58 protein-coding genes and 1 pseudogene (2 of these 59 only partly in view) are annotated in these 53,947 nt (G+C 62.6%); 27 read left to right on the forward strand and 32 right to left on the reverse strand.

What is annotated here, in order from left to right:
• Nucleotides 1-50 carry the 3' end of a LysE family translocator gene (locus tag NKJ04_RS21065; protein ID WP_352677292.1) on the forward strand. Its footprint begins 550 nt before the window's first position, so the window shows 50 of its 600 coding nt (coding positions 551-600); its start codon lies off the left edge, out of view; it ends in the stop codon at nt 48-50.
• A 21-nt stretch (nt 51-71) separates the two neighbouring features.
• Here NKJ04_RS21065 and NKJ04_RS21070 read toward each other — a convergent pair whose 3' ends face one another.
• The gene (locus NKJ04_RS21070) at nt 72-866 is read right to left on the reverse strand and encodes an SDR family NAD(P)-dependent oxidoreductase (RefSeq protein WP_352677293.1); all 795 of its coding nucleotides are present in this window, start codon (nt 864-866) and stop codon (nt 72-74) included.
• Between the two features lie 208 nt (nt 867-1,074).
• Between NKJ04_RS21070 and NKJ04_RS21075 the strand changes: the two genes are divergently transcribed.
• The gene (locus tag NKJ04_RS21075) at nt 1,075-1,530 is read left to right on the forward strand and encodes a MarR family winged helix-turn-helix transcriptional regulator (protein ID WP_352556093.1); all 456 of its coding nucleotides are present in this window, start codon (nt 1,075-1,077) and stop codon (nt 1,528-1,530) included.
• Between the two features lie 24 nt (nt 1,531-1,554).
• Here the strand turns inward: NKJ04_RS21075 and NKJ04_RS21080 are convergent, their stop codons facing one another.
• Nucleotides 1,555-2,733, reverse strand: a complete 1,179-nt coding sequence (locus NKJ04_RS21080) for an MFS transporter (RefSeq protein ID WP_352677294.1) — start codon at nt 2,731-2,733, stop codon at nt 1,555-1,557.
• Nucleotides 2,734-2,932: 199 nt separating this feature from the next.
• Between NKJ04_RS21080 and NKJ04_RS21085 the strand changes: the two genes are divergently transcribed.
• From NKJ04_RS21085 to NKJ04_RS21110, 6 genes are all read left to right on the forward strand, one after another.
• Complete coding sequence (locus NKJ04_RS21085) at nt 2,933-3,289, forward strand: ArsR/SmtB family transcription factor (protein WP_127260980.1); 357 nt, start codon at nt 2,933-2,935, stop codon at nt 3,287-3,289.
• Nucleotides 3,290-3,365: 76 nt separating this feature from the next.
• The gene (locus NKJ04_RS21090) at nt 3,366-4,130 is read left to right on the forward strand and encodes a metallophosphoesterase family protein (protein ID WP_352677295.1); all 765 of its coding nucleotides are present in this window, start codon (nt 3,366-3,368) and stop codon (nt 4,128-4,130) included.
• 178 nt (nt 4,131-4,308) lie between these two features.
• Nucleotides 4,309-5,208 (forward strand): SH3 domain-containing protein, encoded by a 900-nt coding sequence (locus tag NKJ04_RS21095; RefSeq protein ID WP_352677296.1) that lies wholly within the window; start codon nt 4,309-4,311, stop codon nt 5,206-5,208.
• A gap of 286 nt (nt 5,209-5,494) precedes the next feature.
• Entirely contained in the window at nt 5,495-8,998 is a 3,504-nt protein-coding gene (carB, locus tag NKJ04_RS21100; RefSeq protein WP_352677297.1) for a carbamoyl-phosphate synthase large subunit, read from the forward strand.
• A gap of 261 nt (nt 8,999-9,259) precedes the next feature.
• Nucleotides 9,260-9,991, forward strand: coding sequence for an AAA family ATPase (locus tag NKJ04_RS21105; protein ID WP_352677298.1), 732 nt, complete (start codon nt 9,260-9,262; stop codon nt 9,989-9,991).
• A gap of 7 nt (nt 9,992-9,998) precedes the next feature.
• The gene (locus NKJ04_RS21110) at nt 9,999-11,375 is read left to right on the forward strand and encodes an AAA family ATPase (RefSeq protein WP_352677299.1); all 1,377 of its coding nucleotides are present in this window, start codon (nt 9,999-10,001) and stop codon (nt 11,373-11,375) included.
• 35 nt (nt 11,376-11,410) lie between these two features.
• Here NKJ04_RS21110 and NKJ04_RS21115 read toward each other — a convergent pair whose 3' ends face one another.
• From NKJ04_RS21115 to NKJ04_RS21125, 3 genes are all read right to left on the reverse strand, one after another.
• On the reverse strand, nt 11,411-11,803 hold the full coding sequence (locus tag NKJ04_RS21115; protein ID WP_292559941.1) for a RidA family protein: 393 nt from the start codon (nt 11,801-11,803) through the stop codon (nt 11,411-11,413).
• Between the two features lie 347 nt (nt 11,804-12,150).
• Nucleotides 12,151-12,612 carry a hypothetical protein gene (locus tag NKJ04_RS21120; RefSeq protein WP_352677300.1) on the reverse strand — a complete coding sequence of 154 codons (462 nt, stop codon included), beginning with the start codon at nt 12,610-12,612 and terminating at the stop codon, nt 12,151-12,153.
• On the reverse strand, nt 12,613-12,996 hold the full coding sequence (locus tag NKJ04_RS21125; RefSeq protein WP_352677301.1) for a DUF6152 family protein: 384 nt from the start codon (nt 12,994-12,996) through the stop codon (nt 12,613-12,615).
• A 202-nt stretch (nt 12,997-13,198) separates the two neighbouring features.
• Here NKJ04_RS21125 and NKJ04_RS21130 point away from each other — a divergent pair, with 202 nt between their 5' ends.
• Entirely contained in the window at nt 13,199-13,519 is a 321-nt protein-coding gene (locus tag NKJ04_RS21130) for a DUF1476 domain-containing protein (protein WP_352677302.1), read from the forward strand.
• 287 nt (nt 13,520-13,806) lie between these two features.
• On the opposite strand, the gene NKJ04_RS21135 is transcribed toward NKJ04_RS21130, so the two are convergent.
• Both NKJ04_RS21135 and NKJ04_RS21140 read right to left on the reverse strand, forming a co-directional pair.
• Nucleotides 13,807-14,361, reverse strand: coding sequence for a DUF4142 domain-containing protein (locus NKJ04_RS21135; RefSeq protein ID WP_352610397.1), 555 nt, complete (start codon nt 14,359-14,361; stop codon nt 13,807-13,809).
• A 210-nt stretch (nt 14,362-14,571) separates the two neighbouring features.
• Nucleotides 14,572-15,316 (reverse strand): annotated as a pseudogene (locus tag NKJ04_RS21140) (DUF899 family protein).
• Nucleotides 15,317-15,461: 145 nt separating this feature from the next.
• On the opposite strand from NKJ04_RS21140, the gene NKJ04_RS21145 reads away from it, so the two are divergent.
• Entirely contained in the window at nt 15,462-15,797 is a 336-nt protein-coding gene (locus tag NKJ04_RS21145; RefSeq protein ID WP_352610401.1) for a hypothetical protein, read from the forward strand.
• Nucleotides 15,798-15,810: 13 nt separating this feature from the next.
• Here NKJ04_RS21145 and NKJ04_RS21150 read toward each other — a convergent pair whose 3' ends face one another.
• The 5 genes from NKJ04_RS21150 to NKJ04_RS21170 form a co-directional block, all read right to left on the reverse strand.
• A complete protein-coding gene (locus NKJ04_RS21150; RefSeq protein ID WP_352677303.1) occupies nt 15,811-16,635 on the reverse strand; it encodes a carbohydrate ABC transporter permease in 825 nt (274 codons plus the stop codon).
• A 1-nt stretch (nt 16,636) separates the two neighbouring features.
• Nucleotides 16,637-17,599 carry a carbohydrate ABC transporter permease gene (locus NKJ04_RS21155; RefSeq protein WP_352677304.1) on the reverse strand — a complete coding sequence of 321 codons (963 nt, stop codon included), beginning with the start codon at nt 17,597-17,599 and terminating at the stop codon, nt 16,637-16,639.
• 46 nt (nt 17,600-17,645) lie between these two features.
• Nucleotides 17,646-18,914: an ABC transporter substrate-binding protein gene (locus NKJ04_RS21160; protein WP_352677305.1), complete on the reverse strand. Its 1,269-nt coding sequence runs from the start codon at nt 18,912-18,914 to the stop codon at nt 17,646-17,648.
• A 250-nt stretch (nt 18,915-19,164) separates the two neighbouring features.
• Nucleotides 19,165-19,653 carry a GNAT family N-acetyltransferase gene (locus tag NKJ04_RS21165; protein ID WP_352677306.1) on the reverse strand — a complete coding sequence of 163 codons (489 nt, stop codon included), beginning with the start codon at nt 19,651-19,653 and terminating at the stop codon, nt 19,165-19,167.
• 5 nt (nt 19,654-19,658) lie between these two features.
• A complete protein-coding gene (locus NKJ04_RS21170; protein WP_352677307.1) occupies nt 19,659-20,564 on the reverse strand; it encodes a transglycosylase SLT domain-containing protein in 906 nt (301 codons plus the stop codon).
• 181 nt (nt 20,565-20,745) lie between these two features.
• On the opposite strand from NKJ04_RS21170, the gene NKJ04_RS21175 reads away from it, so the two are divergent.
• Entirely contained in the window at nt 20,746-21,315 is a 570-nt protein-coding gene (locus NKJ04_RS21175) for a methylated-DNA--[protein]-cysteine S-methyltransferase (protein ID WP_352677308.1), read from the forward strand.
• A gap of 304 nt (nt 21,316-21,619) precedes the next feature.
• Here NKJ04_RS21175 and NKJ04_RS21180 read toward each other — a convergent pair whose 3' ends face one another.
• Together NKJ04_RS21180 and NKJ04_RS21185 are read right to left on the reverse strand one after the other, a co-directional pair.
• Nucleotides 21,620-22,009, reverse strand: coding sequence for a nuclear transport factor 2 family protein (locus tag NKJ04_RS21180; RefSeq protein ID WP_128303820.1), 390 nt, complete (start codon nt 22,007-22,009; stop codon nt 21,620-21,622).
• 1 nt (nt 22,010) lies between these two features.
• Entirely contained in the window at nt 22,011-22,913 is a 903-nt protein-coding gene (locus NKJ04_RS21185) for an MBL fold metallo-hydrolase (protein WP_023809722.1), read from the reverse strand.
• A gap of 156 nt (nt 22,914-23,069) precedes the next feature.
• Between NKJ04_RS21185 and NKJ04_RS21190 the strand changes: the two genes are divergently transcribed.
• The gene (locus NKJ04_RS21190; protein ID WP_164892914.1) at nt 23,070-23,960 is read left to right on the forward strand and encodes a LysR family transcriptional regulator; all 891 of its coding nucleotides are present in this window, start codon (nt 23,070-23,072) and stop codon (nt 23,958-23,960) included.
• Between the two features lie 26 nt (nt 23,961-23,986).
• Here NKJ04_RS21190 and NKJ04_RS21195 read toward each other — a convergent pair whose 3' ends face one another.
• Nucleotides 23,987-24,316, reverse strand: a complete 330-nt coding sequence (locus NKJ04_RS21195) for a hypothetical protein (protein WP_023809723.1) — start codon at nt 24,314-24,316, stop codon at nt 23,987-23,989.
• A gap of 276 nt (nt 24,317-24,592) precedes the next feature.
• Between NKJ04_RS21195 and NKJ04_RS21200 the strand changes: the two genes are divergently transcribed.
• The gene (locus NKJ04_RS21200) at nt 24,593-24,805 is read left to right on the forward strand and encodes a cold-shock protein (RefSeq protein WP_010910991.1); all 213 of its coding nucleotides are present in this window, start codon (nt 24,593-24,595) and stop codon (nt 24,803-24,805) included.
• 236 nt (nt 24,806-25,041) lie between these two features.
• On the opposite strand, the gene NKJ04_RS21205 is transcribed toward NKJ04_RS21200, so the two are convergent.
• The 3 genes from NKJ04_RS21205 to NKJ04_RS21215 form a co-directional block, all read right to left on the reverse strand.
• Nucleotides 25,042-25,650: a glutathione S-transferase family protein gene (locus tag NKJ04_RS21205; RefSeq protein WP_352677309.1), complete on the reverse strand. Its 609-nt coding sequence runs from the start codon at nt 25,648-25,650 to the stop codon at nt 25,042-25,044.
• Between the two features lie 137 nt (nt 25,651-25,787).
• Entirely contained in the window at nt 25,788-26,636 is an 849-nt protein-coding gene (locus NKJ04_RS21210) for an EAL domain-containing protein (protein ID WP_352677310.1), read from the reverse strand.
• Nucleotides 26,633-27,526: an EAL domain-containing protein gene (locus tag NKJ04_RS21215; RefSeq protein ID WP_352677311.1), complete on the reverse strand. Its 894-nt coding sequence runs from the start codon at nt 27,524-27,526 to the stop codon at nt 26,633-26,635. Before NKJ04_RS21215 ends, NKJ04_RS21210 begins: the two co-directional genes overlap by 4 nt.
• A gap of 206 nt (nt 27,527-27,732) precedes the next feature.
• Between NKJ04_RS21215 and NKJ04_RS21220 the strand changes: the two genes are divergently transcribed.
• Complete coding sequence (locus NKJ04_RS21220; RefSeq protein WP_352677312.1) at nt 27,733-28,935, forward strand: pyridoxal phosphate-dependent aminotransferase; 1,203 nt, start codon at nt 27,733-27,735, stop codon at nt 28,933-28,935.
• A gap of 90 nt (nt 28,936-29,025) precedes the next feature.
• Here the strand turns inward: NKJ04_RS21220 and NKJ04_RS21225 are convergent, their stop codons facing one another.
• Nucleotides 29,026-30,543, reverse strand: a complete 1,518-nt coding sequence (locus tag NKJ04_RS21225; protein WP_352677313.1) for an MFS transporter — start codon at nt 30,541-30,543, stop codon at nt 29,026-29,028.
• 182 nt (nt 30,544-30,725) lie between these two features.
• Nucleotides 30,726-31,121, reverse strand: coding sequence for a (R)-mandelonitrile lyase (locus NKJ04_RS21230; RefSeq protein WP_023809730.1), 396 nt, complete (start codon nt 31,119-31,121; stop codon nt 30,726-30,728).
• 309 nt (nt 31,122-31,430) lie between these two features.
• Here NKJ04_RS21230 and NKJ04_RS21235 point away from each other — a divergent pair, with 309 nt between their 5' ends.
• Together NKJ04_RS21235 and NKJ04_RS21240 are read left to right on the forward strand one after the other, a co-directional pair.
• Nucleotides 31,431-33,482 (forward strand): elongation factor G, encoded by a 2,052-nt coding sequence (locus NKJ04_RS21235; protein ID WP_352610420.1) that lies wholly within the window; start codon nt 31,431-31,433, stop codon nt 33,480-33,482.
• 719 nt (nt 33,483-34,201) lie between these two features.
• Entirely contained in the window at nt 34,202-34,699 is a 498-nt protein-coding gene (locus NKJ04_RS21240; RefSeq protein ID WP_352677314.1) for a methyltransferase family protein, read from the forward strand.
• Between the two features lie 177 nt (nt 34,700-34,876).
• Here NKJ04_RS21240 and NKJ04_RS21245 read toward each other — a convergent pair whose 3' ends face one another.
• Both NKJ04_RS21245 and trxB read right to left on the reverse strand, forming a co-directional pair.
• Nucleotides 34,877-35,773, reverse strand: a complete 897-nt coding sequence (locus NKJ04_RS21245; RefSeq protein ID WP_023809733.1) for a LysR family transcriptional regulator — start codon at nt 35,771-35,773, stop codon at nt 34,877-34,879.
• Nucleotides 35,774-35,852: 79 nt separating this feature from the next.
• On the reverse strand, nt 35,853-36,827 hold the full coding sequence (trxB, locus tag NKJ04_RS21250; RefSeq protein ID WP_013530078.1) for a thioredoxin-disulfide reductase: 975 nt from the start codon (nt 36,825-36,827) through the stop codon (nt 35,853-35,855).
• A gap of 245 nt (nt 36,828-37,072) precedes the next feature.
• Between trxB and NKJ04_RS21255 the strand changes: the two genes are divergently transcribed.
• Both NKJ04_RS21255 and NKJ04_RS21260 read left to right on the forward strand, forming a co-directional pair.
• Entirely contained in the window at nt 37,073-37,552 is a 480-nt protein-coding gene (locus NKJ04_RS21255) for an Lrp/AsnC family transcriptional regulator (RefSeq protein WP_013530077.1), read from the forward strand.
• A gap of 252 nt (nt 37,553-37,804) precedes the next feature.
• On the forward strand, nt 37,805-38,599 hold the full coding sequence (locus NKJ04_RS21260; protein ID WP_023809736.1) for a glycosyltransferase family 2 protein: 795 nt from the start codon (nt 37,805-37,807) through the stop codon (nt 38,597-38,599).
• A 4-nt stretch (nt 38,600-38,603) separates the two neighbouring features.
• Here the strand turns inward: NKJ04_RS21260 and NKJ04_RS21265 are convergent, their stop codons facing one another.
• The 6 genes from NKJ04_RS21265 to NKJ04_RS21290 form a co-directional block, all read right to left on the reverse strand.
• Nucleotides 38,604-39,263 carry an HAD family hydrolase gene (locus tag NKJ04_RS21265; RefSeq protein WP_352677315.1) on the reverse strand — a complete coding sequence of 220 codons (660 nt, stop codon included), beginning with the start codon at nt 39,261-39,263 and terminating at the stop codon, nt 38,604-38,606.
• On the reverse strand, nt 39,256-39,828 hold the full coding sequence (locus NKJ04_RS21270; RefSeq protein ID WP_023809738.1) for a D-sedoheptulose-7-phosphate isomerase: 573 nt from the start codon (nt 39,826-39,828) through the stop codon (nt 39,256-39,258). Before NKJ04_RS21270 ends, NKJ04_RS21265 begins: the two co-directional genes overlap by 8 nt.
• A 7-nt stretch (nt 39,829-39,835) precedes the next feature.
• Entirely contained in the window at nt 39,836-41,329 is a 1,494-nt protein-coding gene (gene rfaE1, locus NKJ04_RS21275) for a D-glycero-beta-D-manno-heptose-7-phosphate kinase (RefSeq protein ID WP_352677316.1), read from the reverse strand.
• A gap of 142 nt (nt 41,330-41,471) precedes the next feature.
• A complete protein-coding gene (locus NKJ04_RS21280; RefSeq protein ID WP_352555052.1) occupies nt 41,472-42,104 on the reverse strand; it encodes a LysE family translocator in 633 nt (210 codons plus the stop codon).
• A gap of 36 nt (nt 42,105-42,140) precedes the next feature.
• The gene (locus NKJ04_RS21285) at nt 42,141-42,554 is read right to left on the reverse strand and encodes a hypothetical protein (RefSeq protein ID WP_236382885.1); all 414 of its coding nucleotides are present in this window, start codon (nt 42,552-42,554) and stop codon (nt 42,141-42,143) included.
• A complete protein-coding gene (locus NKJ04_RS21290) occupies nt 42,547-42,783 on the reverse strand; it encodes a type II toxin-antitoxin system Phd/YefM family antitoxin (RefSeq protein ID WP_023809741.1) in 237 nt (78 codons plus the stop codon). The genes NKJ04_RS21285 and NKJ04_RS21290 overlap by 8 nt, the downstream gene beginning before the upstream one ends.
• A 147-nt stretch (nt 42,784-42,930) precedes the next feature.
• Here NKJ04_RS21290 and rfaD point away from each other — a divergent pair, with 147 nt between their 5' ends.
• The 3 genes from rfaD to waaC are packed head-to-tail and all read left to right on the forward strand — an operon-like array spanning nt 42,931 to nt 45,847.
• Entirely contained in the window at nt 42,931-43,881 is a 951-nt protein-coding gene (gene rfaD / locus NKJ04_RS21295) for an ADP-glyceromanno-heptose 6-epimerase (protein WP_352677317.1), read from the forward strand.
• Nucleotides 43,854-44,861 carry a lipopolysaccharide heptosyltransferase II gene (gene waaF, locus NKJ04_RS21300; RefSeq protein WP_352677318.1) on the forward strand — a complete coding sequence of 336 codons (1,008 nt, stop codon included), beginning with the start codon at nt 43,854-43,856 and terminating at the stop codon, nt 44,859-44,861. The genes rfaD and waaF overlap by 28 nt, the downstream gene beginning before the upstream one ends.
• On the forward strand, nt 44,858-45,847 hold the full coding sequence (waaC, locus tag NKJ04_RS21305; RefSeq protein ID WP_352677319.1) for a lipopolysaccharide heptosyltransferase I: 990 nt from the start codon (nt 44,858-44,860) through the stop codon (nt 45,845-45,847). The genes waaF and waaC overlap by 4 nt, the downstream gene beginning before the upstream one ends.
• Nucleotides 45,848-46,088: 241 nt before the next feature.
• Here the strand turns inward: waaC and greA are convergent, their stop codons facing one another.
• Nucleotides 46,089-46,562, reverse strand: a complete 474-nt coding sequence (gene greA, locus NKJ04_RS21310) for a transcription elongation factor GreA (RefSeq protein ID WP_013530066.1) — start codon at nt 46,560-46,562, stop codon at nt 46,089-46,091.
• On the opposite strand from greA, the gene NKJ04_RS21315 reads away from it, so the two are divergent.
• Nucleotides 46,561-46,764, forward strand: a complete 204-nt coding sequence (locus tag NKJ04_RS21315) for a hypothetical protein (protein ID WP_352677320.1) — start codon at nt 46,561-46,563, stop codon at nt 46,762-46,764. The genes greA and NKJ04_RS21315 overlap by 2 nt on opposite strands.
• 68 nt (nt 46,765-46,832) lie before the next feature.
• On the opposite strand, the gene NKJ04_RS21320 is transcribed toward NKJ04_RS21315, so the two are convergent.
• A complete protein-coding gene (locus NKJ04_RS21320; RefSeq protein WP_352629983.1) occupies nt 46,833-47,372 on the reverse strand; it encodes a tetratricopeptide repeat protein in 540 nt (179 codons plus the stop codon).
• Between the two features lie 143 nt (nt 47,373-47,515).
• Between NKJ04_RS21320 and NKJ04_RS21325 the strand changes: the two genes are divergently transcribed.
• The 3 genes from NKJ04_RS21325 to NKJ04_RS21335 all read left to right on the forward strand — a co-directional run bounded on the left by NKJ04_RS21325 (nt 47,516) and on the right by NKJ04_RS21335 (nt 50,450).
• Complete coding sequence (locus NKJ04_RS21325) at nt 47,516-47,941, forward strand: DUF3775 domain-containing protein (protein ID WP_013530064.1); 426 nt, start codon at nt 47,516-47,518, stop codon at nt 47,939-47,941.
• A gap of 187 nt (nt 47,942-48,128) precedes the next feature.
• The gene (locus NKJ04_RS21330) at nt 48,129-49,166 is read left to right on the forward strand and encodes an extensin-like domain-containing protein (protein WP_352677330.1); all 1,038 of its coding nucleotides are present in this window, start codon (nt 48,129-48,131) and stop codon (nt 49,164-49,166) included.
• 477 nt (nt 49,167-49,643) lie between these two features.
• Nucleotides 49,644-50,450, forward strand: coding sequence for an extensin-like domain-containing protein (locus NKJ04_RS21335; protein ID WP_352677321.1), 807 nt, complete (start codon nt 49,644-49,646; stop codon nt 50,448-50,450).
• A 12-nt stretch (nt 50,451-50,462) separates the two neighbouring features.
• Here the strand turns inward: NKJ04_RS21335 and NKJ04_RS21340 are convergent, their stop codons facing one another.
• On the reverse strand, nt 50,463-51,176 hold the full coding sequence (locus tag NKJ04_RS21340; RefSeq protein WP_023809747.1) for a gamma-glutamylcyclotransferase: 714 nt from the start codon (nt 51,174-51,176) through the stop codon (nt 50,463-50,465).
• Between the two features lie 110 nt (nt 51,177-51,286).
• Between NKJ04_RS21340 and NKJ04_RS21345 the strand changes: the two genes are divergently transcribed.
• Nucleotides 51,287-51,994 (forward strand): LssY C-terminal domain-containing protein, encoded by a 708-nt coding sequence (locus NKJ04_RS21345; protein ID WP_352677322.1) that lies wholly within the window; start codon nt 51,287-51,289, stop codon nt 51,992-51,994.
• Between the two features lie 13 nt (nt 51,995-52,007).
• Here NKJ04_RS21345 and NKJ04_RS21350 read toward each other — a convergent pair whose 3' ends face one another.
• Complete coding sequence (locus NKJ04_RS21350; protein WP_352440404.1) at nt 52,008-53,030, reverse strand: zinc-dependent alcohol dehydrogenase family protein; 1,023 nt, start codon at nt 53,028-53,030, stop codon at nt 52,008-52,010.
• 126 nt (nt 53,031-53,156) lie between these two features.
• Between NKJ04_RS21350 and NKJ04_RS21355 the strand changes: the two genes are divergently transcribed.
• Nucleotides 53,157-53,947, forward strand: the 5' portion of a protein-coding gene (locus NKJ04_RS21355; protein WP_352677323.1) for a LysR family transcriptional regulator. 124 nt of this gene lie beyond the right edge of the window; the window shows 791 of its 915 coding nt (coding positions 1-791); the start codon lies at nt 53,157-53,159; its stop codon lies off the right edge, out of view.

A 53,947-nucleotide genomic window follows, 5' to 3' on the forward strand; every position in this document is an offset into this window, starting at 1 on the left:
TGGCGCTGGTGCTGGCCGCCTCGATCATTCCGATGTGGCGGTCGGCATGAAGCCAACCGCCACGCCTTGCTTCAAGCCGCGTAGCGTGCCGCCGGCTTGTCGGCGTGCAGGCTGCCGTAGAAGGCTTGCCGGGCGCCGAGGAAGGTGTCCAGCTTGGCGGCGTCGGCAAGTCCTGGCACGGTGACGGTTTCGCCCTTGGCCAGGCCGACAAGAGCGGCATCGACCATATCGTCGGCGCTCATGATGATTTCCTTCGGAAGCTGGTCGATATCGCTGCCGGCAAGCTCCCAGAAATCGGTCCGTGTCGCGCCCGGCAGCACCACCTGCACCTTCACCTCCGTACCCTCGACCTCGCGGTGCAGAGCCTCGGTGAAGTTGACGACATAGGCCTTGGTGCCGCTGTAGATGCCGCCGAACGAGGTCTCATAGGCGAGCACCGAGGCGATGTTGACGACCGCACCTCGGTTGCGCGCCAAAAACCCCGGCAGCACGGCACGGGTCAGCCGCGTCAAGGCGATGACATTGACCTTGATCATGCGTTCGGCAGCGTCCGCATCGGCGGTTGCCACCACGGACTGGCCGCCAAGGCCGGCATTGTTGACCAGCAGCGTCACGCTGTCGTCGCTGGCGATCTCCTGCTCGACGCGGCGGACGTCGTCGTCGTTGGAGAGGTCGGCGCTGATCACGCTGACCTTGCGGCTATAGGTCTGGCGCAGCTTCCCGGCCAGTTCCTCCAGCCGGTCGGCGCGCCGCGCCACCAGCACCAGATCGTAGCCCTGCCCCGCCAGCCGGTCGGCATAGACCGCGCCGATGCCCGCCGAAGCACCGGTGACGACCGCCGTGCCCTTGTTGCCCTGTCCACTCATTATCCTGTTCCTTCTTCGACTGATCTGGTTCGCTTCGACTGATCCGGCGCCGTGGCATCTGCCGCGCTGCCGGAAAGCCGCTTGATTTGAATTAGTGGCATATGCCACTAATTGTGAAGTAGGCATATGCCACTATCTTGTCAATGATACGGACGAGGATTATTTGAGGGGTGCAGCCGGGCCTCATTCGCCGGCGCCAAGGACCATCATGTCAAAGGACAGCTTGCCCGGCCTCACGCTCTGCAACAACGCCGCGCTGCGCCGTGCGGCGCGCAAGCTCGGCAAGTTTTATGATGATGTGGTGGAGCCGTCAGGCCTCAAGGCGACGCAGCAGGGCCTGCTCTACCAGATCCACATCGGCGACGAGCCGGCAATGGGCGCTATCGCCGCGTCGCTGATCATGGACCTGTCGGCGCTCGGCCATACGCTGAAACCACTGATCCGCGACGGCTATGTCGAGACTTTCGCCGATCCGGAGGACCGCCGCGTCAAGCGTGTGCGGCTGACGCCGCAAGGGTTGGCCAAGCTCGAGGCAGCGATGAAGCTGTGGCAAATCGCCCAGCAGCGTTTCGAGGATGTCGTCGGCAGGGACAAGGCTGAAAAGCTGCGCGCGGCGCTGGATGACATCGCCGCGCTGGATTTTGATCTGCCCCCGGCCAGCTGAGCCGGCCGACGGCTTTCAAAGAGATTACTCGGCAGGCATCTCTACAGGCCGAGCCGCCCAGCGGCCGGCCACCACGATGCCAAGCCCGACGATCGGGAAGATCGCGGCGACCATGCCGAGATCGGCCGGCGCGCCGTAGCGCAGCACGGCGCCACCGACCACGGCGCCCAGCGCCACGCCGAGATAGAGCGCCGAGGCATTGAGCGACAGCACGATCGGGGCGGCATCGGGCGCCAGCTTGATGATGCGGCTGGCCTGCGCCGGCGGGAAGCCCCAGCCGACGATGCCCCACGGCACCATCATCGCCATCAGCGCCGGTCCGGCAATATGCGGCGGCAGAAAGGTCGGGATGACCGACAGCAGGACCAGCATGCCGGCGCTCAGCGCCAACGACCAGCCGACGGTGCGGGTCGCGCCGAACCGGTCGGCGGCCTGGCCGCCGCCAATGTTGCCGATGACGGCGCCGACGCCGAAGGCGAGCAGCATGCCGGGCAGCGCGATCTGGCTGAGACCGCCGCCCTCGATGGCAAGCGGCGCGACATAGGCAAAGACGGTGAAGGCGCCGATCAGCGCCAGCACCGTCGTCAACAGGATCGGCATCACGCCGGGACGCAGCGCTGCCGCCAGCCTGCGCTTCAAGGGCAGCCTGGTGCCAACGATGCCCCGCGGCAGCCGGTACCACAGGATCGCGCCTGCAAGCGCGCCAAGGCCGGCGATGGCAAAAAAGGTGCCGCGCCAGCCGGCAACGGTGGCAACGAGCGCGCCCAGCGGCGCACCCAGGGCAACGGCCACCGTAGTGCCGCCAACGACGACGGCGATGGCACGCGCCCGGTGATGGTCATCGACCAGCGCCACCGCGGTGCCTTGCGCGGTTGCGGCGAACAGGCCCGACGACAGCGCCATGACGATGCGCGCGATCAGCAGCAGTTCGAAGGAGGAACTCAAGGCAGCGGCGATGTTGCCGAGCACGAAGAACACCAGCGTCCACAAGATGACGCGGCGCCGGTCCCATTCGCCTGTCAGCGTCGCCAGGATCGGCGTGCCGATCGCATAGGCGAGCGCAAAGGCGGTGATCAGCGTGCCGGCCAGCGGAATGGAGATGCCGGCATCCGCCGCGATGTCGGGCAGAAGGCTGGAGATGACGAAGCCTTCGGTCGAGATCGTAAACGATCCGAGCGCTAGCCAGAAAAGGCGCTTGTCCATGGCGGGATGTCCTTAGTTCAAAAGTTATTGAACAATTGGACATAATAGGGCATCATGTCAATGAAGCCAGGGAAAAATAGCTGAACCTTCCTGACAGCCCTGTGTCAGCACAGGTCGGCGCGAGACGGAGAAAGGCCGCGTGCGGGCCAACAATGATGGATGCGTTGAAATCGGACCCGACTGTGCTTAGTTTCGAGCCATGACCTTGCCACACCCCAATACGGACCAGATCAGCCTGCCGATCGTGCTTGGCGTGCTCGGCGATCCGACCCGGCTCGCCATCGTGCGCTATCTCGCCAGCAAGCAAGGCGTGCCGCTGAACTGCAGCCAGTTCCTCGATTTCGGCTCGAAGACCAATCTGAGCTACCACCTCGCCAAACTGCGCGAGGCCGGCGTCACCCGTGCCGAGGTGGTCGGCACCAACCGCATGATCACACTGCGCCGCGCCGATCTCGACGCCCGCTTCCCCGGCCTGCTCGACAGCGTCATCGCCGCCGCCGGCGACGACCCCGCTCTGCCGGCGGTCGGCGGCCACGACATCGAAATCCACGCCTGAACGCCGAAGAATTTGGGTTCCTCGCCTTACGGACGTGGGAAAAGGAAAAGCGGCGTCACACAGGAGCCTCCCGAAAATGCGCATCGCCGTCCTCGCCGATATCCACGGCAATGTGCTGGCGCTCGACGCCGTGCTTGACGACCTGCGCCGGCGCGGCGGCGCCGACCTGACCGTCAATCTCGGTGACAGCGTTTCCGGCCCGCTATGGCCGCGCGAGACGTTTGCGCGGCTGGAGGCGCTGAACCTGCCGACAGTGCGCGGCAACCACGACCGCCGTGTCGCCGCCGACCCCGCTGATGACACCATGTGGCCCTCCGACGCCTATGCGCAGGAGCGGCTGACCGAGACGCAGCGCCAGATGCTTTTCGCCCAGCCGCTGACGCTGGAGATCGCACCCGGAATCATCGCTTTCCACGCCCGTCCCGACCATGACGAGAAATATCTCGCCGATACCATCGTCAATGGCCAGCTGGTGCGTGCGCCGCTGACGGCGATCCGGCGGCGGCTGAAGGCGCTCGACCCGGCTTGCCGCATCGCGCTGTGCGGCCACAGCCACCGCGCGGAACTGATCCGCGTCCCCGATGGTCCCGTCATCTTCAACCCGGGCAGCATCGGCTGCCCCGCCTATGACGATTCGACACCGCCGGCGCATGTCTCCGAGCAGGGCTCGCCACATGCGCGCTATGGAATCGTCACCTTGGGCGGCAACGGCCAGCCCGACCGCTTCGAGGCCATCGCCGTCGACTACGACCACGAGGCGGCCGCCAGGCAGGCCGAACAGGCGGGCCGTCCGGAATGGGCTCACGCGCTCAGAACCGGGTTCATGCCCCTGCCCGGCTGAACGCTCTTGCGTTCATGCCCGGCTGAGTAGGCTCACGGCCTGGCGGGCCGGGTTGGGACCGGCGGAACGGCGAGCCGAATTTTCGGGCTTACATGGCGCCGCGTCGTCCCTTATAAAACCGGCCGGGCTTGCGGCGGGCTCGATCCGCCGAGGCATGATGTCAGCGCACGGCCAAACGATGAGGCGCACAGTTACGCTCCGAACAACCCTGCATGCGCTGATTGCTGCTCCGCTGTTGATGACGGCGTGGCCGGTGATTGCCCCCGCTATGGCTGAAGAGATGGCCCAAGAGGCGCCGGACCTCGTCATCTCCGTCGTCACCGGCCTGGCGCCGGACGACCTTCTCAAGGTCCGCACCACCGCATCGCCGGTCGCCACGGTCGAGGCGCGGCTGAGCAGCGGCGACATGGTCACCAATCTCGGCTGCAACGACATCAACGGCTACAAATGGTGCAAGATCGAGAGCACGGGCAAGGAGAAGCTGAGCGGCTGGGCGCCGGCGCGCTATCTCATTCCCCTCAATCCGGCCCCCTATGTCGAAGGCGAGACAAGACCGGCCGATGCGCCGGTGGTTGCCTCCACCGGCAGCGCCAATGAGGCCGGGCAGGCCTCGGCGCCGGATCAATCGCAGGCCACCAATAGCGCGCCGGTCGCACCGCCCGACCTGACAGCGCGGCTTGGCGGCGCCGCTCCGGCAGCCGAAAGCACGCCAAAATCCGCCGCCGAAATCGGCCGCGCCGCGATGCAGGATGCGTACGTACTGGCGCTGGCGGCGCCTGACGTCCCGCTTGATTCCGCTCCGACGCCGGCTTCTGGCCCCGAGATTCCCTGCGCCCGCTATGTCGGCCAGCCAATGGAGCGCTGCAAGGTCAACGTGGTGCACACCGCCGACAAGGCGAACATCACTGTGACCTGGCCCGATGGCGGCACGCGCATCATCTCCTTCCGTGCCGGCCAGCCGGCCGGTTCCGACGCGGACGGCAATTTCCGCTTCACTCGGGAGGGCAGCCTCAACATGATCCGCATCGGCGAGGCCGAGCGGTTTGAGATTACGGATCAGCTGGCGCTGGGGAATTAGAATTTAGGGGAGTAAGGGAGTAGGGGAATAAGGGAGTATGTTTGGAATTCCCTCGAACCCACCCTATTCCCCTATTCCCCTATTCCCCTACTCCCCTATTCCCCTACTCCCCTACTCCCCTACTCCCCTACTCCCCTACTCCCCTACCTCGCATTTTCGGGGTTACATCGGGCAGAACTCTTCCCTATAAGGCCCTCCTAGCCTGATACCAGAATCGCGAGCACAACCGGCCGGGTCTTCCCGTCCCGGTTTTTTGTGCAAGCCGCCCGCCGAACGGACCTTTGACATGCCAAGACGCACTGACATCAAGTCGATCCTGATCATCGGGGCCGGCCCCATCGTCATCGGCCAGGCCTGCGAGTTCGACTATTCCGGCACCCAGGCGTGCAAGGCGCTGAAGGAGGAAGGCTTCCGCGTCATCCTGGTCAATTCCAACCCGGCCACCATCATGACCGATCCGGAACTGGCCGACGCCACCTATATCGAGCCGATCACGCCTGAAGTGGTCGCCAAGATCATCGCCAAGGAGCGGCCCGACGCGCTGCTGCCGACCATGGGTGGCCAGACCGCGCTCAACACCGCTTTGTCGCTGCGCCGCATGGGTGTGCTCGAGCGCTACAATGTCGAGATGATCGGCGCCGACGCCACGGCCATCGACAAGGCCGAGGACCGCGCTCTGTTTCGCGAGGCGATGAAGAAGATCGGGCTGGAAACGCCGAAGTCGATGCTGGCCAACGCCACCGACGTCAAGAACACCGACCGCAAGACGCATGAAGCCGAGCGCGCCGCCGTCAAGGCCGAGGCCCCGGCCGATCTCGACGCCGCGCTCGACGCGCTGGAAACCCGCTGGAACCTCGGCGAAGGCGACCGCAAGCAGCGCTACATCAGCCATGGCATGGCGATCGCCGCGCAGGCGCTCGACCATGTCGGCCTGCCCGCCATCATCCGCCCGTCCTTCACCATGGGCGGCACCGGCGGCGGCATCGCCTACAACCGCGCCGAATTCTACGAGATCGTCCAGTCCGGCCTCGACGCCTCGCCGACCACCGAAGTGCTGATCGAGGAGAGCGTGCTCGGCTGGAAGGAGTATGAGATGGAGGTCGTCCGCGACAAGGCGGACAATTGCATCATCGTCTGCTCGATCGAGAACATCGATCCGATGGGCGTGCACACCGGCGACTCGATCACCGTCGCTCCGGCCCTGACCTTGACCGACAAAGAATACCAGATGATGCGCAACGCCTCGATCGCGGTGCTGCGCGAGATCGGTGTCGAGACCGGCGGCTCCAACGTCCAGTTCGCCGTCAACCCGGCCGACGGCCGCCTGGTGGTCATCGAGATGAACCCGCGCGTCTCGCGATCGTCCGCTCTGGCCTCGAAAGCGACCGGTTTCCCGATCGCCAAGATCGCGGCAAAGCTCGCCGTCGGCTACACGCTGGACGAGCTGGAGAACGACATCACCGGCGGCGCCACGCCGGCCTCGTTCGAGCCATCGATCGATTACGTCGTCACCAAGATCCCGCGTTTCGCCTTCGAGAAATTCCCCGGCGCCGAGCCCGTGCTGACCACCGCCATGAAGTCGGTCGGCGAAGTCATGGCCATCGGCCGCACTTTTCAGGAATCGCTGCAGAAGGCCCTGCGTGGCCTCGAAACCGGCCTGACCGGCCTCGACGAGATCGAGATCCCCGGCCTCGGCTATGGTGCCGCGACGGCCAACCATGCCGACGACCGCAACGCCATCCGCGCCGCGCTCGGCACGCCGACCCCCGACCGGCTGCGCATGGTGGCGCAGGCGATCCGCATGGGCACCTCGCTGGAAGACGTGCACGCCATGTGCAAGATCGACCCGTGGTTCCTTGAGCAGATCGCCGGCATCGTGGCCATGGAAGCCCGCATCCGCGAGCACGGCATCCCCGAGGATGCCGTCAACCTGCGCATGCTCAAGGCAATGGGTTTCTCGGACGCCCGCCTCGCGTCATTGACGAAAACAGACGCCGAAGTGATTCAGAAAGCTCGCGAAAAGCTCGCCGTTCATCCGGTTTATAAGCGCATAGACACTTGCGCGGCCGAGTTCGCCTCGCCCACCGCCTACATGTACTCGACATATGAAGTGCCGTTTGCCGGCGCGCTGGCCGACGAGGCGCAGGTCTCGTCGCGCAAGAAGGTCGTCATCCTCGGCGGCGGCCCCAACCGCATCGGCCAGGGCATCGAGTTCGACTATTGCTGCTGCCACGCCGCCTTCGCGCTACGCGACGCCGGCTATGAAGCGATCATGATCAACTGCAACCCGGAGACGGTCTCGACCGACTACGACACGTCGGACCGGCTTTATTTCGAGCCGCTGACGGCCGAAGACGTGCTGGAGATCCTGCGCGCCGAACAGGCCTCGGGCGAGCTGGTCGGCGTCATCGTGCAGTTCGGCGGCCAGACGCCGCTGAAGCTCGCGGATGCGCTTGAAAAGGCCGGCATCCCGATCCTCGGCACCTCGCCCGACATGATCGATCTCGCAGAAGACCGCGACCGCTTCCAGAAGCTGCTGCACAAGCTCGGCCTCAGCCAGCCGAAGAACGGCATCGCCTATTCGGTCGAGCAGGCCCGCCTCGTCGCCGGCGAGCTCGGCTTCCCCTTGGTGGTGCGCCCGTCCTATGTGCTGGGCGGCCGCGCCATGCAGATCATCCATGACGAGGGCATGCTGCAGACCTATCTGCTCGACACCGTGCCCGGCCTGGTGCCGGAGGACATCAAGCAGAAATACCCCAACGACAAGACCGGCCAGATCAACACGCTGCTGGGCAAGAACCCGCTGCTGTTCGACACCTATCTCTCAGGTGCCATCGAGGTCGATGTCGACTGCCTCTGCGACAGCAAGGCGACCTTCGTCTCCGGCATTCTCGAACACATCGAGGAGGCCGGCATCCATTCGGGCGACTCGGCCTGCTCGCTGCCGGTGCACTCGCTGCCTTCCGAGCTGGTCGACGAGCTGGAGCGCCAGACGGCAGCCCTTGCCCGCGCGCTCAATGTCGGCGGGCTGATGAACGTGCAGTATGCGATCAAGGATGGCACGGTCTATGTGTTGGAGGTCAACCCGCGCGCGTCGCGCACCGTACCCTTCGTCGCCAAGACCATCGGCCGGCCGATCGCGAAGATCGCGGCCCGCATCATGGCCGGCGAAAAACTGGAAGACGCCTTCGCCCATTACGGCGCGATGCCTGATCCCCGCAACCCCGGCCACATCGCGGTCAAGGAAGCCGTCTTCCCCTTCGCCCGCTTCCCCGGCGTCGACATATTGCTCGGACCGGAAATGCGCTCGACCGGCGAGGTCATGGGCCTCGACCGCGATTTTGCGCTGGCCTTCGCCAAGAGCCAGTTAGGGGCCGGCGTCGACCTGCCACGCTCCGGCACGCTGTTCGTCTCGGTGCGCGACGAGGATAAGAAGGGCATCTTGCCGGCGGTCAAGCGCCTCGCCGGCCTCGGCTTCAAGGTGCTGGCCACCTCCGGCACCGCCCGCTTCCTCGCCGAAAACGGCGTCGACGCGCAGAAAATCAACAAAGTGCTGGAAGGCCGCCCCCACATAGAAGACGCCATCCGCAACCGCCAGGTGCAGATCGTCTTCAACACGACTGATGGCCAGAAGGCAGTGTCGGACTCAAAATCGCTCCGCCGCGCGACGCTGATGCAGAAGGTGCCGTATTACACGACACTATCGGGTGCTGCTGCTGTGGCGGAAGCGATCGCGGCGCTGAAGGCGGGGAGCCTGGAGGTCAGGCCGCTGCAGGAGTATTTTGCTTAAGCGATTAGCTTTCTTCTCTCCCTTTTAAGGGAGAGAAGGTGCGAGCAGGTAGATGAAGGGCGAAAATCTTGGCAATGGTTATGAAGTCTCCCGACAGACACCGCCCGGCGCTGTTGAGCACAATGTTGACGGCGTGCTCCAAGGACAGAACCCAACATTCCTGTTAGTTTTCCACCGTAAATCAATTGCCCAGCGAGCTCACCACTAGCGTTGTCCCACAATTAGTCTGACAGTCTCAGAATCTTCAGAGGCGGGATTTTAATGCGCATAAGGCGAGTGCACATTCAAAACTTTCGGGGCGTCAGGCTCACGGAATTACCCAATCTGGATGACCTAGTCGTTCTTGCGGGTCAGAACGGCTCAGGAAAATCGTGCGTTTTAGATGCTATTAGGCTCATTAAATCAGTATATGGCGGATATCAGCAAAACGAAGCACATCAATGGTTTGGTGAATTTCAGATCAATTTTTCAAACGATCCTGCTGCTTTTACCTCTCTATTCAACAATCCGAGCGAACCGCTTGTTATTCAAGTCGATATCGAAATTCACGAAGACGAGAGAATTTACCTCAAACAGAATTCTGAAGCGCTGATTACAGATCAGGCGTGGCGAGCTGTCGTACCGGAGCTTTATGGGTGGCGATCATTAAATGCGGCACCCTTCACCGCGCAATTTCGCAGTCGAGAGAAAGAGGTAAGAATACAGGCTGACAAAGATCTAAAATTATTCCGGAAGGAGATAGAACTTAAATTTATAACTGCAAGCATAATCATAGAGCCAAATAAACAACCCCAATTCAATCCATCGAAGGTACTTGAACTCGTATTCAGCACTTTCGACATAAAACATTTTGGCATTATCGACTACCACGGTCCCCATAGATTATATGGAAGAGAGGTCCTAAATTCAATAAACGTAAACCTTGACGCTATAGAAGAACAGAAGAAGCAAAGCACCCTGTACAATTATAACGCAAAAATACAGCAACGTTAAAAGTGAAATGGCGGCTTTGTATGTCAGGGAGGCCCTGTCGGAAAAATCCGGATCTTTCGTAGAAAAAACTAAATCTACGACCGACGTCCTAAAGGAGTTATTTGCGACCTTTTTTCCAGACAAAGAATTTTTAGGACCACAACCCACAGCTAGCGGCAGCTTACGCTTTCCCGTAAAAGTTGGTGGACGAGAGACCCACGATTTAGATGAGTTGAGCTCAGGCGAAAAGGAGATTTTATATGGATACCTTCGCCTCCGTACATCGACTCCAAAGAACTCTGTTATATTACTTGATGAACCAGAACTCCACCTTAACCCGAGACTGACCAGAAATCTTCCAGATTTCTATCATCGCCATCTTGCAAAGGCTCTGGGAAATCAGGTGTGGCTAGTCACACATTCCGACGCGATCCTCCGGGAGAGCGTAGGAAAGGTTGGAGTCTCAGTCTTTCATATTACTCCAAGCGCATACGCGACTGAACATACTAGTCAGGCAACATTGATCCGAGCAGATCAAGACCTTGAACGGGCTGTAATCGATCTAGTTGGAGACCTGGCAGCCTATAACCCTGGCGGTCGGATTGTTATTTTCGAAGGAGAGGAGTCTGATTTCGATCTTCAGATGGCCTCCGAACTTTTTCCTGAATTGCCAAGTAGAGCTAATCTGATATCTGGTTCGAATAAACAGCGCGTGCGAGGACTACATCAGCTATTGGAAAAGATATCCGCCGCTGGAAAATTGCCGACCTCTCAGATATTTTCAATCGTTGATAAAGACTCTGATCAAATTGACAATAAATCAATAAATAACAGACTTTCTTGGGACGCGTATCATATCGAGAACTATCTTATTGAACCTAAATTTTTGCGGATGGTTATGACCGATTTGTTTGGGCATGGAACATCCCTTTCCGAGCAAGACATAGAGGAGGAGTTGAAAAGTTGTGCTGCAGAGACAGTGACATCCTTGGTGGCCCATGAGGTATCCAATTCTGCGAATGTTAAGATCGTTTCAGCACTCAAATTACGTGTTGACCCTCAATCTCCTGATGTTGCTGTGGCTGTAGCGAACTCAATTAAGAGCTATCGTGAACGAATCGACGAACTTGTTTCCGATTCTCTTTCAGATGTTGCCCTCGATGCGCTAGCGAGATCTGTCTCGGATTCCCTTCATGACGATATAAAAACCGGGAAATGGAAGCGATCGTTTCGTGGGCGAGATATTCTGAAGCGTTTTGTCGGAAGGCATGGGAATGGAGTTAGGTACAACCACTTCCGGAACTTGGTGATTTCGAAAATGAGAGACCAAGGACATCGCCCGCCGGGCATGGCTGCGATCCTAGACGAACTGATCGCTCCAAAGCAGCTTGTTGCAGGGGTCTGACTATTCACTGAGGCGGAAAGCAGCGCTATCCAATCTCAAGCCACCGCCACACACTCAATCTCGATATCGAACTCCATCGGCCATGACGCCACCGGCACGAAACTCCGCGCCGGCGGGTTGACGCTGAAGTACTTGGCATAGACCCGGTTGATGGCGTTGTAGAAGCCAGAATTGACGGCGTAGATGCGCACCATCACCACATTGTCCAGCGAGGTGCCGGCCGCTTCCAGGCAATGTTTCAGCGCTTTCAGCGACGCCTCGGTCTGCACCTCGATGTCGCCGCGCACCATCTCGCCGGTCACCATGTCCACCGGCGGCGTCGCCGAGATGAACACGAAGCCGTTGGCCTTCACCGCCGTCGAGCAGGGCAGGCCGAGCGCCCGCACCTTGTCCGACATGACAGGCACTTCGATGATTTCTTTCTTCATGGTGGTTCTCCCTGAGTATGCAGCAGGCTGCCGCGTTAGCGCTAATGAAGCCCCTAACCTTCCCCCCCAAGGGCAGGGCTATCGCATGTGGATTCTTGCGAAGAAGGACCCCCACCCTAACCCTCCCCACAAGGGGGAGGGAACGCTGCCGCGTGCCTTTAAATTCTTCTTTGGCGCCGAAAGACAGACGATTTGCCTAGGTCAGCGCCAACGGAAGTCTCCCTCCCCCTTGTGGGGAGGGGTTAGGGGTGGGGGTCCTCTTCGCAAAAAAACTGTAGGTGACAACCCAGTGCTTCAGGGAGCTTATCCCTGCACTGGCGGAACGCCAGTGCAGGCGCTCGCTCTAATCAGAGAAAACCGATGAACCGTCCGGCGAAAAGCACGGAGGTCCACAGCACCATCGAGAGCACGGCCAGGACGGTCCCACCTGCCGGCTCGTCGCTATCTGTTGCGCGGGAGAAGCGCATGAAGGCGAGGAAGTTGACGCCGGCAACAAGGATGAGTGTCATCTTGGCGAGGAAAATCGGCATTGCCGCATAGGTGCTCGCCTTGACCGAAAACAGCAGCGAGCCTGTGACAAGCGCACCCGCGAACGCCGCCAATGCAATGCGGCGCAGCAGCGCGACGAACGCCGCGTGCGGCAGCGAACGGAAGGCGCCGCAGATCCTGAGGTCCATGAGAACGACGCTGGTCAGCAGCGCGCCGATCGATATGATGTGGAGCGCGTTGACCACGGGGTAGGCGACGAAGGAAGCCTTCAGCCACCGCGCCAAAGCGAGTTGCTCGATACCGGCGAGGAGCTCCGCCATCTAGGCGGGCGGCACACGGTCGGGATAGACATCATACGTCTTCCCATTGACGATGAGGCGCACCGCTTTCATGCGCTTTTCGCTCGCCTCGACCGAGCGATTGCCGATCGCAGTCACCTCGTCGCCGACCTTGGCCACCTCCTCGGTGAAGCCGGCGGCGATGGTGCGGGAGGGCGGCGCCATCTCCACCCGCCAGGCCTCGCCCTCTGCATCGACATCCAGCGTGGCGTGCGGATTACCGATATAGATGGCCGTGATCTTGCCCCTGAGTTCGAAAAACCCGTCCTGCGTCCACGACCAGCCATGATGGGCATAGGCCGCGGTGCCGGCGGCAAGGATCACGGCCGCCGTCAGCGCGACGCCGCGAATTCGGTTGAACTGCATCGCTCGTCTCCTCGGTTCATCCAGAGGCATTCGAGAGTAGGACACAGCACGGCAACGTCAAATCACATCGGGCGAAGACCACTGCCGCCAGGCGCCCGCTCAATCACCAGCGACCTTGCCTTGCTAATGACATCCATGCCCGCCACTCTTGCCTCTCTTGGCCCCACGCTGAAGACCGGGCTCACATCAAAACGAGGCAAACATGAGCAGCATGAGAGACCGTCAGGAAGGCTTCGAAAAGAAGTTCGCGATGGACGAGGAAACGAAGTTCAGGGCCATGGCGCGCCGCAACAAGCTGCTCGGCCTGTGGGCCGCCGAACAGCTCGGCAAATCCGGTGCGGATGCCGACGGCTATGCGAAGGAGGTCGTGCACGCGGATTTCGAAGAGGCCGGCGACAACGATGTGTTCCGCAAGGTCCGCGCGGATTTCGACGCGGCAGGCGTCGCCCAGTCGGATGCTCAGATACGCGCCGCCATGGAAGACCTGCTGGTGAAAGCGGTCGAGCAGATCAGGTCGACCTGAACGCCGCTCATATGGTGCTTGGTTTGCCAACCAGGCGCTCTACGGCGCCCCCCTCTGTCCTGCCGGACATCTCCCCCTCAAGGGGGGAGATTGGCAGCTTTGGCGCCGGCCTTCATCTTGCAACGTTGAAAATTGGCGAAAACAGTGACGACGGCCAATCTCCCCACCTGTGGGGGTTGAGGAGTGGTCCGCGAAGCGGATGGAAAGCCAATTGCTTGGCTTTCCAAATAACGAACGTCCGGCAGGACAGAGGGGGGCGCCGTAGAGCACAGACCTTAAACCGCCGCCTAACCCTGATGCGCGGCCGCCAGTTCCTTCACGTGCTTTTCGTGCATCTGCAGCGTCGGCAGCGTCTTCTTGGCGAATTCCTTCATCGCCGGGTCGTCGCCTGACTTTGCATAGCCGCTGAACAGCGCGACGGCTTCCTTGTGGGCGTTGGTCTGCATTTCGATGTATTTCGCCTGGAACTGATCGCCGCTGGCGCTCTTCAACTCATCGAGCATCTTCTGCTCCTTGGGCTGCAGGGCCGGACCGGACGGCGCTGTGGCCGAGGTTGTCTGGCCTTGGGCAAGCGCCGCCTTGAATTCCTCGCCGGCCTTGGTGTGATCGGCGATCATCTGTTTGGCGAACGCCTTGACGTCGGCGTCGGTCGCCTTCTGCTCGGCGAGCTTGCTGGACTCGATCTCGAACTCATTGGCGCTCGGCACCGTCTTGATGAAGGTCGAAGTGTCGACCTTCGTCGTCGTGGCGAGCGGCGTGGTCGTGGCGGTCGTGTTCGACTGGGCAAAGGCCGGCGCGCCGGCAAGCAATGCTGCTGCGGTCAGAATGGTAAGCGTTTTCATGGCATGTCTCCGGTTGGAATTGTCCCTCGGACAAACCAACGTCGCTTGGGCACTCCGGTTGCAGCTCATGAGGAAGAAGCCTGCGCATGTCGCCTCAATCGCCCCACCGTATCCGTACCTGACTCGAACGCTCGCCGATGCCCTCGTTCGAGCCGGCCATGGGACTCATGTTCCGAAAACTGAAACGCGGCGGCTGACCAGAGCTGCCTTTCAGTGGCAACACGCCTCGCCATATTGCAACTGCTCGTTCCAGTTCGGGCGGCCTTCAGGCGTGAAATCCATCAGGTTCCACAGCGTTTCGCAGGTGCCAAGGGCCGCGTGGGTCCTGGCCCGGCTCCGTCGGTGCGAAATCCAGTTCCGAGCTCCAGAAATGGCGTATGCCGTCGCCGTCGCGGTGGAACACCGACAGCAGCGGGATCTGTGAGCCGTCGGCGGCCTCCGCATTGTAGTCGCGCTTGAAGCTGTTGGAAGCCGAAGACACCAGCCGCATGTTGCGCCAGCCCCGGTCGCGGCCGAGCGTGACCAGGTTTTCGAGCGCGGTCTTGCCCACCACCGCGAAATTGAAGCCGGCGGCCTGGAGATGCCCTACCGCGCCGTCGAACTGATCGAGCAATGCCGTGCAGGACGGACATGGCTGGTCCGGTCGGGCAAGCTTCGCCGTGCCGCCGCTGGTCGCCCCATCGCGCTTCTCCTGCGGGTGACGCGGGAACATCATGTTGTAGAGGATCAGCGTATCCTTGCCCGGCGCGAACAGCTCCGACAGTCTTGTCTTTGCGGGCTTGCCCTGGGCATCCAGTGCGTCGAATTCATAGTCCTGGCGGATCAGCCCGCCCGGCGGCAGCGCGCGCCGGGCCTCGGCGACCTCTTCCATGACGCGGCGCAGCTCGATTTCCTTGCGCAGCAGTTTTTCGCGCGCGGTGCGGTATTTCGCGGATTCGTTTGGAAAGGTGATCATGATCGGCTCCTTCAAGTCGCGGCGCCGGCGTCCCGGCGCGGTTGCTCTGCGACCCAAGGACGTTTGGCGGCGATCGGTCCCGACATTTATTGCGCCTGGTGAGATGTCGTAATACCTGTTCGGGCAGCGCGATCCGGGGAACAATATGCACGACGACGAGATCGATCTGCGCTGCCCGCAAGTGGTGGCCGACAATGCCGCCAAGGGCCTCAGGCTGCGCGGAGAATTCGGCCGCGGCGGCACCGAGATCGGCGTGGCCCGCGCCACCGAGCTGAAGAACCGGGAAAAGCTCGCGCCCTCCACCATCCGCCGCATGGTCAGCTATTTCGCCCGCCACGAGATCGACAAGCGCGGCAGAAACTACGGCAATGAGCAAAACCCTTCGGCCGGCTACATTGCCTGGCTGCTGTGGGGCGGCGACGAAGGCCGCGCCTGGGCGCTGGAGCTCAAGCAGAGGATCGGCAACGCACCGGACATCTGAGCGTTTCGCCCCCTCACCCCTTGACCCCGCCGGCGGTGAGGCCGGAGACGATCTTGCGCTGGAAGATCAGCACCAGCACCACCAGCGGCACCGTGACGATCACCGAGGCCGCCATGATGTTGCCCCAAGGGATCTCGAACTGCGAGTTGCCGGAGAGCAGCGCGATCGCTACCGGCACGGTCCGCTGTGCGTTGCTGGAGGTGAAGGTCAGGGCAAACAGGAACTCGTTCCACGCGCCGATGAAAGCCAGCAGGCCGGTGGTCGCCAGCGCCGGCCACATCAGCGGCAGGAAGACCCACGTGATGATGATCCACGGCGTCGCGCCGTCTAGGATCGCCGCCTCCTCGACCTCGACCGGCAGGTCGCGGACGAAGGTGGTGAGCACCCAGACGGTGAACGGCAAGGTGAAGATCATGTAGGAGAAGATCAGCGCGAACAGCGAATTGTAGAGGCCGAACAGGCGGACCAGTTCGAACAGCCCGGCCAGCAGCGCCACCTGCGGGAACATCGACACCGACAGGATGATGAACAGCAGGGCCGAGCGACCGCGAAAGCGAATGCGCGCCAGCGCATAGGCTGATGTGACGCCGAGCAACAGCGACAACGCGACGACTGCGCCGGAGACGAAGAGCGAGTTCGCGAGGTTGCGCACGAAGCTGCCCTCGGTCAGCACATTCCGGTAATTGGCAAGACGGATCGTCGTCGGCCACAGATCGGCTCGGAACAGGTCGGTCCCCGATTTCAGGCTGGTGACGATGGCGTAGTAGAACGGGAACACGGCGACGAAGACGATGACCGCGACCAGCAGGTAAAAGGCCGTGCGCTTCAGGATCCACATGTCAGCGGCCTCCGTCCAGGCTTATCCGGCCGATCCGGATGGTGACGATGGTGAGCAAAGCGAGGATCAGGAAGAGCAAGGTCGAGGCGGCGGAGCCATAGGCGAACTTGTCGAACTCGAACAGGTTCTCGCGGGCGAACACCGACATCGACTTGGTATGCACATTGTTGGGCGTCAGCACATAGATCAGGTCGAAGATGCGCAGTGCATCGAGCGCGCGGAAGATCACGGCCACCATCAGCGCGGGGCGGATGAGCGGCAAGGTCACCCGCCAGAAGATCTGCCAGGGGTTGGCGCCGTCGAGCCTGGCGACCTCGATGATCTCCCTCGGCAGCATCTGCAGCGCGGCCAGGATGAGCAGCGTCATGAATGGTGTCGCCTTCCAGATATCGACGATAAGGACGGCCGCCATCGCCGTGTCGGCGTCGGCCGTCCAGGCGATCTTGGTGCTGATCAGGCCGAGATTGAGCAGCACGACATTGATGATGCCGAACTGGTCGTTGAGCATCCATTGCCACATCTTCGCCGAGACGATCGTCGGGATCGCCCAGGGGATCAGGATCGCTGCCCTGACGATGCCGCGGCCGGCGAATTCCGCGTTGAGAACCAGGGCAACGATGGTGCCGAGGATGGTCTCGCAGGTCACCGAAATCACTGTGAAACGAACCGTGTTCCAGACGGCACGCCACCAGACCGGATCGACGAGCAACCCGTCATAGAGGGTCCTGCCGCTCGGCATGCTGAACACCGAGAAATAATTGCCGAAGCCGACCCATTGGCGCGCATCGAGATCGGCCAGCGAGGCATCGGTGAAGCTGAAATAGACCGTGCGGGCAAGCGGCCAGCCGGCCGCCGCGGCGAGCACCAGCAGCATTGGCGCCAGGAAAAGCCACGCCGAGCGAACGCGCTGCGCCGTCAACTGCGAGTGCGCGGCTCTGGCTGTTTCCGGTTCCGTCCCTGTCATCTCGCTCCGCTCGTTGCGGTCCCGCCGGGTGGCTGTCCCAGTATCGTCACCAGCCTCGGCCCTTCAACTTGGTCAGCATCGCTTCGAGATCGGCCAGATTGTCGGCGGCAGTGCCGTCGCCCGACAGCGTGTTGTGCACGGCGTTCCAGAACTGGCTCGACGCCTCGTTGTATTTGATCCTGGTCGCGGCCGAGGGGCGCGGCACCGCATCGAGAAAGATCTGCTTCCAGCGCGGAACGATCGGCTGTTGCCTGGCGATGTCGGCATCGTCATACAGCGCCTGGATGGTCGGCAGGTTGGACGTCTTCAGCGTGCGGTATTTCTGCATCGCGGGCGAGGCGATGAACTTGATCAGCTCGATCGCGGCATCCGGATGCTTCGAATATTTGGAGACGGCGAGATTCCAGCCGCCCAGGGTCGCGACCGGTCGGGCGCCCTCGCCCGTGCCGGCCGGCAGCGGCACCACGTCGAATTTGCCCTTGATCGGCGAGCCCTCGCCGTTGCCGAGCGCGTAGGCATAGGGCCAGTTGCGCATGAACACCGCATTGCCTGTCTGCCAGACACCGCGCGATTCCTCTTCCTGGTAGGCGAGCACGCCGGGTGGCGCGATGGTCCCGACCCAGCCCTTGACCATGTCGAGCACCGCCGCCGCTTGGCTGTTGTTGACGGAGATGGTGCCGTCCGGCTCGATGATCTGGCCGCCGCCATTCGACATCACCCATTCGAGCGCGTCGCAGGTCAGCCCCTCATAGGCATTGCCCTGAAAGACGAAGCCCCAGATATCCCGATTGCCAGCCGCACGCTCCTTGTCCATGACCAGCTTGGCGGTGTCGGCCAGTTCCTTCCAGGTGGCCGGCACCTTGGCGCCATATTTGTCGAGGAGATCCTTGCGGTAGTAGAGCGCCGGCGCATCGGTAAAGATCGGCAAGGCGACGAGCTTGCCGTCGACGGTCTGCGACCGGATGATCGACGGGAAATGCTCAGCCACGATATCCTTGGTCGCTGCGGTCAAATCCACGAGCTGGCTGGCGAGTTGCGGCGCCCAGATCACATCCGTCTGGTAGACGTCGATGTCGCTGTTTCCGGCGGCAAGCCAAAGCCGGTACTGGCCGAACTGGTCGGTCCCGGACGCCGGCATGACGACGATGCCGACCTTGTTGCCGCTGTCTTTCTCGTAACGGTCGAGGATCTCGCGCAGCACCTTGATGCCATCGCCGGTATCGCCCGACACGATCGACAGATCGACGGCCCATGCTGGCGTGCCAGCGAGCATGGCAGCGACGCCGACCGCAAGGAATGCGTGAGAAAACGTCATGGTGGTGGATGTCCCTCCGCAGCCGGTGACGGAAAATCCTCCCACGCGCCGGCAGCTTGTCAGGCCCTCACCTCCCATTAAATGCGAAGCGGCGCTTTTGGGTTCCCAAATCATGCCGTTCCTGCGTGGGCGACATGCATCAGGGTGTGTTGAGATTCAGGTCAGGCAACTATGGGTGCTTCGGCCGGCGAAGGCCGGAAGCGCAGGGAACCGTCGCTTGCAGGCGGCATCACCTGAATATCCGCACACCCTAGCCTTCCCAGGCGACAGGCATCATCCCCAGCCGCTCATAGAGCCGGACCGCGGCGGGATTCTCGACCGTGTTGGTCTTGAGGTCGACATGATCGGCGCCGCGTTCGCGAAAAACGGCGAAGGCGTGCCACATCAGCGCTTCGGCAACACCCCTGCCGCGCGCCTCGGGATGAACGGCGAGGTCCTTGACGAAGCCGCGGGTCCAGCACAACGCCGCCGCCGCCAGCCGGCCCTTGGCGTCGATGACGAGGAAGCACAGCGCCGGGTCGAATTCGGGATCGTCCGCGATACGCGGCCACCACTCGTCGAACGGGCCATCGGCGCCATCATCGAACACTTCGGTCAACAGCGCATGCAGGGCGGGCGCGTCCCCGGGCTCGAAGCTGCGCATGACAAAACCCTCCGGCCAATGTGGCGGAACCAGCGTCTCGTCGAGGATTTTGCGCAGCCGGATGTCGTTCAAAGCCGGCGGGCGCGGTTCAGGCATCGCGCTCAGGCGTCGGGCTGCAGGCGGCGGCGCTGGCGGTCGCGGCCAAGGCCGGTCGCCTCGAGCAGGCCCTTGCGCTTGGCGTCGTAATAATAGCCGGTTTGATAGAGCCAGTCGGCCTTCTTGGCGTTGCCGCCGGCCACCAGCCAGGCGCCGCGCAGATATTTCACCGCGTATTTCAGATTGGTATCGGCGTCGAACAGGCCCTTGGCCGGCCCGTCATAGCCCATGCCGCGCGCCGTCGCGTGTTTGATCTGCATCAGTCCCCAATGGCCGTTGTTGTAGGCTTTTGGGTTGAAGGTGCTCTCGCGGTTGACGACATGGCGCACCAGATCCACCGGCACCTGATAGATCGCCGCATATTTCTCGATCAGCCGCTCGACATCGCCACGCACGCCCGTCGCGTGTTCTTCTTGCACGGGCCCTGCCGGGAACTGGACCAGGGCCGCCGGGTTCTGCGGCACGACATAGGCGACCTGCTGGACGCCCGGCATGCGATCGCCCTTGGCGGTTGCCGGTATGACCAGCCCCGCGGTCGTATAGGTCTCGGCCGCCTTGACCGGCTCGCTCGCCTTTGCCGGCGGCGGCGCCTGCCAGGCATTGGCGGTCATCACCGCGGGCACGGCTGGTGCCGCCGGTGTCGATCCGGCAAAAGCGGCGGTCGCGGCAGCCGGCTGTGCGGCGGGATCGAGCGGCAGTTCGGCCGTCTGAGCGGGGGCGATTCCCGATGATTCCGGCAGCACCGAAACCGTCACCGGCAGAGGCACGGTGAAGCCGGCGTCAGTGCCGGCGACGGTCGCTGTTTCGGTGAGAGCAGGCGCGGACTTCATCTGCGAGGTCGACGTGCAGCCGCTGATGCCGGCGGCGGCCAGGATCACGCCGATCGCGATAAGGTTGAGTTTTGCTGGCAAGCCGCGCTCGGGTCCGGTTTGTCGGGTTGTTAAGAAATCCCTTACACCAGCGATTCAGGCCGGGCAATCGGGGCGATCAGGTGGTTTTCGGGTGGCGAGACGCAGGCGGTGGGGCCATATTGTTCCGGATATGTACTGGGACGAATCCCGGATTTCGCCACTTTGCGGGAAGGAGCGCATCATGGTCACGACAGCTTCGATCACGGCCGGCCACGCAGTGTTAGAAACAGTGATCGGTTTGATGGGCATTGCCTGGAGCGAAAAGGGCCTGATCCGGCTCTGCCTGCCCGAACGCAGCCGCGAAGCGGTGGAGCGGCGCCTGCTGCGCCATGGCGGCGTTTCCACCTCCACGGCGCAGCCGCCATGGGTGGTCGAGCTGATCGCAGCGATCAAGGCCTATGCGGCGGGCGAGGACATCGATTTCTCCGCCGTGCCGGTCGATCTCGACGGCGTCGACGATTTCCGCCTCGCCATTTACGACGCGGCGCGAAAACTCTCCTTCGGCGAAACCACCACCTATGGTGAGCTGGCCAAAACCGCCGGCCATGCCGGGCTCGCCCGCGAAACCGGGGCCGCCCTTGGCGCCAATCCGGTGCCGCTGGTCATCCCTTGCCATCGCATCCTTGCCGCCGGCGGCAAGATCGGCGGCTTCTCGGCGCCCGGCGGATCGATCACCAAGGAGAAGATGCTGGCCATGGAAGGCGTGCGCGTCGGCCCGCTGCCACCGGCGCAGGTGTCGTTCGGGTTTTGAACGGCGGCCGGTGCTGGCAGTAAGCCGGGATCAGTACATCGATCGCCTGTTGACCGGGTTGGCGGGCACCGGCTTCCAACGCGGAAAATATCCACGATGACCGTCTCTGGCGTGTCAGCCGTTTTCGGCTGAACGACCTGGGGCATGACAAGATCGCCTTGGGCGATCACCCGCTTGAAGTCGACCGCCTGTTTCGGCCAATGGGCAACTCCCATCTTTTCCAGAAGCTGCCTGACCGAGTCGCGACCGTCCGTCATCGTCGGGTTTAAGTTGCAGCATGGATGTCTCCCTGGTTGCGTCGGTGTCAGGTCAGTGCGCGCGCGACGAGGACCGTATCGACATACTGCCGCATGCGGATGATCTTGCCGTCCCGCAGTTCGTAGAGATGAGCGAAGGGGGCCGTCATGGATTTTCCCGTCGCCTTGTATGTACCGGAATACACGCCGAAGGCCGCCACCCGGTCGCCATCGGCAATGAAACTGTGCACGGCGGCGTGGTATCCGGTCCACTCCGAGCCGAGCCGCTTGAAAACACCCTGCATCAGGGCCTCGACGCCGATATAGGTGCCGGCATAGGGAAACCCTTCCGCCTCGGTCCATTCGATGTCGGCGGAAAGAACGGCCAGCAGATTGCGGCCGTTCTCCTCGGAAGTTCCCTCGTAGGTTCTACGGATCAAATCGAGGTTCGTCGCCATCTCAGCCCCACTTCATCTCGCCCTTGGCGACCTTGGATCCGACATCGAGGGCGACGCCCATACCGAGGCCGGGGAAGCGGGCCTCCATGGCCGCCTTCAACGCGGCGCTGTCTGCCGCCTTGCCCAGTTCTTCCTCGAAGGTGATGAGATAGGACTTGGTGAACTCCACCGCCGAAGGACCGATCGCGGCATCGGGGGCCATGTGGCCAGGCACCACGACAGCGGGCTTGCGGGCGGCAATCGCGTCCAGCGTCTTGATCCAAGCGGCGCGGCTCTCCCTGGTCTGCGTGTCGGCGGTCCAGACATGAACGCCCGAGAAGATCATCACTCCGCCGAAAACGGCATTGAGCGACGGCACGAACAGATAGCGGCGGTTGGCCAATCCTTCTTCCGCATTGACGATCTCGACAGTCTCGCCATCGACGGTCAGCGTTGCGCCGTCGAATGCCTCGGGGAAGACGATGTCGGACAGCGCCTGCGGGCCATTTTCCTTCAATTGCGGACCCCAGACGGCGAGCTTCTTCTCCACATTGCCCTTGATGGCTTCCAGCGTGGCGGAGGCGGCGATCACTTTCGCCTCCGGGAAGGCGTCCCGCACCGGCTTCAGGCCGAAGTAGTAATCGGGATCGGACTGAGTGACGTAGATGGTGGTCAGCTTCTTGCCGCTGGCCTTGATGGCATCGGCGAGCGCTTTGCCGTCCGGATAGGTGAAGCCGCCATCGATCAACAGGGCTTCGCTCGGCCCCGACAGCAGCACCGGCGCACGGAAGAAGCCGTTTGGACCCGCCGGGAAGTGTTTCCAGCCAAGCTTGGCGCCGGCGGCTCGGCCGCTGTCGATGGGAGCGAAAGCGGCGGTTGCGCCGAGGGCCAATGAGGTCTTCATGATCTGTCTCCTCGTGAACATGGAATATCTCCGTTGAATGAAAGGGATCGGATGCGGCTGCGCACCCGCCGGCCGCAGGACGGACGGTGGAACGGCACGGTAGGCTCTTTGGATTAATCAATAAATTGGCTATAATAATACAAACTGTATGTTGAAAGCTTACAATGAGCCTTCGTGGTGGAATCGATAAACCTCAATCGCCTCGCCTATTTTGCCACGGTGGTCGACGCGGGTTCCTTCACCCGCGCGGCCGAGCGGCTCGGCATCACGAAAACAGTTGTCAGCCAACAGGTCGCGCGCCTTGAGGCTGAGCTGCGAACCACGCTTCTCGTGCGCACGACGCGAAGGGTCGAGCCGACGGAAGCAGGCCGTCTTCTGCATGCACGCTGCGTTCTGATCCTGCGGGATGTCGAAGAAGCGATCGCCGAGGTTGGCGAGGCCAACGCCGAGGTGGCCGGTGTGCTGCGTGTTTCCGCGTCCAATGATTATGGCGCGATCGTGCTGGCCCCGATCGCCGCCCGCTTTCGCCAGAAATTTCCTGCCTGCGGCGTCGAACTGCTCATTTCCGATGCCATAATTGACTTGATCGACAACAAGATAGACCTGTCCATCCGGGTCGGCTGGCTGGAGGACTCCAGCCAGCAGGCGCGCCGCATCGGCACCTTCCGGCAAATCCTGGTCGCGTCGCGGGATTTCGCCGCCGGGATCAGAGTAGACAAGCCAGAAGACCTTTCTTCCTTACCGCTCGTTGCCAATGCCGTGCTTCGCAAGCCGTTCACCTGGAACTTCACCCGAGGCGGTTTCGAGCCGCGCACCATCACCCTGCGCGAGGCATTCTCCATCAACTCGACGCCGGCTGTGCTGGAAGCGACGCTCGCCGGGGGCGGACTGGCAGTTCTGCCGGACTATCTGGTCGTCGACCACCTATCGCAAGGCCGCCTCGTCCACGTGCTCCCCGACTGGGTGCTGCCCTCCGGCGGCATTCACGTGGTCTATCCGGCAGCGCGCTTTCGCCCGCAAAAGGTGACGCAATTTGTGTCCATGCTCACAGAACACATCCGGGATTGAGAGCAATGGCTGCCGGTCGATAAGCGCTAGTTGTTGTGGAAGAACCGCCGGCGGAAATGCCGGTCATTGTCCGGCCGCTTACAGTTGTAGACCGGGCAGGACTTTGTGTCGGCGCTCGGCACGTAGGCCCGTGTCCTCACCTCGCCCATGCTGCAGAATCGCTGGCTCTGTACATAGCGGTCGTAGAGCGGCAGCCCAGGCACCCGCTTCGACTGATAGCGCAGGATGACGGCCCCTTGCCGAGCGATCGTCCCCTGAACCTTGCCGCAGCTCATACGCGTCGGGTCGTAGCGCGAGATCGCCTGCGCCTGAGCGGCGACAAGCGTGAGGCAGGCGGCAAGCAGAATGATTTTCATGGTCGTCTCCCCTGATCCGCCGCTCGAGAACAGCGTGATCTGCCGCAACGTTTTCAGCAGATTGGGGCAGCCGTTGGGCAGCGCTCGATCACGGCTTTCTCACGCAGTCTTGTATTTTATGCGAAACCAGCCTATATGCCTTCCATTGATATTTCGGCCGATCGATCCGGGCCTCGCGATCTTCGCGTTTGCTGACGTCTATCTCCAAAATCTCGATGCACACCGGCTGGACTTCGGTCCGGTCAATCTAAAGCAAATGTTGAAGGACTATCTAAAATGGCAACAGGAACGGTCAAGTGGTTCAACGCCACCAAGGGCTTCGGCTTCATTCAGCCTGACGCGGGCGGCGCGGACGTTTTCGTCCATATCTCCGCTGTCGAGCGTGCTGGACTGTCGACCCTGGTCGAAGGCCAGAAGATCAACTTCGAGATCGAGCAGGACCGCCGCACTGGCAAGTCGTCCGCTGGATCTCTGAGCAAGGCAGCCTGATTTTGCGAAGTGCGCGCGCCGGGCGAGAGCTCGGGGCGCGCGGCAAGTCACGGATGTACTGACAGTCGCGCGAGAAGCGCGCTGGAGCGGAAAGACCCGACAAGCTGGATCAGCAGATAGCTGCCAGCCCGGACCCGACGCTCCCGATCAGGCTACCAAGCATGGAAGGCGGGATTTATCCCGCCTTTTTGCTGTCTGGAGATCGGCGCCGCAGGCGATACGACCACCGGCGTTACTTACTCCACCCAATCGATCGGCACATGCCCCGGATCGGCCTCTACCCGGCCAAGCCAGGCCGCCACCGCCGGATAGGCGTCGAGCTGGAAACCACCCTGCTCCGCCGTATGCGTATAGGCATACAGCGCGATGTCGGCGACGCTGAGCGTGCTGCCGGAAAAGAAAGCATTGTTTTCCAGATGCCTGTTCATCACGCCGAGCGCCTTGTTGCCGCGCTCCAGCGTCACCGCCAGCCGCTCCGGGGTCGCATCCCCGGCACGTTCGGGGAAGGTCAGCAGCGCCTTGCGCACGGCAATGTAGGGCTCGTGGCTGTATTGTTCGAAGAACAGCCATTGATAGGCGAGCCCACGCTCATACCTGTCCGCCGGCAGGAAGCGTGTGCCTTCGGCGAGATAGAGCAGGATGGCGTTGGATTCGGCCAGCCGCCGGCCATCGTCGAACTCGAGCAGCGGCACCATGGCGTTCGGGTTCTTGGCGACAAAATCGGCTTTGCGTGTGTCGCCTATGTGCGAACTCACCTCGACATTGGTAAAGGCAAGGCCAAGCTTCGCCATCAGCAGGCGCGGCTTGTAGCAATTGCCGCTGTCGATCATGCCGTACAGTATCATGGCTGTCCCCGGAGCACTGTCTCCGCGCGATTATCGCAGCGGCGGCGGTCTCAACCAATGATTTGTTTTGGTACGACGATCAGCGCCGCTGATGCAAAGCGTCCAAGGACGCTCACGGCACCAATTGTCGGCATGCCCTAGCCAAAGAGGGGCACGACCTTGCTGTCCCGGCCCAGCAGCGCATCGACGACCAGCGGCTTTTCCTCGAATACCGTGCCGGCAAGCGCGGGACGGGCGAGGAGAAAACCCTGCAGCAGGTCGACGCCGCCTTCGAGCGCGACGCGCAGATGGGTGGGCTGCTCGATGCCTTCGACCAGCACCTTGGCGCCGCGGTCATGCAGGCTGGAAACCAGCGGGCGGAAGAACCGTTCGGCGGCAGCGTGGCGGCAGAACTCCGCGAACCAAGTGCCGTCGATCTTGACGATGTCGGGCTTGAGCAGGCTCACCCGCTCCTCGGTCGAGTGCCCGGTGCCGAAATCGTCGATGGCGATGCGGATGCCGTCGCGCCGCATTTCGCGCACCAGCCGCGTGAGAAGCGCATCGTCGGCCGCCTGTTCGGTGATTTCGCAGACCAGCATGGCCGACGCCAGGCCGAACTCGCCGAGATGCCTGGTCATCAGGCGAATTTCGGCCAGTGCCCGCCCGGCATGGTCGTTGATCAACGGGTTGTAGTTGAAGAACAGGTCGAGGCCGTCGACGCCGATGTTGCGGAAATTCCTGAGATGCAGCGCCCGGCACATGGTTTCCACAAACAGCCGGTCCGAGACGGCAACGCTTTCAAAGAATACCTTCGGCGCGCCGGGGCGGCCGGCACGGTGCGGCTCGATCAGGGCTTCGGCCGCGACCGCGTGAAGGAACCGGCCGCGCGGCGCGAAAATCGGCTGGTAGGCGCTGCGCAGCCGGAACTCGCCATATATGCCGTATTCGATGCCGACTTCGTCGACCTGGATCGCATCGCCGACATTGCGCCGCCGATCATCTCTCATGTCGCCACCCGGCGCCCGAAGGCCTTGACCGGCCGCGCCGAAGGCGTTGCCACGGCAGGAGCAGACGTGTCGACTGCAGCAGCGACAGGCGCCTGTCTGGCCTTGCCGAAGACGCCAAAGCTGGTCGGCGCCAATTCGGGCCGCGCCAGCACGAAACCCTGCACCATCGACGCACCCGATTTCTCGGCGAGCTCCAGTTGCCAGCCCTCCTCGATGCCTTCGAACACCGTATGGATGCCTTGCTCCTCGAAGTTCTTCACCATGGTGGTCAGCAACGCGAAGCCGGCGCCGGACTCCATCAGCTGCGTGATCCAGTAGGCATCGAACTTGACGATATCCGGCTTCAACTCCTTGACCCGATTGATGTCGGAATCGTCGGCGCCATAATCGTCGACGGCGATGCGAAAACCGTTGGCCCTCAGTGCCGCGACGAAGCCGTGCAAGGCTTCCTGCGACGCCGACCGCTGCTCGGTCACCTCGCAGACGACGCGGCGCGGATCGATGCCGGCCTCGTGCAGCACGAGCCGCATGTCGCGCAAGGCAGCGTCGGCAACAGTGCGTTCGGTGAACACTGACGGGTCGAAATTGACGAAGATCGACGCTTCCCGCGGCAGGCAGGCACCGGCGTTCAGAAGATGCAGCGTCCTGGTCAGCGCCTCGATATGCAGGCGGTCGGCGGCCGGGCAGGTCGAGAAGAAATTCATCGGCGATTGCGGCTCGCCGTCGCGGAACGGCCGGATCAGCCCTTCGAACGCGACCACCGATAGCTTGCCTTCCTTGAAAGCGAAGATCGGCTGGAAGGCGCTTTGCAGCGTGTAGATGCCCCAGACACCGGTGGAGGTGCCGTCGTCCTGGCGGATGATGTGGGCAAGCCCGACGCTGCGCGACACGGTTCCTCGCTCCGCAATTGGTCTGTGATCCTGCCACTCAAGCCTCTACCGCTCGTTAATGAATTTATTGTTGCCGACCGGGTCCCGATCACGGCTCCTTGAGACCTGGATCAGCCGACAATGCTTGCGTTGCGCGAAATCATGCGACATGAGAAGCGCCGCGGTCGCTCCTGGCCGCGCCGATCTTCCATGGAGACGTCAAGCTCATGGCCTTTCTTGCCGACACCCTTTCCCGCGTGAAGCCTTCCGCCACCATCGCGGTGACGCAGAAAGCGCGCGAGCTGAAAAATGCCGGCCGTGACATTATCGGGCTTGGCGCCGGCGAACCGGATTTCGACACGCCAGACAACATCAAGAATGCGGCGATTGAGGCGATCCGCCGTGGCGAAACCAAGTATCCGCCGGTTTCGGGCATCGTGCCGCTGCGCGAGGCGATCGCGAAAAAATTCAAGCGCGAGAACAATCTCGACTACAAGCCCGAGCAGACCATAGTCGGCACCGGCGGCAAACAGATCCTGTTCAACGCCTTCATGGCGACGCTGAACCCCGGCGACGAGGTCATCATTCCTCGCCCCTACTGGGTCAGCTACCCCGAGATGGTGGCGATCTGCGGCGGCACCTCCGTGTTTGCCGACACCTCGATCGACGATGGCTTCAAGCTGACCGCTTCCGTGCTGGAAAAGGCGATCACGCCGAAGACCAAATGGCTGCTGATGAACTCGCCGTCGAACCCGTCGGGCGCTGCCTATACCGAGGCCGAACTGCGCGCACTGGCCGACGTGCTGTTGAGGCATCCGCATGTCTGGACGCTGACCGACGACATGTACGAGCACCTGACCTATGGCGATTTCGTCTTCAAAACCATCGCCGAGGTCGAGCCTAAGCTCTACGAGCGCACGCTGACCATGAACGGCGTGTCGAAAGCCTATGCAATGACCGGCTGGCGCATCGGTTATGCGGCGGGTCCGGTTCAACTGATCAAGGCGATGGACATGATCCAGGGTCAGCAGACATCGGGCGCCTGCACCATTGCGCAATGGGCATCCGTCGAGGCGCTGAATGGCCCGCAGGATTTCATCGCCAAAAACAAGGCGATCTTTCAAGGCAGGCGCGACCTTGTCGTGTCGATGCTCAACCAGGCACGCGGCATCACCTGTCCGTCGCCGGAAGGCGCCTTCTATGTCTATCCCTCCTGCGCCCAGCTGATCGGCAAGAAGACCAAAGCTGGCAGGCTGATCGACACCGACGAGACCTTCTGCTCGGAACTGCTCGAAGCCGAGGGCGTCGCGGTGGTGTTCGGCTCGGCCTTCGGCCTTGGGCCCAACTTCCGCATCTCCTACGCGACCTCGGAGAGGCTTCTGGAAGAAGCCTGCACACGCATCCAGCGTTTTACGGCTTCGCTGACCTGACCGACGCACTATGAACGCGAAAAACCCCGAAGGTTGTATCCAACTTTCGGGGGTCAGTTCATCACCGCCGTTTTTAATGGGTCGTCAGCCTCACGCCTCGTGCTTGGTCTCTTTGGCAGAGCGCGCCTCGGCCGGCGCCAACACGGCAACCAGCAGTGCGGCGGTGAGGAACGCGCCGATCGCTGCCATCAGCATCGCGGCGTGGAAGCCGCCGGCATAAGCGGCAGCATAGAGTTCATGCACGCGGCTTTCGCCCATCGCCGCATCGGTTGCGAAATCATGCCGCGAAATTGCAGCACGGGCCATCGCTTCCGCGTCGGCGACACCGGCATCGCCGAGATACCCGGTCAAAAGGTTGGTCGCCCGCATGCTCATCAAGGCGCCGAGCAAGGCGATGCCGATGGCAAGACCGCTCTGGCGGGTGGCATTGATGACCGCCGACACCATGCCCGAGCGTTCGCGCGGCGCATAGGACATGGCCGCGGCGCTGCCGGTTGGAATCGCCAGCGCATTGCCGAGGCCGCCAATGGCGAACAGAAGACACAGCATCGCGTAGGATGTCGAAGGGACGGCCCAGCACATGCCGAGCATGGACAGACCGATAGCAACATAGCCGATGGTCATCAGCGCGGAGTGACCATAGCGCGCGCTCAGCCTGCCGATCCATGGCGACACCACGATCTGGACGATGAAAGCCGGCGCCATGCGCAGGCCGGTCTGCGTCGGCGACCAGCCCTGCACCTGCTGCAGGAACATCGAGAAGAAGAAGACGCTGGAATAGGAGGTGAAGCCGAGCGCGAACGAAGCGACATTGGCGACGGCGAAGCGAACGTCACGGAACAGGCCAAGCGGCAGCATCGGCCGTGCCGTGCGCGCCTCGAAGCCGAGGAAAGCAGCCAGGCCGACGACGCCGGCGATGAGCGCCGCGACCGTCCTTGGCTCGCCCCAGCCATTCTCGCCGGCCGAGATCAGGCCAAAGGTCAGCGCCCCCAGCCACAGGATGCTGAGAGCCAGACCGACGAGATCGAGATGGGCATGTTCGGGATGCGCCGTCTCGTTGATCGAAGCAGCACCGAGCGCGATCGTGATCAAGCCCAGCGGCAGGTTGATCAGGAAGATGCTTTGCCAGCCGACGGTCTCGACCAGGATGCCACCGAGGACGGGACCAACGAGCAGAGAGATGGCAGCGAACGACGCCCAGCCGCCAATGACGCCGGCGCGCTGGCGCGCATCGGGAAAGGCCTGCGTCAGGATCGACAGCGCGCCTGGAATGAGCAGCGAGCCGGCGATGCCCTGTACCACTCGGCCGGCCAGTAGCACCGGCAGATTGGGCGCGACGGCGCAGATCAGCGAGCCGGCCACGAAGATGCCGACGCCGGCCAGCCACGAGCGCTTGCGGCCGTAGCGGTCGCCGATCAGGCCCGACGACAGCATGAAGGCGGACAGGCACAGCGTGTAGGCGTCGACCACCCATTGCAGGCCGCCGAAATCGGTTTGCAACGCCTGCTGGATGGTCGGCAGCGCGACATTGACGATGCTGACGTCGAGCAGAGCCACGAACGAACCAAGATAGACAGCGGCGACCAGGGGCAAACGGTGCTTTGACATGGCTACGTCCGGACGTGAGTTTCGCAATCATCACTGACCGACGGTCAGTTGAAGGGGCGGCATGGCGCTGTCGATCCGGCGATTGAGCATGGCCTGCGCCACGATACGGGACTCGCCGCGAGTCGCCCTCTTCTAAAAATGTAGCGGCTGGAAGAGAAGCCGGCTTCCTGCGGACTGAGCATTCAGCCGCCATATTGTTCCGATGTCACCCCCTCCAGCCAATCGGCATGGACATCGTCGAGCGCCTCCTGCATCGCGATATGCGTCATCGCCGATTTCGGCGCCGCGCCATGCCAGTGTTTTTCGCCAGGCGCGAACGAGATGACGTCGCCGGCCCTGATCTCCTGGACCGGGCCGCCCCACGTCTGGGCAAGCCCGGCGCCCACCGTCACGTAAAGCGTCTGGCCAAGCGGATGCGTATGCCAGTGGGTGCGCGCGCCCGGCTCGAAGCTGACCAGCGTGGCCCGCAGCCGCGCCGGCGCCTCTTTCTCGATGATCGGCGTCTGCAGCACCCGGCCGGTAAAGTATTTTTCCGGTGCGATGACGGTCGGCACGCTGCCGCAGGCAATGATCTTCATGGGTCGATGGTCCTTCAAACAGCGGGCGACGGATCGCCTGTTTTCAGTTTCGGCCGATATCGGTCGACGTGCAACAGCTTCCGGCTGCCAGCCCAGCATATGATCCGCACGGTCCACGGCCGAGCAAAGGGTTTCTATTTTTCTTGCCCTGCCGGCAAACAAGTGGGACGATGGCTTTGGGCAGGTGGCACTTGAAAAGAACCCGCCCGCGACGGTCGAACAGGCCGGCCGCCGCTCAGGACCGATTGACCAAGCCTGAACCATACATGCCAGTCGGTCCTACGGGAAACGCCTGAGTGGAGGTCAGTCATGGGTACTCGCGCCGGAGGACGACGCACGGGACCGAAATGCATTGCCATAGTCGGTCCCTTCGCAAGCGGTAAGACGACACTTCTCGAAGCCATATTGGCCCGTACGGGCTCAATTCCCCGACAAAATCCCGTTTCATCAGGTAACACCGTTTCAGATCATTCGCCCGAGGCGCGCGCCCACGCCATGAGCGTCGAGGCGACGGTCGCCACAACCGAATTCATGGGCGAGCAGATCACCTTCGTCGACTGTCCCGGTTCCATCGAATTCTCCTTCGAGGCCGAGCCGGTGCTGGCCGCCTGCGACCTCGCGGTGGTCGTAGCCGAGGCCGACGAAAAGAAGATCCCTGCCCTGCAACTGATCATGCGCAAGCTCGACGATCTCGGCGTGCCGCGCATTCTGTTCCTCAACAAGGTCGACAAGGCAATCATCGGTGTGCGCGACACGCTGAAGATGCTGCAGCCGGCCAGTGCCGTGCCGTTGCTGCTGCGCCAGATTCCGCTGCGCAAGGACGGCGTCGTCATTGGTTCGATCGACCTGGCGCTGGAGCGCGCCTACATCTATCGCGAATATGCCGAAAGCGAGGTGGCGCAGATTCCCGGCGACGACAAGGCGCGCGAGCTCGAAGCGCGTTTCTCGATGCTGGAAACGCTGGCCGACCATGATGACCAGTTGATGGAACAGCTGCTCGAGGAGATCGAGCCGCCCAAGGACGCGATCTTCGACGACCTCGCCGCCGACCTGCGCGACGGTGCGGTGATCCCGGTGCTGATCGGCACCGCCGAGAAAGGCAACGGCGTGCTGCGCCTCCTGAAGGCGATTCGCCACGACGCGCCCGACATCGAGGCGACCCGCAAACGGCTCGGTGCACCCGACGGCGCGGCTACCCTGGTCCAGGTGATGAAGACCATCCACACCTCGCATGGCGGCAAGCTGTCGGTGTCGCGCATCCTCTCCGGTCAGGTCGTCGACGGTTCCGAACTCTGGCTCCCCGGCGGCGACACCGCCAAGGTTTCCGGCATCTACCGGATGCTCGGCAAGGACCAGTCCAAGCTCTCCATCGCCAAGGCCGGCGACACGGTGGCACTGGGCAAGCTGGACGAGGTCAAGACCGGCCAGACGCTGAGCTCGGCCAAGGGCGGCACCAAGCCGCTCGTCCAGTTCGAGCCGCCGCAGCCGGTCTTCGCCTTCGCGCTCCGCCCCAAGGAGCGCAAGGACGAAGTGAAGATGTCGGCTGCCATCCAGCGGCTGGCCGAGGAGGACCCCTCGCTCAGCCTGCGCCACAATCAGGACTCGGCCGAAACCGTGCTGTCGGGCCATGGCGAGATGCATCTGCGCGTGGTGCGCGAGCGGCTGGAAGGCAAGAACCAGATACCGGTCGAAGGCCATCCGCCGGCGGTGCCCTATCGCGAGACGATCCGCAAATCGGCGCAGCAGCGCGGCCGTCACAAGAAACAGTCCGGCGGCCATGGCCAGTTCGGCGACGTGGTGATCGAGATCAAGCCGCTGCCGCGCGGTTCCGGCTTCCAGTTCACCGATACAATTACCGGCGGCGTCGTGCCCAAGACCTACATCCAGTCGGTCGAGACCGGGGTGCGCGATTATCTGAAATTCGGGCCGCTGGGCTTTCCGGTCGTGGATGTCGCAGTCAACCTGTCGGACGGCTCCTATCATGCGGTCGATTCCTCCGACATGGCCTTCCAGATGGCGGCCAGGCTGGCGATGAAGGAAGGCATGGCCGCGTGCTTGCCGGTGCTCCTGGAGCCCGTGATGAAGGTCGAGATCGTCACCCCCTCCGACGCCACCTCGAAGATCATCGCTCTCATCCCGCAGCGGCGCGGTCAGATCCTCGGCTACGACGCGCGGCCCGACTGGCCGGGATGGGATGTCGTCGAGGCAACCATGCCGCAAGCCGAGATCGGCGACCTGATCATCGAGTTGCGCTCCGCGACCGCGGGCGTTGCCAGCTATCGTGCCGTCTTCGACCACATGGCCGAACTCACCGGCCGTCTGGCCGACGAGGCGATGAACACCAACGGCAAGGCTGCCTGATGGCGTGGCGTTCCTCTCGAACCTGATTCGGGGGAACAAGAGAAAACGACGTCCGGCGGGGCCGGACGTCGTTTTGTTCGCGGACCGTTTCCTTGGGAGGTAAAACGTCAGGTCCGCCGCATTTGGTACCGCCGAGTTCGGCGGAAAAACGGTTCGGACGCGGTAGCCGCCTGAGCCCGGGCCGTACGAGTGATGCCCCCATCTCCCGTCCGAACCACACCGCGTCCTATGATCTACATAGCAGGTCGCGGGCGTCCGGGATATGTTACCAGAGGTTACATGTCACCGTTACGTGGCAATTGTGATGGAATTTTTGGCCGGCCCAGCAGGACACAGGCAACAAAAAAGCCGGATCAATGAAGATCCGGCTGAGTTTGATTGGAGTGCCTGTTAAGGCTAACCTCCAGAGGGGAACACTCGAGGGCGCTAATGGGAGGAGAACGCGCCCAGGAGATGATCTATATATGTGCTCATCATGCCCAAGAAACAAGCATCTATTTTGCAACACACACATGCAAAAAGACGCAGGCTGTGGTCTAACCCATTCCAGAAGCCAATAGGACCAGCAAAATCGTCGAAATGGAGCGCTGAATCGGGCAATTGCAACTACAGAATCGCTAATCTCGGCTGGCTTTCGGCTCGAAATGCCAAAACTGGGCACTGATGTGGAAGCGGGCAGCAGGCGTGCATTTCTAAGGCAATCGGGGAGGAAGCAGCCAATGCGGACGTTTTCGGCGATCGCGGGCAGTGCGGCCTTCTTCGTCGCGGCGCCCTGCGTGGTTGCCGCGCTGGTGCCCTGGCTGTTGACCGATCGCTGGGGCTTGCCGTGGTCTGGTCTGCCGGGCTTTGCCCCTGTTGGCGGGCTTCTGATCGTCGCCGCAGTCGCGGCACTCCTGCATGCCTTCGGCCGTTTTGCGCGCGAGGGCCTGGGCACACCCGCACCGGTCGCCCCGACCGAGAGGCTGGTGATCGGCGGCATCTACCGCCATGTCCGCAACCCGATGTATGTCGCCGTGCTGTCGATCATCCTCGGCCAGGCGCTGCTGTTTTCGAGCTGGGCGCTTGTCGCCTATGCAGTCATCGGCGCGATCGTCATGGGCTCTTTCGTGCGGTTCTACGAGGAGCCGACCTTGGCTCACCGCTACGGCGCCGAATACGACACCTACCGCCGCAACGTCCCGGGCTGGCTGCCTCGACTGTCGCCCTGGCGTGGTTGAGCCACCGTCGCAGGGCGCGTTGAGATTCAGGTCAGGCCGAGTCGAGAATGGTGGCTGCCGAGAACCGGAGCGGAGCGTACTTAAGTACGTGAGCACAGTTCTACCGCGATGCGGTAGACGGGGAAGCGCAGGAAGCGGCCATTCGCGGGCCGGCCTCACTTGAATATCGGCATGCCCTCAGAAGGACCAGCTTCGGGCCTTGGCGATGATGAAGTCCCGGAACACATGCAGCTTGGCCTGGTTCTTCATCGCGTCGGGATAGGCGAAATAGGTGTCGAAAGACGGCACCTCGGTCTCCGGCAGCAGCTGCACCAGATCGGAGTCCTTGCTGATCACATAGTCGGGCAGCATGGCGATGCCGGCACCGCCCTGCACCGCACGCTTGATCGACAATATGTCGTTGATCTGCAGCGTCGGCACCCTTTGTCCGCCTTCGAAATCACCGACCGTTTCCAGCCAGTTCAGCTCCGACAGATGCGACGGCACCGGCACGCCGAAGGTGACGATGCGATGGGCCTTCAGCTCGGCGACGGAAGACGGCTTGCCATGCTTGGCGACATAGGATGGGGCCGCGTACAGGTGGAAATGCACGGTGAACAGGCGGCGCTGGATCAGGTCCGGCTGCTGCGGCTGGCGCAGCCGGATGGCGCAATCGGCCTGGCGCATGGTGAGATCGAGTTCCTCGTTGGCGAGGATCAGCTGCAGGCTGATTTCGGGATAGAGTTCGATGAATTCCTGCACCCGCTCGGTCAGCCAGCCGGCGCCCAGCCCCACCGTCGTCGTCACCCGCAGCACGCCCGACGGGCGATCCTTGGTCTCGGTCAGCCGGGACTTGATGGTCTCCAGCTTCATCAGCACGTCATGCGCCGTGCGAAACAGCATCTCACCCTGCTCGGTCAGCACCAGCCCGCGGGCGTGGCGGTTGAACAGCGGCACGCCGACATCATGCTCGAGCGCGCTGACCTGCCGCGAGATCGCCGATTGCGACAGATGCAATGTCTCGGCCGCATGGGTAAACGACCCCGCCTCCGCCGCAGCGTGAAACACGCGTAGCTTGTCCCAGTCCAACGCCATGATTCCCCTCGTTCTGTTTTGGCGTCTGAATGAAAAATCAGGCTTTTACACGGCGTTTCTAAGCCGCTCTCTGAACTCTCTACTCGGCCGCTTCGCGATGCACTTCGATGCCGGCCAGATACTTCTCCGCCTCGAGCGCGGCCATGCAGCCGAGCCCCGCCGCCGTCACCGCCTGGCGGTAGATATCGTCGGTCACATCGCCGGCCGCGAACACGCCCGGCACATCGGTGCGGGTCGAATCCGGCGCCGTCCACAGATAGCCGTTCGGCTTCTGCTTGAGCTTGCCGGCAAACAGTTCAACCGCCGGCGCATGGCCGATGGCCACGAACACGCCGTCGATCTTGAGGTGCGACACCTCGCCGGTCACCGCATGCTTGAGCTTCAGCCCCTCGACCGAGGGCGGCAGTGGCGTCTTGCCGGGCCGACCGGTGATCTCGTCGACGATCGTGTCCCAGATGACGCGGACATTGTCCTTCTTCAGAAGCCGCTCGCGCAGGATACGTTCGGCGCGAAAGTCGCTGCGCCTGTGGATGACCGTCACGCTCTTGGCGAGATTGGACAGATAGAGCGCCTCTTCCACCGCTGAATTGCCGCCGCCGATCACCGCGACATCCTTGCCCCGGTAGAAGAAGCCGTCGCAGGTGGCGCAGGCCGAGACTCCAAAACCCATGAAGTCCTGCTCGGTCGGGATGCCCAGCCATTTCGCTTGCGCGCCGGTGGCGATGATCAGCGCGTCGGCGGTGTAGGTGGTGCCGGAATCGCCCTTGGCACGGAACGGTCGCACGTTGAGATCGACCTCGGTGATGATGTCGTTGATGATGTCGGTGCCGACATGCTCGGCCTGTTTCAGCATCTGCTCCATCAGCCACGGACCCTGGATCGGGTCGGCGAAGCCTGGATAGTTCTCGACATCGGTGGTGATCATCAACTGCCCGCCCTGCTGCAGGCCGGCAACCAGCATCGGCTTCAGCATGGCGCGGGCGGCATAGACCGCTGCCGTATAGCCGGCCGGACCGGAACCGATGATGAGAACGGGCGCGTGCTTGGTGGTCATCTAAAGCCTCTGCGGAGGGCTGCCGGCAATTGCGGCAGGGAAAACTCGATCATTGTCGCGCGTAATGTAAGTGTTGCCCACGACGCCAGCAAGGCAAGTTGGAGTTCGTCCCCGGAAAGCTTTGTCACACCTGTCGCCCGCTGATCCCGTGAAATATTCCGGGCGAAGGATGGAATGGACAGCGAAGTCGTTTAATTACAATCACGCAAGATTCTTGCGTATTGCCCCTGTGATCGAGAACCCCCATGCCGCTCAAGGCCGACCTCGACGCCATCGACTGGAAGATCCTGCGCGAATTGCAGGGCGACGGCCGCATGACCAATGTCGAACTGTCGAATCGCGTCGGCATTTCGGCGCCGCCATGCCTGCGCCGCGTCAAGCGCCTGGAGGAAGCCGGCATCATCCGTGGCTACCGCGCCTTGCTCAATGCACCAGCGCTCGGCCTCGATGTCGTTGCCTTCTGCCTCGTCGGCCTGCATCATCAGGCCGATGCCGAGCTGCGTATCTTTGCCGAGCGCACCCGCGGCTGGCCGATCGTACGCGACGCCTGGATGGTGTCGGGCGAATCCGATTTCCTGCTGCATTGCGTGGCGAGCGACCTCGGCGCCTTCCAGAGCTTCGTCATCGAGGAACTGACCTCGACCCCGAATGTCGACACGGTGCGAACCGCGCTCACCATTCGCCGGGTCAAGGACGAAGGGCTGGTCTCGTTCGCACAGCCTTGAGCCGGTTGAACCGCAGCGGGCTTTCGCCGATGCGGCTTGAGCGCCCCGCCATATCAGTGCCGCTTTGGCGTTCGATAGACTCTTCCGTGAAGCCGGATGTTCTGCCGTAGCCGTCTTGTTGGTTTCCTAGAGCAATTCCAGAAAAAGTGTGTAACGGTTTTCCTGGGGAAAGCGCATAGCGCTTTCGGGATTGCGTAAACAAGTGGCGCAGGGCAGCCCAATTCCGAGAATTGTGTGCCGTGGGGTGGGACGATGACTCGATTTTCTAGCCCGGTTTCGGCGCTGGTCATCTGCATGAACGAGGCCGATATGATCGGCGAGTGCCTGGAAAGCGTCGATTTCTGCGCCGAGATCATCGTCGTCGATTCGGGCTCGACGGACAGCACTCTGGACGTCGTCAATGGGTACATCGCCAAAGGCTACCCGATAAGGCTGTTTCACAACGATTGGCCGGGCTTTCCTCGTCAGCGGCAATTCGCGCTCGATCAGGCCACGCAACCATGGTGCCTTTCGATTGAAGCCGACGAGGCCATCGACGACGTGCTCAGGCAGTCAATCATGAATGTGACCCAGCTTGGGAGTGACGCCTTCGACGGATGGTACATCAGACGCCGCGACAAGCTGAAGGGCTATGGCTATGCGCACCGCTGGGTGCTTCACAACAGGCTGCTGCGTCTTTTCCGCCGCGACAAGGCCACGATGGACCTTAATCTGCGGGTCCATGAGTCGTTCGAGGTGCCAGGCGAAACCGGCACGATAGAAAATGGCGTGCTGCTGCATCGCCGCGAAATGACCATTGCCGAGGATCTGGCAAGAGCCAACACCTACTCCAGCCTCAAGGTTGCCACGCTGGTCGAACGAGCCAAGAAGCCCGGCCTGATAAGACTGGTGCTGTCGCCTCTCGGCAACTTCCTGAAGTTCTACCTGGCCAAGCGCTACTTCCTGTGCGGCCGGCACGGATTCGTCTATTCGATGCTGGTGATGCTGTATTCGTTCGCGACAGAGGCCAAGCTTTATGAAGCCTGGCGAGACAAAGATCGGATGTAAGCCGTCACGGCGCGCCCGAGGCGGTGCCAAGCGCAGCTATTGCGGCGAGCAGGCCGTCGAAATCCGCGCGGTCGCACCAAGGCCGAATTGTGAAGCCCGATCGGACAGCCGCTTGCCCATCTACCAGCCAGCCCTGCGCGAGGCCGGCGCGTTGTCCCGCCTCCATGTCGGACTCCTTGTCGCCGACGATCAGCGAACGCCGCAGATCGAGCCCGAGGCGCCCGGCCGCCTCCAGCAGCATACCCGGATTGGGCTTGCGCATCGGATGATCGGCGACCGCAAGCACACCGGTGCCAGCTTCGTGATAGGCGCAGGCGACGACCATATCGACGAACGCATTGTCGGCGCGCAGCAGCTCGAGCACGCGGCCGTTGACGGCAGCGAAATCGCCCCAGCCGAAATAGCCACGCGCGATGCCCGACTGGTTGGTGACGATGATGACCGGAATGCCGGCCCGGTTGGCGGCGGCTATCACCGCGGCTATGTCCGCGCGCAGCACCATTTCGGCAGGATCATCCGGATAGCCCGTATCGACATTGATGGTGCCGTCGCGATCGAGGAACAGCGCCGGCGAGCCGGCGGCGAACAGCCTTGAGCCGACCTGCTCGACCCATAGGCCAGGCTCCGCCAGCGGATAGCGGCCAGAGGTCGGGGGATCAGCCATTGCTGAGGCGCGCTTCGACCACCTCGCACAAATGATGGTAAAGGCACAGATGCCCCTGCTGGATGATCGGCGTCGAGGTCGACGGCACGTTGAGCAGGATATCGGACAGAGGCTTCAGCTTGCCGCCGGTGTCGCCGGTCATGCCGATCACCGTCATGTCCATCCTCCGCGCCTGTTCGGCGGCGGCAAGGATGCTCGGCGAATTGCCGCTGGTCGAGATCGCCAGGAGCACCCCGCCGGCGGCGCCATGCGCCTCGACCTGGCGCGAAAAAACCGTGTCGAATCCGTAGTCGTTGCCCCAGGCGGTCAGCACCGCTGCATTGGCCGGCAGCGCGATGACATTGTAGGCCTTGCGCTCCTTGAGAAAGCGGCCGACCAGTTCGCCGGCAATGTGGATGGCGTCGCTGGCCGAGCCGCCATTGCCGGCGATGAGCAAGGCTTTCCCCGACGAAAGCGCCGTCACCACGGCGCTCGCTGCCCGCCCCATCTCACCGGTCAGGTCCCGTTCGACCATGGCTGATATGGCAGCCGCGGAGCGGACAAGATAATCGTTCAACTCGGACATGAAACCCTCAGTTTGTGGTGCCGCCGGCGCGCAATTTGCCAATGGTGTTGGTGGTGCTTTTTCCGGCGACCAGATCGACCAGCACGACGCGTCCGCCGGCCTTCTGCACCACATCGGCGCCGACCACGGTGTCGACCGTGTAATCGGCCCCCTTGACCAGTATGTCGGGCAGCAGCGCTTCGATCAGCGCCAGCGGCGTATCTTCCTCGAACACCACGACCGCATCGACGGAGGCAAGTGCTGCCAGCACGCAGGCGCGGTCGTGCTGGTCGTTGACCGGGCGCCCGGCGCCCTTCAGTCGCCGCACCGAGGCATCGCTGTTAAGGCCGAGCACCAGCCGGTCGCACTGGCTGCGCGCCGCGTGCAGCAAGCTGACATGGCCGGCATGCAGGATGTCGAAGCAGCCATTGGTGAAGCCGACGCTCAGGCCCTCTTCCTTCCACGCCGCCACCATGCGGGCGGCCGATGTGGCATCGAGGATGGCGTCCTTGTGGGCGGTCGGCCCATGTGAACGGAACAGCGCGCCGGTGAGTTCCTCGACCGTCAGCCGCGCGGTGCCACGCTTGCCCACCACGACGCCACCAGCGGCATTGGCGATCGAAGCGGCCATGACCGTATCGGCGCCCACGGCCAGCGCCAGCGCGAAGCTCGCGATCACCGTGTCGCCGGCGCCCGAAACGTCGAACACTTCGCGCGCCTGGGTGGCAATGTGGCGCGCCTCGTCGGGGCCGACCACGCTCATGCCCTTTTCGCTGCGCGTCGCAACGACGAAATCGAAACCATGTGCCGAAATCAGCTCGCGTGCGGCAGCCACGATCTCGTCATCGGCGAACACCGCATGGCCCGCGGCCTCGCCGAGTTCCTTGCGGTTGGGGGTGATGGCGGTCGCCCCGGCATAGCGCGCATAATCGCGGCCCTTCGGGTCGACCAGCACCGGCTTTCCAGCCTCGCGGCAGATGGCGATCAAGTCGCCGGCGACGCCGTCGAGCAGGATCCCCTTGCCGTAGTCGGACAGGATGACGATGTCGGCGCGCGTCAGTGCGGCGCGGAAATGCCGGATCAGGCCGGCACGCTCCGCGGCGCCCAGCGGCTTGATTTCCTCCTCGTCGAAACGCAGCACCTGCTGGTTGAGCGCGCTGAAGCGGCTCTTCGACGAGGTCATGCGGCCACGCTCTTGCGCCAGGCCCGCCGTATCGGCGCCAAGCTCGCCGAGCATCCGCACCAGGCTATCGCCTGCCACATCGGCGCCGATTACGGAAACGGGAACAGCGGCAGCGCCGAGCGAAACGATGTTGGCCACGACATTGCCGGCACCGCCCATGGTCGAGGTCTCGCCGCGCCCGTGCAGCACCGGGATCGGCGCTTCCGGCGAGATCCGCTCGATGACGCCGTTGACGAAACGATCGAGGATGAAGTCGCCGACCACCAGCACGGTGGCCTGGCCGAACCGCGCAATGGCGCGGTGCAATGGTTCGGGAGAAGGCGGATTGTGCTTGATCATGTCACTGGCAACACAGGGAAAAGGCCGATTTCAATCTCATAAGTGCTCATCAATCGACTGGTCGGATCGCTCATGGCGAAAGCCGATATACCGCAAATTCACGCAGCGCAACGGCAGGCATGATCCCGGCAGGCTCGGGCGGTCAGCTCTTCTGCAGGGCGACATGGACGCCCAGCCCGACCAGCACAGCCCCTCCCGCCCGTTGCATCAGCCGCTGTGCGCGGCTCGAACGCCGCAAACGGCCGATCACGGCGCCCGCCAGGAACACACAGACGATATCGGCCGAGGAGAACATCAGATTAACGATCGTGCCGAGCACGACGAACTGCAGCCAGACCGGAAACGCCGCCGAGGCGTCGATGAATTGCGGCAGGAACGCCATGAAGAAGATCGCTGTCTTCGGATTGAGCACCTCGACGGTGATGCTCTCGAAAAAGGCGCGCCGTGCCGATTTGCGCTCGATGGCAGGCAGCGACGCATCGCCGTCCGCGCGCTTGCGAAACAGCGAGACGCCAAGCCAGATCAGATAGAGCGCGCCGACCAGCTTGACCGCCAGGTAGAGGGTCGGCACGGCATGAAACAGCACCGACAGCCCGGCAGCCGCGGCGAAAACATGCACGTAGCCGCCCAGATGGATGCCAAGTGCCGCCGTCAGGCCGGACCAGCGGCCGCGCGCCATCGTCTGCGCGGCGGCATAGAGCATGGCCGGGCCTGGAATGTAGGCGAAGATCGCCGTGGTGGCGAAAAACGCGATGAGCAGTTCGGTCGATGGCATTTTTGGTCCCTCACGATCGTGCTCTGTTCTGTCGATTCAGTCCGCGCGCGGGATGGCTTTGGACTGACCCGTGCGGACAACCGCAGTAAAAGCGAACATAATTTTCTTGTGAAATGACGGGCTGAACGCGCCGATTCGCGCACCCGGCTCGAAATAGGCTGACGCTTCCAGGATATCATGATTGTACTCGTCGACCATGACCCAAAGGGGCATAGGGTCGAGGCCCGCACGGTGGCGTTCAATTTCCGGGATGCTGACGGCAACGCGATCACGGCCCGGCTGCGTGGAAGTGATTGCAAGGATGAAGAGGTTCGTACCGCCGGCTTTCCCAGGAAGGACAGCCACAAAGGCTACAGGCCGTGACTTCCGGCCTTCGGTCTCGCCGTCTCCGTGTTGGCGATGCCAAAGATATGGATATCGCCAGACGTCCGCAGCGGCGGGTTTAATCACGGTCCAATTCCGCGGCGTACTCCTCAAGCATCTCGACATGTTCGGTCGGGGCATCCTCCGCAGCGTAGACGCGGCGGCTGTCGTTGCCGAAGCGCGCTTCGTAGGCCTCGATGCTCATCAGGACGTATCTCGGCTTGTTGTGGCGAGTGATGGAGACCGGCTGCTGGCTGGCAGCTGCAAGCACATCTCCAAGATTCTGTTTCAGATCGGTCGATGGATAGTTTTTCATGGGATGTCCCGTTTTGTCCATAATAGACAAAACAGACAAAACAGACAAGCCCATAAAAATGGCAGGACAGGCACATGCCTGGCTTTATCGACAGCCCGCCTAGCCTCCCCTATAAGGGCCGGAATCGCAAGCAACCAGAGGCCCTTCATGATCATCGTCACGGGCGGCGCCGGCATGATCGGCTCCAACATCGTCGCCGCGCTGAATGCCGAAGGGCATGACGACATCCTCGTCGTCGACGACCTTACCGACGGTCACAAGATCGCCAATCTTGCCGATCTCAAGATCGCCGACTATCTCGACAAGGACGACTTTCTGCCCCGCATGGAGGCAGGCTCGCTCGGCCGCATCGAGGCCGTCTTCCACCAGGGCGCCTGCTCGACCACCACCGAGTGGAACGGCAAGTTCATGATGGAGGTGAACTACGCCTTCTCGAAACGGCTGCTGCACGCAAGCCAGGCGCTGCGCGTGCCCTTCCTCTACGCCTCCTCGGCTTCCGTCTATGGCGGCGGCTCGGAGTTTCGCGAGGATCCGGCGCTCGAGCGGCCGCTCAACGTCTACGCCTATTCCAAGAAGCTGTTCGACGACTTCGTCAGGCGCACTGTCTTCGATACCGACCATTCACAGGTCGTGGGCTTGCGTTACTTCAACGTCTATGGCCCGCGCGAAGCGCACAAGGGCGCCATGGCCTCCGTCGCCTTCCATCTGTTCAACCAGGTCGAACGCGGCGAGAACCCGAAACTGTTCGGCGCCTATGACGGCTTCGGGCCCGGCGAACAAAGCCGCGACTTCATCCATGTCGGCGACGTCGCCGACGTCAATCTGTGGCTGTGGAAACAGGGCTCAAGCGGCATCTTCAATTGCGGCACCGGCCGTGCCCAGCCCTTCCGCGCCATAGCCGAAACAGTGATCGACACGCTGGGCAAGGGCGAGATCGAGTTCATCACCTTCCCCGACCATCTCAAGGGCAGCTACCAGAGCTTTACGCAAGCTGATATGTCCCGTTTGCGCGCGGCCGGTTACAATGGCCAATTCCGGACAGTGGAAACCGGTGTCAGAGACTATGTCGAATGGCTGAAAGCCCAACGATCCTCGTGATCGGCCCACGCTGGGTGGGCGACATGGTGATGGCGCAGTGCCTGTTTTCGGCGCTGAAGGAGTTGCATCCCAACGCCGCCATCGATGTGCTGGCGCCGGCCTGGGCAGCGCCGCTGGTCAACCGCATGCCCGAAATCCGCCAGCAGATCGACTTTCCGCTCAAACCCGGTGCGCTCGAATTCACCCATCGGCGACGCTTCGGCCGCCTGCTGCGCGGCCGCTACGACATCGCCTATGTCCTGCCGGGCAGCTGGAAGTCGGCGCTGATCCCGTTCTTTGCCCGCATTCCGCGCCGGGTCGGCAACCTGCGCGAGATGCGCTATGGCCTGTTGACCGACATCGTGCCATTGCCCGACAGCATCAAACGACGCACCGCGCAGGCCTATTTCGGCCTTGCCCAGGGCGGTGGTTTCCGGGCGCCACGGCTTAGCGTGGACACGAAAAACCAGGTCGACCTGCTCGGCCGGTTCGGCCTAGCGCCGCAGAAATTCGTGGCCCTGATGCCCGGCGCCGAATTCGGCCCGGCCAAGCGCTGGCCCAGCGAAAGCTATGCCGGGCTTGCCCGCGATTTCATGGGCAAAGGCTTGAAGGTCGCTCTGTTCGGCTCGAAGAACGACTGCGACGTGACGGCGGAGATCGCGGCCCTGGCCCCCGGCGTCGTCGATCTCGCCGGACAGACGCGGCTGGAGGACGCCATCGACCTGATATCCGCCGCAAGGCTGGCCGTGTCCAACGACAGCGGGCTGATGCATGTCGCGGCCGCCGTCGGTACGCCGATCGTCGCCGTCTACGGCTCGACCTCGCCCGAGAACACGCCACCGCTGGCCGAGCACCGGGAACTGGTCTGGCTTAGCCTGTCGTGCTCGCCCTGCCACCAGAAGGTCTGCCCGCTCGGCCACCTCAACTGCCTGAAGACGTTGGAAGTCGGCCAAGTCGCGGCAGCGGCGGAGCGGCTGCTGGACATCCCGGCAGCGGCATGAAGGTGCTGATCGTCAAGACGTCATCGATGGGCGATGTCATTCACACCTTTCCGGCCGTCGAGGATGCCCGTCGCAACCGCCCGGACCTGACCTTCGACTGGTGCGTCGAAGAGGCATTTGCCGGTATCGTCGCGCTTCACCCGGCGATCGACCGGATTCATACGGTGGCGATCCGGCGCTGGCGCAAGGCGCTGCTCGACGGCGCCACCTGGCGCGAGGCGGCCGCCCTGCGCCGGACCTTGCGCGATTGCCGGTACGACCTCGTCATCGATGCGCAAGGCCTCCTGAAATCGGCTCTGGTGGCAAGACAGGTGGGCTCCCCCATTGCCGGCTTCGACCGTTCGAGCGCGCGCGAACCTTCTGCGACGCTGTTCTACGATGCCACTTATCCCGTGCCGCGCGACCTGCACGCCATCGAACGGACACGGCGGCTGTTCGGGCTGGCGCTCGGCTATCAGCCCGATCTTTCGACCCTGGACTCCGGCATCGTGCCGCCCGCCGGCACTCTGGCGGGCCTTTCTGGAAAAACCGCCTTCCTGCTGCACGGCACCAGCCGCGAAGACAAGAAATGGCCGGCCGAAGACTGGATTGAAACCGCCCGCCTGCTGGCTGAACGTGGGATGACGCCGGTCACCACATGGTCGAACGAGCGCGAGAAGGCCATGGCCGAAGCCATTGCCAAGGCAGTGCCGTTAACAGTTGTGGTGCCAAAGTCACCGCTGGCCGACATCGCTGCGTTCATCGGCCGCTCGGAACTGGTCATCGGCGCCGACACCGGGCTGACCCATCTCGCCAGCGCCTTCGGCCTGCCAACGGTTGCGGTGTTCCTGGCGACCGAGCCAGGGTTGACGGGGCCTCGCGGGCAATATGCGTCGACGCTCTTGGCCCCGCCCGGGAAGCGCGTGATGCCGGCGGAGGTGGTGGCGGAGGCAGAAAGGCTGGCGGGACTCCAGGTCCTTGGCAAGGCCAACGCTGGCAAGAACTGAAGTCAATCGGAAAGGCTGGCGCTGCCCTCATCCGCCTGCCGGCACCTTCTCCCCGTATAACGACGGGGAGAAGGGATCTGAACGCAAGGCCAGCGTCTATTCTGCTACGTTGAAAATTGGCGAAATCGTCGATGAGAGCATCTTTCTCCCCGTCACTATACGGGGAGAAATGCCCGGCAGGGCAATGAGGGGCGGCGCAAACCTCAGCTTAAAAGTCGCAGCCGCTCCCCCCTCGAATTCCCTAGATGAACTGCACCTGGACGATCTCATACCCCCTGGCACCGCCGGGCGCATTGACTTCGATGGCGTCGCCGACTTCCTTGCCGATGAGCGCACGCGCGATCGGCGAGGAGATCGAGATGCGGCCGGACTTCACGTCCGCCTCCTGGTCGCCGACGATCCGGTAGGTCTTCTTTTCCTCGGTGTCCTCGTCGACCAGCACCACGGTGGCGCCGAACTTGATCTTGTCGCCGCTGAGCTTGCTGACGTCGATCACTTCGGCGCGCGCGATATAATCTTCAAGCTCGTTGACGCGGCCCTCGTTGAGGCTCTGCGCCTCTTTGGCGGCATGATATTCGGCATTTTCGGACAGGTCGCCATGCGAGCGCGCTTCGGAGATCGCCTCGATGATGCGCGGCCGCTCTTCCTGCTGGCGCCAGCGCAGTTCTTCCTTCAATGACGCGAACCCCTCGCCTGTCATCGGGACCTTGTTCATGATGCCTGACCTTTCCTGCTGCCACCCCCGCGTTTCGGGGAAAGCCTTGTCGATGGTACAAAAAGAAAACGGGTCCGGCAGCCTCGGGCTAACGGAACCGTTCACCGCAATTTCCCTGAATATAGCAATCTTCGCCGGTTTTTCACGCCCAAAAATCGGTTTTGTAAAAATCATCCCCGCATTCATCAGCCGGGGGCGGTGAATGAGACTGGGGCAACAAAAAAGCGGCCGCGATCGCTCGCGGCCGCTTTAAAGAGCCCTGGAATCTTTTCAGCTTCTCATGAAATGGTCGATCTGCTCGGCCAGCATGCCGTATTCGCGCGAACCCTTGCCGGTCCGCTTCTCGATTTCCCTCAGCTGTTGCTGGGCGCCGGCCAGATCGCCGATCTGCAGATGCGCTTCGCCGAGATATTCACGCACCAGCGTGTAGTTCGGATCGATGCGCAGCGCTTCCTCGTAATAGCCGAGGCCGACTGTGACGCGGCCGGAATGGCGGTGCGAATAGCCGAGATAGTTGAGGATGCGCGGATCCTGCTTGTTGGCGGCAAGGCTGAGCACGGCGATCGCCTCGTCATAGCGCCCGGCCATCGCCAACGCATGGCCAGCATCATAGATGCTGTCGTCGTCGAGCATGCCCTCCTGGGGTGCGACGCACTTTTTCTTCTTCTTATCCCAGACTTCGCCCTTCTTGCATTGGGTGACGGTCTGATCGCTGCCGCCACTGTCACCGCCGGCGGCGAACACCGGAACGGCAAGGAACTGCAGCGCGACAAGGGCAGTCGCCGCCTGGATCAGCACTCTTTTATGCATCGAAACCTCCTGGAGGGGTGAGAATGCAACACTAACGCCGGTCGGCTTGCGTTTCATCCCGGAAAATTACGTGCGGGAGAACATCAGGTGACGGATGCCGCAAATCCGCTATCATCCGGCAAACGACCTGAGGGAGACGGCCCTTGCAGCGGCGGCTTGAAAAGGACTGGGAGCTTTCGATCGGCCCCGACACGGTGCGCCTGTTCATCCTCAAGGCCAAGGCGCTGAGTGCGGCCGTCAATGAAGACTATGCCGATGGCGCCGAGCACGAGGTCGAACTCGACGGCGAGTCCCATGTCAACCATCACCATGACGGCCTTGCCGAGGAAAGCTCGGAGAATCTGACCGAGGAAGAGCTGCGCGAGCTGATAAACGACCTCAATGTCGATGAAGCAGCCGAGCTGATCGCGCTGGCCTGGGTCGGTCGCGGCGACTACGACGCCACAGAATGGGCGGACGCGCTGGCGGCAGCGCGCGAACGCGCCAACAAGCGCACCGCGAAATACCTGCTCGGCATGCCGCTGCTCGCCGACTGGCTGGAGGAAGGGCTGGAAGCGATCGGTGCGTAACGACACGGTTACCGTTCGTGATGGGGCCAAGGCAACTTTCCTCGCGTCGGCGCCGTTGACGGCGATGGGGTCGATTGTCTTTTCCCGAACATTCAGGATCGCGTTCGCCATGGCCGTCACGGCCTTGCTGATGATGCCGGCCGAGGCGAGACATCGCCATCGGCATCACGAGCCGTTGACGCCGAGGATAGAGCAGCCGTTGACACCAAGAGCCGAACAGCCCCTTAAACCGCGAGGCGGAAAGCGCCTGAAACCACGACGACACCGGTCGGTGACGCCGAAGCAGGCACAGCAGAAAACGCTGCCGCCGCTACCCTTGCCTGCCGATGTGCCGATGCCCAGACCCGGCATTTCGGGATCCGGACCCGCCATTCCAGTGCCGGAACCACGCCCGGCGGACGCTGCGAACACCGCCGGCGCGCCCGACCGTTCCAATGAAGAAAAATCCCGCCAGGAAAAGCAGGCACTTCCCGAGCCGCCGGCTCCCGAACCCTCAGCCGATACGGAAAGCGAACCGGAGCCGCCCGCGGTCGCGCCAACGCCGACACCAAAACCCGACATCGCGGAGCCCGAGGCTCAGCCGCCCAACATTGGCCCGCAGCCGTCGCAAAAGCCGGCCGATGCAGACGACGAGAAGATGCTGCCAGACCCGCGCTCGGCCGACATGCCCGATGAAAAAATGCCGGCCGAGGAAGTCGCATGCCGCGAACGGCTGAAGATGCTCGGCGTCGAATTCGAAGAACACAAGGCGGAAAGCCAGGCCGAAATCGGCTGTTCGATCCCCTATCCCATCGTGCTGAAGACCCTTGGAAAGTCCGTCGCCATCGGCCCCGCCACCGAGCTCAACTGCAAGATGGCCGAGGCAATGGCGCGTTTTGCCGCCGATGTCATCCAGCCGGCTGCGAAAGCCGAATTCGGTGCGGACCTGAAATCGATCGGCCAGGCGTCGGCTTTTGTCTGCCGGCCACGCAACGGCACACGAAAACTGTCGGAACACGCGTTCGGCAACGCACTCGACATCGCCAGCTTCACGCTGTCGGACGGCAAGAAGATCGAGGTCGGCCCGGCGCCGCCCGAGAAGGACGCCAAATTCCTCAACGCCGTGCGCAAGGCCGCCTGCGGACCCTTCAAGACGGTGCTCGGTCCGGGCGCCGATCCGGATCATTCCCTGCATTTCCATCTCGATCTCGAACCGAGACGGCATGGCGGAACGTTCTGCCAATAGCCGGAAGCGCACTCAGGAAGTTGGGCTAATATCTATTGCATAGCGCTCGGGGGAAGCGGCTTGTCGATCTCGGCCTTCATGATCAAAACACCACGTGTAAAATCATCAAAATCTTCGATACTCATGCTGCAAGTCTCTTGGACCAAACTTCTATGTCGGAATTGAACCACAACATATTTCTGCTGGCCCCTGTCCAGCTTCAGAAGAAAGGCAAACGAATAGGGGCTCCTACGCAGAGTTACATATACTTCACGCAGATCACGGGCGGTGAAGAACCGTTTTATCGCACGCCACATTGGCATTTCTCCCCCTCCAACAGCAATTGGTATAGGTTAGGCAAGCGACCCTGTCGAAGATAAATTGCCTTCCGCAATGATCCGCGTGCCGCAATTCGGCCGCAGGCATGAACGCGGACGCTGAGTTTTCCTTTACCCTTGATCGTTAAAATGCCGGATATCCATCAACGGGATTCCGCCAATGGCCGGCAAATTTCGGGCCGTGTTTTTCGCCGCCGCGCGCCAGTCAAAATATGCAGCAAGGCTGACCGCCGGCCTGGCGCTGGCGGCGCTTTCCGCCTGCAACACCGGCAGTGTGCTGTCGCTGGAGCCGGCCGTCGACGTCGGCGCGCAGACGGCTGCCGTGCCGCAATATGCCGGCATGCAGAAGCTTGTCCCTTCCAATCCGTACATGACGCAGGCCGCTTATCCGCGCATGGACGAGCCGATGTCGCCCGTCGAGCAGATGCCGGCCAGCGAAACCGACTGCCGGCAGCAATTGAAGCGCCTCGATGTCGCCTACACCGACCTGGCGCCGATCCATGAAGGCCAGTGCGGCATCGATTATCCGGTCAAGGTTTCGGCCATCGGCAACATCCAGATGAAACCCGCCGCGACCCTGACCTGCGACATGGCCGCCACCTTTGCCGGCTGGACGAAGAACGAGCTCGTCCCCTCCGCCCGCTGGCGTTATTTCTCCGGCGTCAAGACCATCCACCAGGGCTCCAGCTATTCCTGCCGCAGGATTGCCGGCGAAGGTGTACTGTCCGAGCACGGCAAGGGCAATGCGCTCGACGTCATGAGCATCGAACTCAACAATGGCGACGACATCGACGTGCGCAAGCCCGGCCTGTTCGCCTTCCGCACCCGGGGCTTCCTCAACAATGTACGCGCCGACGGCTGCCAGTATTTCACCACCGTGCTCGGCCCCGGCTACAATTACGACCACCGCAACCATTTCCATTTCGACATCAAGAACCGCAAGAACGGTTATCGCGCCTGCCGTTAGAAAGAGATCAGCCTAGTCGGCGCCACCGGTTGAAGCGGCGATTTGCCGTGCGACCAAGTCCTGGATGCGCCAGAGATTCCGGTCGCGGATGCCGCTCTCTTCAAGCTTGCTCACGGTCCTGAACAAATACTGCGCCGAAGAGCCCCAATGACCGGCAGCCCGTGCCAGAGTGTCGGCAACCTGCTCCAATGGCAACCGGCCGGCATAGGCCCTGCCATCCGGCGCCGCGACGAAGGCCAAGGCATGCAGCGGCCCGTCCTTGGTCTTGACCTTGATCCAGCATGGCACGTTGGTTGGCGGGTTGGCATCGATCTCGCGGCGCATCAACTGGCCGAGTTGCCCGAAATGGTCTTCCGCGGGCAGCCGATAGACGATGCCGTTGCAACTGCCGCCTCGATCGAGCGCCAGCATCAGGGCCGGCAAATCACGGGTTCCGCGCCAGCGGGTCAGCTTCAGGCAAAACGAGCGGTGCCATCCCGGCGCCGTGGCCGGGCGCTGCTCGACATGGGCGAATTCGGGGTTCCAGATCAACGACCCGTAGGCAAAGACCCAAAGCGTGTCGGGACGATGCTGCGAAAGCAGCTTTTCGACCAGGCCATCGAACTCCGCATCGGTGTGCTCGCTGGTTCCGGGCTCTGGCCCGGGATCAGGCTCGACACGCTCAACTTGCGCGACAAGCTCGGCGGTCAACGCCATTGGCTTGCGGCCTGCCAGCTTCCGCTCCATTGCTGCCCCCACGAAGAAACGATGGCCCACGATAAAGCGGCGGCGCGCTGCTGGCCATTGATTTCCAGGGTCCCTCGGGCAAAAGATACCGCACGGATCGGGCGGCGTTCATGAGCCAGCGAAGTTTTCGGCGACGCGTTGCAATCTGGGTGGCGACCTTGCTGGCCGCCTATCTGGCGCTCGCCTATTTCGCCGCACCGGAATTCTGGACGTTTCACGATCGCGGCTTTCGCAAGCACAGCTTCGAGATGGTGACGCACACGCCGCAAGGCATTCCGGGCGATCCCATCAATGTCGGTCTTGTCGGTACGCGAAAGGAAGTAGTCCACGCCTTCGCCATCGCCGGCTGGGACACCGCCGACGCCGTGACCCTGAAGACCGCGATCGAAATCGGTGAAAGCGTGCTGTTCGACCACCCCTACCCCGATGCGCCGGTCAGCAGGCTGCTGTTCGATGGCCGCGCCCAGTATCTCGCCTTCGAAAAGCCGGAGGGCCTCAGCGCCGACCGCCGGCATCATGTGCGCTTCTGGCAGACCGAGGCAAGCGGCGACGATGGCCGGCCGCTGTGGCTGGGCTCGGCCAGCTTCGATCGCGGCGTCGGCCTCAGCCACGACACCGGCGCCGTCACCCACCATATCGGCCCCGACATCGACGCCGAGCGCGATTTCCTGATGCGCGACCTGGCCACCGCCGGCACGCTGATCTCGACCAGCGACATATCGGGCGTCGGCGCCACCAGTACGGGCCGCAATGGCGGCGGCGATCCCTATTTCACGGACGGCGAGGCGATTGTCGGCATGTTGAAGCAGCTGCCATGACCCATCGCAAAAGTCAGTTCGTGGTGATCACGATCTTGCCGAACGGCCCTTTCTCCAGATGCTGCAAGGCCTGTGGCACCTCGTCGAAGCCAAAGACCTTGTCGATGACCGGCTTGATCGCCAGCGCCTCGATCGCCTGATTCATACGTTCGAAGGCGCGGCGATGGCCGACCGACAGGCCCTGCACGGTGATGCGGTTGCGCATGAAGGGCACGATAGGGAAGCTGAGCTCCATCGCGCCCAGCAGGCCGATGATCGACAGCCGGCCGTCGGCGGCCAGCGCGTTCAGCGATCGCCGTGCATTGTCGCCGCCGACCATTTCCAGCACGTGGTTGACGCCCAGCCCATTCGTCAGCTCACGCGCGGCCTCGTCCCAGGCCGGTTGCGTGCGGTAGTTGATCCCTTGCCAGGCGCCGAGCTTTCTTGCCCGCTCAAGCTTTTCGTCGCTGCTTGAGGTGACGATGGCGCGCAGGCCGAACGCGGTGGCGAACTGCAGCGCAAACAGCGACACGCCGCCGGTGCCCTGGATCAGAATGGTCTGGCCCGGCACCGGTCTGGTCGCTTCGGCCATGGCGAACCAGGCCGTCAGCGCCGCGATCGGCAATGTCGCGGCCTCGATGTCGCCGAGCGATGGCGGCGCCAGCACCGCGGCGTCCTCGCCGAAGATGACATGATCGGAAAGCATGCCCGACAGCGACGACCCCAGCGTGTGCTTATGCAGCACTGGCGGTGCGTCGCCATCCGGCCAATCGGCGATCACCTGGCCGAGCACGCGCTGGCCGACATGAAAGCGGCTGACCGCACTGCCGACGGCCACCACTTCACCCACCGCGTCGGATGTCGGCACGAAGGGAAAGGCAAGATCGGGGATCAGCACGCCGTCTACGATCATCTTGTCCTTGTAGTTGAGTGACACGGCCTTGGTCCGCACCAGCAAATCGTGCGGCCCTGGCTCGGGTACCTTGCCTTCCACCTGGCTTAGCCTCGACAGGCCAAAACCGCTCATCTGCCAGGATCTGTTGATTGGGGTGCTCATGTCGCGTCGCGCTCCGTGCGTTGATGCAGGCGAGACATTTATGCCTTTCGACTATGGAAAATAGTGCTTTCGTGCGGTATAATTTGACACTGATTGCGGACTAAAAGTCGACAATAGGAAATCGCCATGGAAACGGCCGACCTGCAAGGCATCGTCGCGTTCGTTCAGGCGGTGGAGGCCGGCAGCTTCACCAGCGCCGGCGAGCGGCTGCATGTGACGAAGTCGGCGATCGGCAAATCGATCGCGCAGCTGGAGCAGAGACTCGGCGTTCGCTTGCTGAACCGCACCACCCGCAGCCTCAGCCCGACCAGCGAAGGCGTCAGCTATTATGAAGCTTGCGTCCGGGCCCTTGCCGAGATCGAAGCCGCACAGTCGCTGCTTGCCTCGCGCCGGCAGGTCCCGTCTGGCCGGCTTCGGATCGACGTGCCGCTGGCCTTCGGCCGACGCTGCGTCGCCCCCGTGCTGTTCGAGATTTCGAGGGAATTTCCGGACCTGACGGTGGAAGTCTCCTTCAATGACCGCCGCGTCGACCTGATCGAGGAGGGCATCGACCTGGCGATCCGCATGGGCGAACTCGACGACAGCCTGTCGCTTGCGGCCAGGCGCCTCTACGCCCAGCGCTCGGCCATATGCGCGGCTCCCGACTATCTCGACAGGCATGGCCGGCCGCAATCGGTCGAGGATCTCGCCGATCACAGCGTCATTGGCTACGGTCGCGAGGGCATCGTCCGTCCCTGGGTGATCAGGCATTCCGACGGCCATCTCGCAACCTTCATGCCCAAGGCGCGACTCGTTCTCGGCCATGGCGAACCGATGCTGGATGCAGCGCTCGCCGGCTGCGGCGTCGCCTTCCTGCCGACATGGCTGGCCGCCGACAGCCTCAAAAGCGGCGATCTCGAAATGGTGCTGTCGGACTG

It is taken from the genome of Mesorhizobium sp. M0618 (genome assembly GCF_040320765.1).
GTDB lineage: Bacteria > Pseudomonadota > Alphaproteobacteria > Rhizobiales > Rhizobiaceae > Mesorhizobium.

What these genes read in the sequence shown, in the direction of transcription:
- NKJ04_RS21070 (WP_352677293.1), bottom strand. Translation starts at nt 866, where the DNA reads ATGAGTGGACAGGGCAACAAGGGCACGGCGGTCGTCACCGGTGCTTCG.
- NKJ04_RS21155 (WP_352677304.1), bottom strand. Translation starts at nt 17,599, where the DNA reads ATGACAGGGACGGAACCGGAAACAGCCAGAGCCGCGCACTCGCAGTTG.
- carB (WP_352677297.1), top strand. Translation starts at nt 5,495, where the DNA reads ATGCCAAGACGCACTGACATCAAGTCGATCCTGATCATCGGGGCCGGC.
- NKJ04_RS21225 (WP_352677313.1), bottom strand. Translation starts at nt 30,543, where the DNA reads ATGTCAAAGCACCGTTTGCCCCTGGTCGCCGCTGTCTATCTTGGTTCG.
- NKJ04_RS21115 (WP_292559941.1), bottom strand. Translation starts at nt 11,803, where the DNA reads ATGAAGAAAGAAATCATCGAAGTGCCTGTCATGTCGGACAAGGTGCGG.
- NKJ04_RS21200 (WP_010910991.1), top strand. Translation starts at nt 24,593, where the DNA reads ATGGCAACAGGAACGGTCAAGTGGTTCAACGCCACCAAGGGCTTCGGC.
- NKJ04_RS21075 (WP_352556093.1), top strand. Translation starts at nt 1,075, where the DNA reads ATGTCAAAGGACAGCTTGCCCGGCCTCACGCTCTGCAACAACGCCGCG.
- NKJ04_RS21290 (WP_023809741.1), bottom strand. Translation starts at nt 42,783, where the DNA reads ATGAAAAACTATCCATCGACCGATCTGAAACAGAATCTTGGAGATGTG.
- NKJ04_RS21090 (WP_352677295.1), top strand. Translation starts at nt 3,366, where the DNA reads ATGCGCATCGCCGTCCTCGCCGATATCCACGGCAATGTGCTGGCGCTC.
- NKJ04_RS21095 (WP_352677296.1), top strand. Translation starts at nt 4,309, where the DNA reads ATGAGGCGCACAGTTACGCTCCGAACAACCCTGCATGCGCTGATTGCT.
- NKJ04_RS21265 (WP_352677315.1), bottom strand. Translation starts at nt 39,263, where the DNA reads ATGGCTGATCCCCCGACCTCTGGCCGCTATCCGCTGGCGGAGCCTGGC.
- NKJ04_RS21210 (WP_352677310.1), bottom strand. Translation starts at nt 26,636, where the DNA reads ATGAGAGATGATCGGCGGCGCAATGTCGGCGATGCGATCCAGGTCGAC.
- NKJ04_RS21270 (WP_023809738.1), bottom strand. Translation starts at nt 39,828, where the DNA reads ATGTCCGAGTTGAACGATTATCTTGTCCGCTCCGCGGCTGCCATATCA.
- NKJ04_RS21125 (WP_352677301.1), bottom strand. Translation starts at nt 12,996, where the DNA reads ATGCAGTTCAACCGAATTCGCGGCGTCGCGCTGACGGCGGCCGTGATC.
- NKJ04_RS21235 (WP_352610420.1), top strand. Translation starts at nt 31,431, where the DNA reads ATGGGTACTCGCGCCGGAGGACGACGCACGGGACCGAAATGCATTGCC.
- NKJ04_RS21320 (WP_352629983.1), bottom strand. Translation starts at nt 47,372, where the DNA reads ATGCATAAAAGAGTGCTGATCCAGGCGGCGACTGCCCTTGTCGCGCTG.
- NKJ04_RS21160 (WP_352677305.1), bottom strand. Translation starts at nt 18,914, where the DNA reads ATGACGTTTTCTCACGCATTCCTTGCGGTCGGCGTCGCTGCCATGCTC.
- NKJ04_RS21135 (WP_352610397.1), bottom strand. Translation starts at nt 14,361, where the DNA reads ATGAAAACGCTTACCATTCTGACCGCAGCAGCATTGCTTGCCGGCGCG.
- NKJ04_RS21080 (WP_352677294.1), bottom strand. Translation starts at nt 2,733, where the DNA reads ATGGACAAGCGCCTTTTCTGGCTAGCGCTCGGATCGTTTACGATCTCG.
- NKJ04_RS21230 (WP_023809730.1), bottom strand. Translation starts at nt 31,121, where the DNA reads ATGAAGATCATTGCCTGCGGCAGCGTGCCGACCGTCATCGCACCGGAA.
- trxB (WP_013530078.1), bottom strand. Translation starts at nt 36,827, where the DNA reads ATGACCACCAAGCACGCGCCCGTTCTCATCATCGGTTCCGGTCCGGCC.
- waaC (WP_352677319.1), top strand. Translation starts at nt 44,858, where the DNA reads ATGAAGGTGCTGATCGTCAAGACGTCATCGATGGGCGATGTCATTCAC.
- NKJ04_RS21240 (WP_352677314.1), top strand. Translation starts at nt 34,202, where the DNA reads ATGCGGACGTTTTCGGCGATCGCGGGCAGTGCGGCCTTCTTCGTCGCG.
- NKJ04_RS21105 (WP_352677298.1), top strand. Translation starts at nt 9,260, where the DNA reads ATGCGCATAAGGCGAGTGCACATTCAAAACTTTCGGGGCGTCAGGCTC.
- NKJ04_RS21260 (WP_023809736.1), top strand. Translation starts at nt 37,805, where the DNA reads ATGACTCGATTTTCTAGCCCGGTTTCGGCGCTGGTCATCTGCATGAAC.
- NKJ04_RS21185 (WP_023809722.1), bottom strand. Translation starts at nt 22,913, where the DNA reads ATGTTCACGAGGAGACAGATCATGAAGACCTCATTGGCCCTCGGCGCA.
- NKJ04_RS21110 (WP_352677299.1), top strand. Translation starts at nt 9,999, where the DNA reads ATGGCGGCTTTGTATGTCAGGGAGGCCCTGTCGGAAAAATCCGGATCT.
- NKJ04_RS21255 (WP_013530077.1), top strand. Translation starts at nt 37,073, where the DNA reads ATGCCGCTCAAGGCCGACCTCGACGCCATCGACTGGAAGATCCTGCGC.
- NKJ04_RS21180 (WP_128303820.1), bottom strand. Translation starts at nt 22,009, where the DNA reads ATGGCGACGAACCTCGATTTGATCCGTAGAACCTACGAGGGAACTTCC.
- NKJ04_RS21150 (WP_352677303.1), bottom strand. Translation starts at nt 16,635, where the DNA reads ATGTGGATCCTGAAGCGCACGGCCTTTTACCTGCTGGTCGCGGTCATC.
- NKJ04_RS21335 (WP_352677321.1), top strand. Translation starts at nt 49,644, where the DNA reads ATGGCCGGCAAATTTCGGGCCGTGTTTTTCGCCGCCGCGCGCCAGTCA.
- NKJ04_RS21280 (WP_352555052.1), bottom strand. Translation starts at nt 42,104, where the DNA reads ATGCCATCGACCGAACTGCTCATCGCGTTTTTCGCCACCACGGCGATC.
- NKJ04_RS21340 (WP_023809747.1), bottom strand. Translation starts at nt 51,176, where the DNA reads ATGGAGCGGAAGCTGGCAGGCCGCAAGCCAATGGCGTTGACCGCCGAG.
- rfaD (WP_352677317.1), top strand. Translation starts at nt 42,931, where the DNA reads ATGATCATCGTCACGGGCGGCGCCGGCATGATCGGCTCCAACATCGTC.
- NKJ04_RS21130 (WP_352677302.1), top strand. Translation starts at nt 13,199, where the DNA reads ATGAGCAGCATGAGAGACCGTCAGGAAGGCTTCGAAAAGAAGTTCGCG.
- rfaE1 (WP_352677316.1), bottom strand. Translation starts at nt 41,329, where the DNA reads ATGATCAAGCACAATCCGCCTTCTCCCGAACCATTGCACCGCGCCATT.
- NKJ04_RS21195 (WP_023809723.1), bottom strand. Translation starts at nt 24,316, where the DNA reads ATGAAAATCATTCTGCTTGCCGCCTGCCTCACGCTTGTCGCCGCTCAG.
- NKJ04_RS21315 (WP_352677320.1), top strand. Translation starts at nt 46,561, where the DNA reads ATGATGCCTGACCTTTCCTGCTGCCACCCCCGCGTTTCGGGGAAAGCC.
- NKJ04_RS21220 (WP_352677312.1), top strand. Translation starts at nt 27,733, where the DNA reads ATGGCCTTTCTTGCCGACACCCTTTCCCGCGTGAAGCCTTCCGCCACC.
- NKJ04_RS21205 (WP_352677309.1), bottom strand. Translation starts at nt 25,650, where the DNA reads ATGATACTGTACGGCATGATCGACAGCGGCAATTGCTACAAGCCGCGC.
- NKJ04_RS21245 (WP_023809733.1), bottom strand. Translation starts at nt 35,773, where the DNA reads ATGGCGTTGGACTGGGACAAGCTACGCGTGTTTCACGCTGCGGCGGAG.
- NKJ04_RS21350 (WP_352440404.1), bottom strand. Translation starts at nt 53,030, where the DNA reads ATGAGCACCCCAATCAACAGATCCTGGCAGATGAGCGGTTTTGGCCTG.
- NKJ04_RS21145 (WP_352610401.1), top strand. Translation starts at nt 15,462, where the DNA reads ATGCACGACGACGAGATCGATCTGCGCTGCCCGCAAGTGGTGGCCGAC.
- NKJ04_RS21085 (WP_127260980.1), top strand. Translation starts at nt 2,933, where the DNA reads ATGACCTTGCCACACCCCAATACGGACCAGATCAGCCTGCCGATCGTG.
- NKJ04_RS21175 (WP_352677308.1), top strand. Translation starts at nt 20,746, where the DNA reads ATGGTCACGACAGCTTCGATCACGGCCGGCCACGCAGTGTTAGAAACA.
- NKJ04_RS21165 (WP_352677306.1), bottom strand. Translation starts at nt 19,653, where the DNA reads ATGCCTGAACCGCGCCCGCCGGCTTTGAACGACATCCGGCTGCGCAAA.
- greA (WP_013530066.1), bottom strand. Translation starts at nt 46,562, where the DNA reads ATGAACAAGGTCCCGATGACAGGCGAGGGGTTCGCGTCATTGAAGGAA.
- NKJ04_RS21120 (WP_352677300.1), bottom strand. Translation starts at nt 12,612, where the DNA reads ATGGCGGAGCTCCTCGCCGGTATCGAGCAACTCGCTTTGGCGCGGTGG.
- waaF (WP_352677318.1), top strand. Translation starts at nt 43,854, where the DNA reads ATGGCTGAAAGCCCAACGATCCTCGTGATCGGCCCACGCTGGGTGGGC.
- NKJ04_RS21345 (WP_352677322.1), top strand. Translation starts at nt 51,287, where the DNA reads ATGAGCCAGCGAAGTTTTCGGCGACGCGTTGCAATCTGGGTGGCGACC.